General features: G+C 65.5%; 39 protein-coding genes. 21 read left to right on the top strand and 18 right to left on the bottom strand.

Annotation, left to right across the window (positions count from 1 at the left end; all coding sequences use genetic code 11):
• The first annotated feature begins 139 nt into the window (after window positions 1–139).
• The gene (locus VGM61_RS01580; protein ID WP_331520955.1) at window positions 140–1,048 is read left to right on the top strand and encodes an alpha/beta hydrolase; all 909 of its coding nucleotides are present in this window, start codon (window positions 140–142) and stop codon (window positions 1,046–1,048) included.
• Window positions 1,049–1,080: 32 nt separating this feature from the next.
• Here the strand turns inward: VGM61_RS01580 and VGM61_RS01575 are convergent, their stop codons facing one another.
• Entirely contained in the window at window positions 1,081–1,299 is a 219-nt protein-coding gene (locus tag VGM61_RS01575; RefSeq protein ID WP_250626580.1) for a twin transmembrane helix small protein, read from the bottom strand.
• A 62-nt stretch (window positions 1,300–1,361) separates the two neighbouring features.
• Here VGM61_RS01575 and VGM61_RS01570 point away from each other — a divergent pair, with 62 nt between their 5' ends.
• Genes VGM61_RS01570 through cyoE form a run of 4 tightly spaced genes read left to right on the top strand, consistent with a single transcriptional unit; the run spans window position 1,362 to window position 4,732 of the window.
• Window positions 1,362–2,093 carry an SURF1 family protein gene (locus VGM61_RS01570; RefSeq protein ID WP_331520953.1) on the top strand — a complete coding sequence of 244 codons (732 nt, stop codon included), beginning with the start codon at window positions 1,362–1,364 and terminating at the stop codon, window positions 2,091–2,093.
• Window positions 2,090–2,659 (top strand): hypothetical protein, encoded by a 570-nt coding sequence (locus tag VGM61_RS01565; RefSeq protein WP_331520952.1) that lies wholly within the window; start codon window positions 2,090–2,092, stop codon window positions 2,657–2,659. Before VGM61_RS01570 ends, VGM61_RS01565 begins: the two co-directional genes overlap by 4 nt.
• The gene (locus VGM61_RS01560) at window positions 2,659–3,807 is read left to right on the top strand and encodes a COX15/CtaA family protein (protein ID WP_331520951.1); all 1,149 of its coding nucleotides are present in this window, start codon (window positions 2,659–2,661) and stop codon (window positions 3,805–3,807) included. The genes VGM61_RS01565 and VGM61_RS01560 overlap by 1 nt, the downstream gene beginning before the upstream one ends.
• A gap of 1 nt (window position 3,808) precedes the next feature.
• On the top strand, window positions 3,809–4,732 hold the full coding sequence (cyoE, locus tag VGM61_RS01555; RefSeq protein ID WP_331520950.1) for a heme o synthase: 924 nt from the start codon (window positions 3,809–3,811) through the stop codon (window positions 4,730–4,732).
• Here cyoE and VGM61_RS01550 read toward each other — a convergent pair.
• Entirely contained in the window at window positions 4,729–5,565 is an 837-nt protein-coding gene (locus tag VGM61_RS01550; protein WP_331520949.1) for an alpha/beta hydrolase, read from the bottom strand. The two genes, cyoE and VGM61_RS01550, sit on opposite strands and share 4 nt — an antisense overlap.
• Complete coding sequence (gene hemH / locus VGM61_RS01545; RefSeq protein ID WP_331520948.1) at window positions 5,562–6,608, bottom strand: ferrochelatase; 1,047 nt, start codon at window positions 6,606–6,608, stop codon at window positions 5,562–5,564. Before hemH ends, VGM61_RS01550 begins: the two co-directional genes overlap by 4 nt.
• A 114-nt stretch (window positions 6,609–6,722) precedes the next feature.
• Here hemH and VGM61_RS01540 point away from each other — a divergent pair, with 114 nt between their 5' ends.
• From VGM61_RS01540 to tatC, 4 genes are all read left to right on the top strand, one after another.
• Window positions 6,723–7,409 carry a lipid-binding SYLF domain-containing protein gene (locus VGM61_RS01540; protein ID WP_331520947.1) on the top strand — a complete coding sequence of 229 codons (687 nt, stop codon included), beginning with the start codon at window positions 6,723–6,725 and terminating at the stop codon, window positions 7,407–7,409.
• 63 nt (window positions 7,410–7,472) lie between these two features.
• Window positions 7,473–7,730 (top strand): twin-arginine translocase TatA/TatE family subunit, encoded by a 258-nt coding sequence (tatA, locus tag VGM61_RS01535; RefSeq protein WP_331520946.1) that lies wholly within the window; start codon window positions 7,473–7,475, stop codon window positions 7,728–7,730.
• Window positions 7,731–7,745: 15 nt separating this feature from the next.
• The gene (gene tatB / locus VGM61_RS01530; RefSeq protein WP_331520945.1) at window positions 7,746–8,243 is read left to right on the top strand and encodes a Sec-independent protein translocase protein TatB; all 498 of its coding nucleotides are present in this window, start codon (window positions 7,746–7,748) and stop codon (window positions 8,241–8,243) included.
• Window positions 8,230–9,000 carry a twin-arginine translocase subunit TatC gene (gene tatC, locus VGM61_RS01525; RefSeq protein ID WP_331520944.1) on the top strand — a complete coding sequence of 257 codons (771 nt, stop codon included), beginning with the start codon at window positions 8,230–8,232 and terminating at the stop codon, window positions 8,998–9,000. Before tatB ends, tatC begins: the two co-directional genes overlap by 14 nt.
• Before the next feature lie 44 nt (window positions 9,001–9,044).
• Here the strand turns inward: tatC and VGM61_RS01520 are convergent, their stop codons facing one another.
• Entirely contained in the window at window positions 9,045–10,415 is a 1,371-nt protein-coding gene (locus VGM61_RS01520) for a S41 family peptidase (protein WP_331520943.1), read from the bottom strand.
• 54 nt (window positions 10,416–10,469) lie between these two features.
• Window positions 10,470–11,627: a murein hydrolase activator EnvC family protein gene (locus tag VGM61_RS01515; protein WP_331520942.1), complete on the bottom strand. Its 1,158-nt coding sequence runs from the start codon at window positions 11,625–11,627 to the stop codon at window positions 10,470–10,472.
• Window positions 11,628–11,892: 265 nt separating this feature from the next.
• On the opposite strand from VGM61_RS01515, the gene gltB reads away from it, so the two are divergent.
• From gltB to VGM61_RS01500, 3 genes are read left to right on the top strand one after another with little or no spacing between them, the layout of a single operon-like run.
• Window positions 11,893–16,344, top strand: a complete 4,452-nt coding sequence (gene gltB, locus VGM61_RS01510) for a glutamate synthase large subunit (RefSeq protein ID WP_331520941.1) — start codon at window positions 11,893–11,895, stop codon at window positions 16,342–16,344.
• The gene (locus tag VGM61_RS01505) at window positions 16,341–17,783 is read left to right on the top strand and encodes an FAD-dependent oxidoreductase (protein ID WP_331520940.1); all 1,443 of its coding nucleotides are present in this window, start codon (window positions 16,341–16,343) and stop codon (window positions 17,781–17,783) included. The genes gltB and VGM61_RS01505 overlap by 4 nt, the downstream gene beginning before the upstream one ends.
• A gap of 45 nt (window positions 17,784–17,828) precedes the next feature.
• Entirely contained in the window at window positions 17,829–18,596 is a 768-nt protein-coding gene (locus tag VGM61_RS01500; RefSeq protein ID WP_331520939.1) for an NRDE family protein, read from the top strand.
• On the opposite strand, the gene VGM61_RS01495 is transcribed toward VGM61_RS01500, so the two are convergent.
• Both VGM61_RS01495 and VGM61_RS01490 read right to left on the bottom strand, forming a co-directional pair.
• On the bottom strand, window positions 18,593–19,336 hold the full coding sequence (locus VGM61_RS01495; RefSeq protein WP_331520938.1) for a pteridine reductase: 744 nt from the start codon (window positions 19,334–19,336) through the stop codon (window positions 18,593–18,595). The two genes, VGM61_RS01500 and VGM61_RS01495, sit on opposite strands and share 4 nt — an antisense overlap.
• A gap of 32 nt (window positions 19,337–19,368) precedes the next feature.
• Window positions 19,369–20,172 (bottom strand): hypothetical protein, encoded by an 804-nt coding sequence (locus VGM61_RS01490; RefSeq protein WP_331520937.1) that lies wholly within the window; start codon window positions 20,170–20,172, stop codon window positions 19,369–19,371.
• Between the two features lie 215 nt (window positions 20,173–20,387).
• Here VGM61_RS01490 and VGM61_RS01485 point away from each other — a divergent pair, with 215 nt between their 5' ends.
• Genes VGM61_RS01485 through VGM61_RS01475 form a run of 3 tightly spaced genes read left to right on the top strand, consistent with a single transcriptional unit; the run spans window position 20,388 to window position 25,045 of the window.
• Window positions 20,388–22,544 (top strand): TonB-dependent receptor, encoded by a 2,157-nt coding sequence (locus VGM61_RS01485; RefSeq protein ID WP_331520936.1) that lies wholly within the window; start codon window positions 20,388–20,390, stop codon window positions 22,542–22,544.
• A 36-nt stretch (window positions 22,545–22,580) separates the two neighbouring features.
• Complete coding sequence (locus VGM61_RS01480) at window positions 22,581–23,768, top strand: class I SAM-dependent methyltransferase (RefSeq protein WP_331520935.1); 1,188 nt, start codon at window positions 22,581–22,583, stop codon at window positions 23,766–23,768.
• 5 nt (window positions 23,769–23,773) lie between these two features.
• A complete protein-coding gene (locus tag VGM61_RS01475) occupies window positions 23,774–25,045 on the top strand; it encodes an MFS transporter (RefSeq protein WP_331520956.1) in 1,272 nt (423 codons plus the stop codon).
• Window positions 25,046–25,367: 322 nt separating this feature from the next.
• On the opposite strand, the gene VGM61_RS01470 is transcribed toward VGM61_RS01475, so the two are convergent.
• The 4 genes from VGM61_RS01470 to VGM61_RS01455 are packed head-to-tail and all read right to left on the bottom strand — an operon-like array spanning window position 25,368 to window position 30,627.
• Window positions 25,368–26,594: a multifunctional CCA addition/repair protein gene (locus VGM61_RS01470; RefSeq protein WP_331520933.1), complete on the bottom strand. Its 1,227-nt coding sequence runs from the start codon at window positions 26,592–26,594 to the stop codon at window positions 25,368–25,370.
• Complete coding sequence (locus VGM61_RS01465; RefSeq protein ID WP_331520931.1) at window positions 26,594–27,529, bottom strand: complex I NDUFA9 subunit family protein; 936 nt, start codon at window positions 27,527–27,529, stop codon at window positions 26,594–26,596. The genes VGM61_RS01470 and VGM61_RS01465 overlap by 1 nt, the downstream gene beginning before the upstream one ends.
• A 9-nt stretch (window positions 27,530–27,538) precedes the next feature.
• Complete coding sequence (locus tag VGM61_RS01460; protein WP_331520930.1) at window positions 27,539–28,543, bottom strand: NAD(P)H-quinone oxidoreductase; 1,005 nt, start codon at window positions 28,541–28,543, stop codon at window positions 27,539–27,541.
• A gap of 11 nt (window positions 28,544–28,554) precedes the next feature.
• Window positions 28,555–30,627: a transglycosylase SLT domain-containing protein gene (locus VGM61_RS01455; RefSeq protein WP_331520929.1), complete on the bottom strand. Its 2,073-nt coding sequence runs from the start codon at window positions 30,625–30,627 to the stop codon at window positions 28,555–28,557.
• A 152-nt stretch (window positions 30,628–30,779) separates the two neighbouring features.
• Between VGM61_RS01455 and VGM61_RS01450 the strand changes: the two genes are divergently transcribed.
• Complete coding sequence (locus tag VGM61_RS01450; protein WP_331520928.1) at window positions 30,780–32,399, top strand: glycoside hydrolase family 17; 1,620 nt, start codon at window positions 30,780–30,782, stop codon at window positions 32,397–32,399.
• Here the strand turns inward: VGM61_RS01450 and VGM61_RS01445 are convergent.
• The 5 genes from VGM61_RS01445 to VGM61_RS01425 form a co-directional block, all read right to left on the bottom strand.
• Entirely contained in the window at window positions 32,286–32,705 is a 420-nt protein-coding gene (locus tag VGM61_RS01445; RefSeq protein WP_331520927.1) for a hypothetical protein, read from the bottom strand. The genes VGM61_RS01450 and VGM61_RS01445 overlap by 114 nt on opposite strands.
• Before the next feature lie 6 nt (window positions 32,706–32,711).
• Window positions 32,712–33,521, bottom strand: coding sequence for an endonuclease/exonuclease/phosphatase family protein (locus VGM61_RS01440; protein WP_331520926.1), 810 nt, complete (start codon window positions 33,519–33,521; stop codon window positions 32,712–32,714).
• Between the two features lie 86 nt (window positions 33,522–33,607).
• Window positions 33,608–34,246 (bottom strand): thiol:disulfide interchange protein DsbA/DsbL, encoded by a 639-nt coding sequence (locus VGM61_RS01435; RefSeq protein WP_331520925.1) that lies wholly within the window; start codon window positions 34,244–34,246, stop codon window positions 33,608–33,610.
• Window positions 34,247–34,278: 32 nt separating this feature from the next.
• Complete coding sequence (locus VGM61_RS01430) at window positions 34,279–35,166, bottom strand: thiol:disulfide interchange protein DsbA/DsbL (protein ID WP_331520924.1); 888 nt, start codon at window positions 35,164–35,166, stop codon at window positions 34,279–34,281.
• A gap of 39 nt (window positions 35,167–35,205) precedes the next feature.
• On the bottom strand, window positions 35,206–36,081 hold the full coding sequence (locus VGM61_RS01425) for a c-type cytochrome (RefSeq protein ID WP_331520923.1): 876 nt from the start codon (window positions 36,079–36,081) through the stop codon (window positions 35,206–35,208).
• A 144-nt stretch (window positions 36,082–36,225) separates the two neighbouring features.
• On the opposite strand from VGM61_RS01425, the gene yihA reads away from it, so the two are divergent.
• Window positions 36,226–36,870, top strand: coding sequence for a ribosome biogenesis GTP-binding protein YihA/YsxC (gene yihA, locus VGM61_RS01420; protein ID WP_331520922.1), 645 nt, complete (start codon window positions 36,226–36,228; stop codon window positions 36,868–36,870).
• Here the strand turns inward: yihA and VGM61_RS01415 are convergent.
• Window positions 36,867–37,358, bottom strand: coding sequence for a GAF domain-containing protein (locus tag VGM61_RS01415; protein ID WP_331520921.1), 492 nt, complete (start codon window positions 37,356–37,358; stop codon window positions 36,867–36,869). The two genes, yihA and VGM61_RS01415, sit on opposite strands and share 4 nt — an antisense overlap.
• A gap of 75 nt (window positions 37,359–37,433) precedes the next feature.
• On the opposite strand from VGM61_RS01415, the gene bioD reads away from it, so the two are divergent.
• The 4 genes from bioD (at window position 37,434) to VGM61_RS01395 (ending at window position 41,225) form a co-directional block, all read left to right on the top strand.
• The gene (gene bioD / locus VGM61_RS01410; protein ID WP_331520920.1) at window positions 37,434–38,126 is read left to right on the top strand and encodes a dethiobiotin synthase; all 693 of its coding nucleotides are present in this window, start codon (window positions 37,434–37,436) and stop codon (window positions 38,124–38,126) included.
• A complete protein-coding gene (locus VGM61_RS01405) occupies window positions 38,123–38,467 on the top strand; it encodes a hypothetical protein (protein ID WP_331520919.1) in 345 nt (114 codons plus the stop codon). The genes bioD and VGM61_RS01405 overlap by 4 nt, the downstream gene beginning before the upstream one ends.
• Window positions 38,468–38,551: 84 nt before the next feature.
• Window positions 38,552–40,738 carry a peptidyl-dipeptidase Dcp gene (gene dcp, locus VGM61_RS01400; protein WP_331520918.1) on the top strand — a complete coding sequence of 729 codons (2,187 nt, stop codon included), beginning with the start codon at window positions 38,552–38,554 and terminating at the stop codon, window positions 40,736–40,738.
• Between the two features lie 187 nt (window positions 40,739–40,925).
• A complete protein-coding gene (locus VGM61_RS01395) occupies window positions 40,926–41,225 on the top strand; it encodes a carboxymuconolactone decarboxylase family protein (protein WP_331520917.1) in 300 nt (99 codons plus the stop codon).
• Between the two features lie 54 nt (window positions 41,226–41,279).
• On the opposite strand, the gene VGM61_RS01390 is transcribed toward VGM61_RS01395, so the two are convergent.
• Window positions 41,280–42,014 (bottom strand): glutamate--cysteine ligase (locus VGM61_RS01390; protein WP_331520916.1); only part of this gene is annotated, 735 nt, incomplete at its 5' end.

The following is a 42,014-nucleotide window of genomic DNA, read 5'->3' as shown; positions in this document are numbered from 1 at the left end:
GGCGCCCGACGGCTCCCTCCGGCGAAGTCCCAGCCCGCTTGCCCCACAACCCACCTCCACGTCCGAGGGAAGGTGTGGGGTGTCGTTTTCAGAACGCTTCCGCAGGAGGGCAAAGCCCGACGAGGACTTAGTGACGAAAATGACACCCCACACCTTCCCCCTCCGCGCGTCGGCGTTTTTGCTTATGCTTCTGGCTGGCGATGCCATGGCCGGTCCGATGAAACTGGATGACTACATGGCCCTCGACGGGCCTGCGCCCACGGCGCACGTGGCTTATGGCCGGGCGCCGTCGCAGTATGCGGAGCTGTTTCTGCCGGCGGGGAAAGGGCCTTTCCCTGTGGTGGTGCTGGTGCATGGTGGCTGCTGGAATTCGAAGTTTGGTGGCATCGTGCAGATGCGGCATATGGCCGGTGAGCTGCAAAGGCGCGGTGTGGCTGTGTGGAATGTGGAATACCGGCGCCTGGACGAAGAAGGCGGGGGTTATCCGGGCACCTTCCGCGACATGAACGCGGCGATGAACGAGCTCAGGTCTGTCGCTGCCACGCGGGGGCTCGATCTTACGCGGCTGGTGGCGGTGGGCCATTCGGCCGGGGGGCAGCTGGTGCAGTGGCTGGCCGGTCGCGCGCGCATTCCGGCGCAGAGCCTGCTGCATGAAGCCCGGCCCGTGCCGGTGCGGCATGTGGTGAGCCTTGGGGGACTGGCCGACCTTCGCCACGAGCGCGCGTTGATCCGGGAAACCTGCGATACCAACGTGGACGACCTTACCGGGAAGCCGTCGACGGGCCGGGCAGACGTGTTCGGCGACACCAATGCTGCCGCGCTTACGCCCAACGGCAGCAGCACGGTGCTCATTACGGGTGAACTTGACGATATTTCCCCGCCTCGGGTGGCCCGGGACTATGCCCGTATGGCGCGAGGCAAGGGAGACGATGCGCAGGTTGTGATCGTGCCCGGTGCCTCGCATTACGACGAGGTGTCCACGACGTCGGCGGTGTGGCCTGAAGTATGGAAGGCCGTGGCTTCGGGGTTGGGCATCCACCCAAATTGACGCAGCCTGGGGGTGGCGCCCCGGTCAAGGGGTTAGAATTGCCCGACCCCGTGCGGGTGTAGCCAGCCCATGAAGATCCCCAGGGCGATCATGGCGATCAACAGCAGCGACAAGCCGATGCGGCGTGTCAGGGCCCAGACGGTGCGGCTGCCCTGGCCCTTGTCGGTCATCATGAAGTACAGGGCCTGGCCGAGATTGAACAACACCACCAGCAGCAATATCACCAGCGCGTATTTGTAGATGGTTTCCACGTGATCGGCCCGAACCCTTTCGACAACCGCAGTATACCCCCCACCATGCGGCGCTCCGCGTGATGGGGCTTCGTCGTCCGTCGTGGTTCGCGGTGCTGCTGACCGTTGCCGGAACCCTGCTTTTCATACGTTTGGGCGTGTGGCAGCTCGACCGTGCGGCGGAGAAGGACGAACTTCTGCGACGGTATGCCGCATCGGCGACGGCGCCGCAGGAAGACTTCTCAGGCGTCGCCATCGATCCGCCCGGCGACCGTTATCCGCGCGTGGCAGTCTCCGGGCAGTTCGTGCCGGGCCGGGAGTACTACCTCGACGACCAGACGCACGCGAGCCAGCAGGGTATTCATGTGTACGCGCCGTTCAAGGTGGATGGCAAGACTTACCTGTTGCTGGTGGACCTGGGTTTCCTGCCGCGCGAGGCGGGGCACATGCCGCAGGTGCCGCCGTTGCCGTCGGGCCGGCTGTCGCTGAAGGGGCTGTACGTGCCCACGCCGGGCATCGGCATGCGCATGGGCGGCAATGCATTGCCCACGCAGAATGCCTGGCCGAAGACGACGATCTACCTGGATACCACCGAGATCGGCATGGACCTGAAGCAGCGCATGTTTCCCCGCGTGTTGCTGCTCGATGCCGATCCGCACGCGGCCTACGTGCGCGACTGGACTCCCGGTTTCATGCCGCCCGCGCGCCACCGCGCCTATGCCTTCCAGTGGTTCACCTTCGCCTTGGCGGCGGTGGTCATTTTCATCATCCTGCACCGCAAGCCGCGGCGCGGGGCCAAAGGACGATCGGAATGAATCTTCCCGAGCAAGACAAACCACGCCCGACCGGCCGGGGCAAGCTGATCCTGGTGATGATGGTCTTCGCGGCCCCGTTCCTGGTGGCGGGCCTGCTTACCGTCAGCGGCTGGCAGCCGACGGCCAAGGGCAATGGCCTGCCGATCGAACCGCAGCGGAGTTTCTCCGACGTGCGCATTGACCTGGCCACGGGCGGCAGCTACGTCTGGCGCGATCCGTCCGAGCCAAGGCTCACCCTGATCGCACTGCCTGGTCCGGGCTGCGCCACACGTTGCGTGGATACGCTGCTGAAGATGCGCAATGCGCGCATCACGCTCAATCGCAATAGCCACCGCCTGCGCCTGCTTTACCTGGGCGAACCACCGACTGACAAAACGGCCGATGCCTTCATGGGCGACTACATCGTCGGCAGGGACGTGGACGGCAAGCTGGAGTCGTTCCGGCCGACGGAGCCTGATTCGGTGTCGGCTGTTTTCGTGGAGTCCAATACCACGGCGCTGGCCCAGTATCCTGCCGGCTTCGATCCGTCGGGCCTGCGGAAGGATTTGCAGAAGGTGATCAAGTAATGGTGTCGCGTCGCCTGCGCATCCTGCGCGCCATCACCGCGGTCGCGGCCATCTTCGCCTTCTGCGTGGTGATGTTCGGTGCCTTCGTGCGCCTGTCCAACGCGGGGTTGTCCTGTCCGGATTGGCCCACCTGCTATGGCGAGGTGACCTGGCCGGGTCATGCGCACGAGATCGCCCAGGCGAATGAGGCTTTCCCCGACCGCCCCTATGAAACCCACAAGGCGTGGCGCGAACAGGTGCACCGCTTCCTGGCGGGGTCGCTTGGGGTGATGGTGCTCATCATCGCGCTGATGTCGGCGTGGCGGCGCAGGTTCGCCATCGCTGCCTTGCTGGCATCAGCCGTGTTCGCGGCGGTGGGCGTGGGCATGTACATGCAGGGTGAGCACGTGGTGTCGTCGATACTGTCGGCGCTCGCCATCGCCTTGCCCTTGCTGGTGGCCTGGCGACTGGATCGTCCCGGCGCCTGGCGGGTGGGCGTGCTGGTGCTTGGCGTGATCATCTTCCAGGCCATGCTGGGCATGTGGACGGTCACGCTGTTGCTCAAGCCCGTCGTGGTCATGGGACACCTCCTGGGCGGCATCGCCACCTTCGGCTTGCTGGCCTACGCGGCGCTGCGTTTTTGCGGTGTCGGCTCCGACAACGACCGTTACGCGGCACTTCGCAGGCTGGTCGTGCTGGGCATGGTGTTGCTGGTGTGCCAGATCGCCCTGGGCGGGTGGACCAGCTCGAACTACGCGGCGCTGGCCTGTGGAACCGACTTCCCGACCTGCCTGGGCCAGTGGTGGCCGGCGACCGATTTCCACGAAGGTTTCGTGCTGTGGCGTGGCGTCGGCGTGAACTACGAAGGCGGCGTGCTGGACATGGCCGCACGCAGCGCGATCCAGATCGCGCACCGCATTGGCGCGCTGGTGGTGTTCTGTTATCTCAGCTGGCTGTCGTTCAAGCTGGCACGCGCCGGATTGCGCGGCGCGGGTATCGCCGTGGGCGTCGTGCTGCTGGTGCAGGTGGCACTGGGCATCGGCAATGTGCACCTGGGACTGCCGCTTCCGGTTGCAACCGCGCACAATGGCGTGGCGGCGTTGCTGCTATTCACCCTGCTGGTGTCGCTTGCGCGCGCGCAGCGGCGATCGATCGAACCGGGAACCTGACGTGGCCAAGTCGACCTTCGGCGAATACCTCGAACTCACCAAGCCGCGCGTCGTGGCCTTGCTGGTGTTCTGCGCCGTCATTGGCATGTTCCTGGTGCCGGGCATTGCACCGGGCTTTCCCATGGGCCTGCCGCCCTGGCGCGCGCTGGTGTTCGGCACCCTGGGCATCTGGCTGGCCTCGGCCTCGGCGGCGGCCTTCAACCACCTGATCGACCAGCGCATCGACAAGGTGATGGCGCGCACCGCGCACCGGCCGCTGGCCACGGGGCATCTTTCCCCGCGCCAGGTGTTTATCTTCGCGCTGGGGCTGGGCGTGTTGTCGATGCTGGTGCTGGTGTTGCTGGTGAATACGCTCACCGCGGTGCTCACCTTCGGCGGCCTGATCGGCTATGCCGTGGTCTACACCGCCTACCTGAAGCGCGCCACGCCGCAGAACATCGTGATCGGCGGGTTGGCCGGTGCGATTCCGCCGGTACTGGGCTGGACATCGGTCACCGGTGCGCTGCATCCGTTCGCGCTGCAGCTGTGCCTGATCATCTTCGTGTGGACGCCGCCGCACTTCTGGGCTCTGGCGATCTTCCGCCGCGAGGATTATTCCCGGGCCCAGGTGCCGATGCTGCCGGTGACGCACGGAGTGGTGTACACGCGCTGGCACGTGCTGTTCTACACCATCTTGTTGTTCCTGGTGACGATGCTGCCGTTCCTGATGCACTACAGCGGCCTGTTGTACCTTGGCGGCGCGGTCGTGCTGGGGGCGGGGTTCCTGTATTACGCCGTGCGCCTGCTGAACCCACCGGATGAATTGTTCTCGATGAAGGTGTTCAACTATTCCATCGTCTACCTGATGGCGTTGTTCGCGTTCCTGCTGGTGGATCACTACCTCGTGGCGCCGCGGACGGTGATGGAGATCACGGTCGGGGGCTAGACAGTCCCAAGCAGGAAACCGGCAACTTCGCGCGGCTTTTCAAGATGCATGTGATGCCCGCCGGACATCCGTTGCACCGTGATGTCCGCGACGCAGTCGATGCGGGCCTGGATGGTTTCCGTTTCCATGTAGGGCATGGCGGGGTCGGCCAGCAGCAGGCGGGTGCTGGCCTCGATACCAAGCAACAGCGACATCACCTGGGTTTCGGCCAGCCGGATCGGCGTGGATGATGCCAGGCGCGGATCGCTGCGCCAGCGATAGCCGCCGGCAACTTTGGCCAGGCTCCGGGTGACCATGCCCCGCACGAGCTCTGCCGGCATGTTGCTCACGGCCATCCGCGCGGCGATGGCGGCATCCATGTCGGGGAAGACGCGCAGGGCGCGTGGGCGTTCCTGTAGCGCGGCCAGACCCTCGCGGAAACGCTCGAGGGTGCGCGAGCCATCGTCGGCCATGGCGCCGAGCCCTTCCACCAGCAACAGTTCCCGTATGCGCGTGGGCACCGCGGCGGCGGCGAGGCTGGCAATGCCTGCGCCCAGCGAGTGGCCAAGCAGGCTGAAGCGATCCAGGCCCAGCGCATCGGCCGCGGCGATCGCGGCGCGCACATAATCCACATAGTGATAGGGCAGCCCCGGCGGCAAGTGGGCCGAGGCGCCATGACCAGGCAGGTCCAGCGCGATCACCCGGTAGTGCTTCGACAGGAACGGCGCGATCGGTTCGAAGCTGGCGCTGTTGTCGAGCCATCCATGCAGGGCCAGCAGGGGCGGGAGGTTTTCATCACCCCAGGCTTGTGCGGCCAGCTGCAATCCGGGGATATCGATGGTCAGTTCGGTCACGTGGCGGCCTCCGGCCAGCCTTGCAGGTGCTGCAATGCCAGGTCGGCAAGCATCGTGGCATGCGTGTCGCTATCGTTGAGGCAAGGGATATAGCTGAGCGTGCCGCCGCCGGCCCCGCGGAAGAACTCCGCGTTCTGCATGGCGATTTCCTCCAGTGTTTCCAGGCAATCCACGGCAAAGCCGGGGCTGATCACATCCACACGCTTGAGGCCCTGGCGGCCGAGTTCGCGAACGGTTTCGTCGGTGTAAGGATGCAGCCAGCGTTCCCGGCCCACGCGCGACTGGAAGCTGGTGATGACCTCGTTGCCGGCCAGGCCCAGTGCCTGGCGCAGGAGCCGCGCCGTGGCCATGCACTGCTCGTAATACGGATCGCCCGCATCGACGTAGCGCTGGGGGATGCCATGGAAACTCAGCAGCAGCCTTTCGCCGCGGCCGTGCTGGTTCCAATGGGCGCGCACGCGGTCTGCCAGTGCTGCGATATAAGCGGGACGGTCGTGGTAATCGTTGACCGTGCGCAGTTCCGGTGGCCAGCGCAGGCGTTTGATGCTGTCGGCGACGGCATCGAGCACGGACCCGGTGGACGTGGCCGAGTACTGTGGGTACAGCGGCAGCACCAGCAGCCGGCGCACGCCCTCGCGCTGCATGCGCACGATGGTCTGGAAAACCTCCGGCGTGCCGTAGCGCATGGCCAGTTCCACGCGAATGGGGCCGGGCCGGAGCGCGGCCAGCTTGTCTGCCAGGCGCGCGGCGAGGGCTTCGCTGAGCACGCGCAGGGGCGAGCCCTGGTCCGTCCAGATGCGGCTGTAGGCGTGCGCTGAGCGCCTGGGTCGGATACGCAGGATCACCCCATGCAGGATGGCCAGCCAAAGCAGCCGCGGATACTCGATCACCCGCGGATCGCCGAGGAACTGCGCGAGGTAGGGACGCACCGCCGCGGGCGTGGGCGCGGCAGGTGTACCAAGATTAACCAACAGCACGCCGATCGCCGGCGCGGTGGCGTGGGAATCGCCGGCAAGGCCGGTATAGTTACTGCTGCCTGGCATGAGGCTGGGGCCTGATTGGGACAGTGCAGTCTGCCATAGCGATCCCGTGCAGGCCGTGCAGCCCGATGCCGCACCCGCCTCACGCCGCCCTGCACAGGAAGGAGTTCCATCCCCATGGTCAAGCCGTTCGCCCGTTTCCTTATCGTCCTGGCCCTCGTCGCGGGCCCCTTCGCCGCCGTACATGCCGAGGACCCGCCCGATGTCCGTGCACGCAATGCCGTACGCGTGCTGAAGGAAATCATGGAGGCGCCGGACAAGGGCATTCCCACCGACCTGCTGCGTGATGCCCACGCGATTGCCGTCATTCCCGACATGGTCAAGGCGGGCCTGGTATTCGGCGGCCGCCGCGGCGAGGGCCTGATCTCGGTCAAGGGCGCGGACGGCACCTGGTCGAACCCCAGCTTCGTTACCCTTACCGGCGGTAGCATCGGCTTCCAGGCGGGCATTTCCTCCACCGACGTGATCCTGGTCTTCCGTACCCAGCGTGGTGTTGATTCCATCGTCAACGGCAAATTTACCCTGGGCGCCGATGCCTCGGCGGCGGCCGGACCGGTCGGCCGCACGGCCACCGCGGCCACCGACAGTCAGATGAAGGCCGAGATCTATTCATACTCACGGTCGCGCGGCCTGTTCGCCGGCGTGGCCCTGGATGGCTCGGCGCTGCGTATCGATTACGATGCAAATACAGCCATTTACGGTAGCGGCGTGACGCCACGTAGGATTTTCGAAGGCGGCGTTAAGGATGTGCCTACACCGATAGTCGATTTTCGCGACCGGCTGGAAGAGTACACTCAGCGCTAGTCGTCTTACTTTCGTGCGTCGCCCGCGCAGCGTCGCGGGCACGCCGTCAACGAGGTTCGTCCCATGAGCACCATCCATATCGTCCTGCTGGTCGTCGTCGTCGTGCTGATCTTCGGCACCAAGAAGCTGCGCAATATCGGCTCCGACCTCGGCGGCGCCGTCCGTGACTTCAAAAAGGGCCTGGACGGTGATGAAGAAGCCAAGCGCCAGGCTGCCGAGCAGCTGCGTGCCGATCCGCCGGCCGAGCACGTGCCGCCGTCAGTGGACGCCGCCAAGGCTGCCGCCGATGCGGCGCGCGCCGAGCGCGATCGTTCGAACTAGCCTCGTCAACGCGTCATGATCGAGATCAGCTTCGGCAAGCTGCTCCTGCTGGCCATCATCGCGTTGATCGTGCTTGGCCCGGAAAAGCTTCCCCATGCTGCCCGTACCGCGGGCGCCTTGCTGCGCCGTGTTCGTACCGGCTGGGACAGCGTGCGCGCGGAAGTGGAGCGTGAGATCCAGGCAGAGGAAATCAAACGTAACCTGCGCGAGGCCGCCGAGCGCGCCCGCCAGCCGCACGACGACCTTCGCAGCACCGTCAACGAGGTCAACCAGCAGGTACGCGGTACCTTTACCGAGGCCAACGAGCAGGTGCGCAGTACCTTTACCGAGGCTGGCGATGTGATGCGTGGCAAGCCGCTCGGCAGTAGCAGAAGGGAAGAGTCGGCCCTGGATACAGCGCAGCCCTCACCGCCTGCGGAGTCCGCGGAGCTACCGCATGCCAGCGGGCAGGAAGCAACCATGGGCACACAGGAAGCAGCCAAGGAAACGGAAGGCCCCGATGTCAGCAAGTGAACCCGGGCCGTCGGCAGACGACCCCACCGAGGAAGGCCTTTTTTCCCATCTGGTTGAACTGCGCGCCCGCCTGCTGCGGGCCGTCGTCACCCTGTTCCTGGTGTTGATGGCGCTGATCCCGATCGCCAACCGCCTGTATACGGAACTTGCCGCTCCCCTGGTGGCACGCCTGCCTGCCGGCGCGCACCTGATCGCTACGGAAGTGGCCAGTTCATTCTTCACGCCGCTGAAGCTGGCGTTGTGGGCCGCGCTTTTCATCTCGATGCCGATGATCCTGTACCAGCTGTGGGCGTTTGTAAGCCCCGGCCTGTACCGGCACGAGAAACGCCTGGCCCGGCCATTGCTGGTGGCGGCGTTGTTCCTGTTCTACGCCGGTTGCGCGTTCGCCTATTTCATCGTGCTGCCGGCGGCGTTCAAGTTCCTCACCGCCGTCACCCCCGATGGCGTGGAGATGATGACGGACATCACGCATTACCTCGACTTCGTCATGTTGATGTTCCTGGCCTTCGGCTTGTGCTTCGAAGTGCCGGTGGCGGTGGTGATCCTGGCCGCGGTGGGCGTGGTCGATGCCGAGAAGCTCAGCCGTTTCCGCAGTTATGCCGTCGTCGGCGCGTTTGCGATTGCAGCGTTCATCACGCCGCCGGATCTCTTGTCGATGGTGATGCTGGCCGTGCCCATGTGCCTGTTGTACGAAGTGGGCCTGCTGGCGGTGCGCTTCCTGCTGAAGCCACCGACCGACCTGCAGAAAACCGAATAGGCGGCTTCCGGTCAGGCGACCGGCGCCGCCATGCGTGACGCGCCTTAGTGCGAACGCCCGAGGGAAAGCCCGCGCACCACGTTCAGTGCCTGCGACAGGGCGAAGTCGGCGATGGCAAGCTTGCCATCGTCTTCATCGGAGGCAGCCTTGGCAGCCACGGTTTCATTGGCCAGGTGGTTGGGCAGGTCCGCTTCCGAGCCGATCAGCTGCGGCGGTGATTCGCTCTTGTTGACGGCGAGGTCGGCCAGGGTGATGTCCGGATTGATGCCTTCGGCCTGGATCGAGGTGCCGTTGGGCGTGTAGTAGCGGGCCGTGGTGATCTTCACCGCGTGCTCGTCGTCGAGCGGCAGCACCGTCTGCACCACGCCCTTGCCAAAGGTACGCCGGCCCATGATCAGTGCTCGATGGTGGTCTTTCAGGGCGCCGGAGACGATCTCCGCCGCCGAGGCCGTGCCGTTATCCACCAGCACCACCATCGGCGCGCCGTTCAGCAGGTCGCCCGGGTGGGCATCGAAATGCAGGTTCGCGTCGGGTACGCGGCCGCGGGTGGTGACGATCACGCCTGAATCCAGGAAGGCATCGCTCACGCCCACGGCCGAGGTAAGCAGGCCGCCCGGGTTGGAGCGCAGGTCCAGCACCGCACCCTTCTGCGGGCCGTTTTTCTTGATCAGATCGCCGAGCTTCTTTTCCACATCGGTCGCGGTGTCTTCCTGGAACTGCGAGACGCGGATGTAGGCATAGCCCGGAGCCAGTTCGCGCACCTTGACGCTGGTGACGGCGATGCGTTCGCGCACCAGCGGCATGTCGATGGGCTTGTCGGATTTCTCATGAAGGATGGTAAGGACGATCTTGCTGCCAGGCGGACCACGAAGCTTCTTGTAGGCTTCATCGATGTTCTGCGGATCCACCGGGACGCCATCGACCTTGACGATCAGGTCGCCCGGCTTGATGCCGGCGCGCGAGGCGGGTGTGTCGTCGATCGGCGCCACGATGCGCAGCTCGCCGTCGCCCTGCAGTACCTCGATCCCCAGGCCGCTGTACTGGCCGGTGGTGTCCTCGGAGAGTTCGTCCAGGCCATCCTTGTCCAGGTATTCGGCGTGCGGATCAAGGCCGGTGACCATGCCGCCGATGGCGGCCTTCATGATGGTCTTGTCGTCCACCTTCTCGACATAAGCCTGCTTGACGATCTGGTAGACACGGGTGAAGTTGCGGATGTCTTCCAGCGAGACTTCGCCCGAGGTGGAAGCCGATGCCGGTCCGTCCTTCATCGACGGCGGGGGAAGCACGCTGGCGCCCGCCGCCGGGGCATCGGGTTGGGGCACCTGGGCCAGTACCGGGACGGCGGTGAGCAACAGCGGAAGCGCGGCCAGGCGCAGGAACTTGCGAGCAGACTGGCCGGGCGGGGAAAGACGCATGCGGATCTCCAGGTTCAAGGTTCCGATGGTAATCGGGACGGTGTGCTTGGCGCGTTACCTGCGCTTGGACAACCAGCTGGCCGGGTCGACCGGCTTGCCGCGCTGGCGCAGTTCGAAATAGACGCCACCGTCGCTCAACGAAGGCGAGGCCGCCGTGCCCACCGGCTGGCCGGCCTCCACGGTATCGCCCACGCCATGCAGCAGGGTTTCGTTATTGCCATAGAGGGACATCCAGCCATCGCCATGGTTCAGGATCACCAGCATGCCGTAGCCGCGAAGGAAGCTGGCGTACACCACCCGGCCGCGCGCCACGGCGTGCACCGGGCTGCCCTGGACGGCGGCAATGGATACCCCCGGGCCGTGCGCGTGCACCGCTCCGGTGGCGGGCCACGGCAGGTCGCCGCGGATGTTCGCCGATGGCTTGCCAGGTTCCGCCGTGGGCGCCGAGACCACCGGGGCTTCCTCGATCACCTTCTGCAGGCGGTCGACCAGCGAGTTCATTGATTGCTCGTCCTGCTTCAGCGCGGCAATCTTCTTGCCCTGGTCGGTGAGGCGGGCGTTGGCCTCGGCCACCAGCTTCTGCTGGTCGGCACGCTGTTTCTCCAGCGACGTGGCCTTGGCCTCGCGTTCGGCGCGCTGGGTTTTGAGCGCTTCCTGTTCGCTGGCGATGGCCGATTCGATGTCCTGCAGGTGGGCGAGGTCGGCCAGCAAGGCCTTGATCCGTACCAGGCGGTCCTGCTGGAAATACTTCGAATAGGCCAGGGCGCGGGCGATGCGGTCCACTTCCTGGTCGCCCATCAAGGTCTGCAGGTCCGAGCCGTGGCCGAGCGTGTAGGCGGCGCGCAGGAGGTCATCGAGCGCGGCACGCTGGCGGTCGAGGGTTTTCTTCATCGTTGCGCGCTGCTCGCCCAGCTGGGCGAGGTCGTGTTCTTTCTCGGCCAGGGCCGCATCGGCTTCGCGAACGGCTTTCGCTGCGGCAGCCACGGCTTCGGCCTGCCGTGCGAGAGCGGCGTTGGCGCTGTCGCGCTGGTTGGCGGTTTCCCGCTGGTCGCGGGTCACCGCGTCGATGCGCGAGCGTACGTCATCGAGTTTCTTCTGGGCCTCCGCCTGCTCGGCCTTGCTGCCCACCTGGCGCTGCGCCGCGACGAGCGGTGGAGTGGCCAGGACGAGGCCGAGGGCCAGCCAGAGGGCGCCACATGTGGGCTTGCGCATGCTTGCGACGGGTCCTTCGAACGGGTCTCGCCATAGCATGACACGGCACCGGGGTCGCGCCACAGCGGGTATTGGCGCCGGGCATTACCGCTGATTTAACACAGCTTCCGCGTTTGGACGTCCAAACCTTTTGACGCAGCGCGTCAAATGTGCCTAAAGTGGGCACGTATGCCCGATCGTGCGTTCGCGCGGAAGCCCCACCCCGCGCGCGCCTAAGTGTCCCCGACGGGTTCTTCCCAGCCAACCCGCGCCTGGAGGCGGCCTGATGGTGAAGCAAGGCAAGCCGACGCTTTACGACGCGGCATTCGAACACGACAGCTGCGGTTTCGGGCTGGTGGCGCGTATCGGCGGCAAGGCGTCGGCCGCGCTCGTGGATACCGCGTTCTGCGCACTGGCGAAGCTTTCCCACCGCGGCGGCGTGAATGCCGATGGTGTCAGCGGCGATGGCTGCGGGGTGCTGGTACATGGCGCCGCGCCGTGGCTGCGCGCGCTGGCAGCCGAATCGGGCATCGAGGTGGGCGAGCGTTTCGCCGCGGGCCTGGTATTCGACAATCGCGATGGCGACGCCTCAGCGGTTGCCGTGCTTGAAGCAAAACTGGCCGAAGCCGGCCTCGCCGTGGCCGGCTGGCGCGACGTGCCGGTGAACGCCGACGCCTGCGGCCCGCTGGCCGCTGCCGAGATGCCGCGCGTGCGCCAGGTATTCGTCAATGCCGGCCATGGCTTCGATGACGCCACCTTTGAACGCGCGCTGTTCCGCGCGCGTCGCCTGGCGGAAGTGGACCTCGCCGACAACGAAACCTTCTACGTGGTGTCGCTGTCGGTGCACGTGGTGGGTTACAAGGCCATGGCCGCGCCCGGCCGCCTGCGTGATGTCTATGCAGACCTTCGCCATCCGGCGTTGAGCGCCGATGCCGTGGTCTTCCACCAGCGTTTCTCCACCAACACCTCGCCACAGTGGCGACTGGCGCAGCCGTTCCGCTTCCTGGCGCACAACGGCGAGATCAACACCATCCGCGCCAATCGCCGCTGGATGCTGGCGCGATCCTCCGTGCTTCGTTCGCCGCTGGTGGACCTGGAAGGCATCGGTCCGCTTGTGCGCCAGAAAGGCTCGGATTCGGAAAGCCTGGACAACGCCCTGGAAGTGCTGCTGGCCGGCGGCATGGATCTGCTCAACGCCATGAAGGTACTTGTGCCGCCGGCTTATGCCGCGCGCGAGAACCTCGACGAAGACCTCGCCGCCTTCTACGAGTACTACGCACTGCATTCGGAGCCGTGGGATGGCCCCGCGGGCCTGGTGATCTGCGACGGCCAGTACGCCGCCTGCACGCTCGACCGCAACGGCCTGCGCCCGGCGCGCTGGGCGTTGTCGGACGACAACACGCTGATCGTGGCGTCAGAGGCCGGGCTGTGGGATGTGCCTTCATCGCGCGTGATAGCCAAGGGCCGCCTGGCGCCCGGCGAGATGATCGCGGTGGACTTCACCAACAAACGCCTGCTGCACGATGCCGATATCGACGACATCAACCGCGCGCGCGCGCCGTTCCGTCAATGGTTGCGCGATGGCGTGGTGTATCTTGAATCCGACCTGATCGATCCGAACCTGGCCGCCGAGCCGCTGCCGGCGGATGAACTCAAGCGCTACCAGAAGCTCTACGGCCTCACCCGCGAAGAAACCGAGTCGGTGCTGAAAGTCCTGGCCGAAACCGAGGCCGAGGCCACCGGCTCCATGGGCGACGACACCCCGATGGCGGCGATGTCCTCCCACGTGCGTCCCTTGTTCGACCGCTTTCGCCAGGCCTTCGCCCAGGTCACCAATCCGCCGATCGACCCCTTGCGCGAGCGGCTGGTGATGTCGCTGGTAACCCAGATCGGCCAGGAGCGGAACATCTTCGAGCTCGGTCCCGAGAACGCCAGCCAGGTGATGCTCAATTCCCCGATCCTTTCCCAGCGCAAGCTGCGGCAGATCCTGGCGATGGAGGAATATGCCGACACCCCGCGCTTCGACCTGATGTACGGCGTGGGCCAGACACTGGAAGAAGCGCTGCGCAAACTATGCGATGAGGTCGAGGCCGCGGTGCGCGGTGGGGTGCAGGTCGTGTTCCTGTCCGACCGTTACCCGCGCCGGGACCTGACCCCCATCCATTCGCTGCTGGCCACCGGGGCGGTGCATGCGCGCCTGGTGGATACAGGCTTGCGCTGCCAGTGCAACATCATGGTAGAGACAGCCACGCCGCGCGATCCGCACCAGTTCGCCTGCCTTATCGGTTTCGGCGCCACGGCGATCTATCCATGGCTGGCCTACCAGAGCCTGTTCGACCTGGGCCGCAGCGGCCACATCCGCAAGAACGACGGCGCACCGCGCGAGATCGGCCGCGACTACCGCCGTGGCGTGCGCAAGGGCCTGTTGAAGATCCTCTCGAAGATGGGCATTTCCACCATCGCAGGCTATCGCGGCGCGCAACTCTTCGAGATCGTCGGCCTGGCTCCCGACGTGGTGGAGCTATGTTTCCCGGGCACGCCTTCGCGTGTGGGTGGCGCCACTTTCGCCGACCTCGACCTTGAGCAGCGCACCCTTGCCGGCGAAGCCTGGAACGACATGGCGGGCCTTCGCCCGGGTGGCCTGTACAAGTACATCCACGGCGGCGAATACCACATGTACAACCCCGATGTGATCGCCAGCCTGCAGGTGGCGGTCCGCACGGGCCTGATGAGCGACTACCGCCGCTATGCGCAGTTCGTCGACGGCCGTCCGCCGTCCGCATTGCGCGACCTCCTGCACCCGGTGGCAGGCACGCCCGTGCCGCTGGATGAAGTGGAACCGGTAGAAGCGATCCTCAAGCGCTTCGATTCGGCCGGCATGTCGCTGGGTGCATTGTCGCCCGAGGCACACGAGGCACTGGCCATTGCCATGAACCGCCTGGGTGCGCGCAGCAACTCCGGCGAGGGCGGTGAAGACCCGGTCCGATACGGCACCGAGAAAGCATCGAAGATCAAGCAGGTGGCGTCGGGCCGTTTCGGCGTGACGCCGGCGTACCTGGTGAACGCCGAGGTGCTGCAGATCAAGATCGCCCAGGGCGCCAAACCCGGCGAGGGCGGCCAGTTGCCCGGCCACAAGGTGGACAAGACCATCGCCAGGTTGCGCTATGCCAAACCCGGCATCGGCCTGATCTCCCCGCCGCCGCACCACGACATCTATTCCATCGAGGATCTCGCCCAGCTGATCCACGACCTCAAGGAGGTCAACCCGCAGGCCCTGGTGTCGGTGAAACTGGTGTCACACGCCGGTGTTGGCACCGTCGCCGCGGGTGTGGTGAAGGCCGGTGCGGACCTGATCACCGTGTCCGGGCACGATGGCGGCACCGGCGCCAGTCCGCTTACGTCAATCAAATACGCCGGTACGCCGTGGGAACTGGGCCTGGCCGAGACGCAGCAGACATTGCGATTGAACGACCTGCGAGACCGTGTGCGCCTGCAGACGGACGGTGGCCTGAAGACCGGCCTGGACGTGATCAAGGCGGCCATGCTCGGCGCGGAAAGTTTCGGCTTCGGCACCGGCCCGATGGTGGCGCTGGGTTGCAAGTACCTGCGCATCTGCCATCTGAACAACTGCGCCACGGGCGTGGCGACGCAACACCCCGTGCTGCGTGCCGCCCATTTCACCGGCTTGCCCGAGATGGTGATGAACTATTTCCGCTTCGTGGCCGAGGATGTGCGCCTGCACATGGCGGCGCTGGGCGTGCGCTCGATGGCCGAGCTGATCGGCCGCAGCGAGAAGCTCGAGCAACTCAAGGGCACCACCACCGGCCACGGACAACTGGATCTTTCCCGCCTGCTGGGCACCGACGGCCTTGCCAACCACGAGGCCACGCAGTGCGTGATGCCGCGGAACCCCATGCGCGACCCAGCGGCGCTGGCCACACGCATCAGCGCCGACACACGCGAAGCGGTGGCGCATGGCACCGGCGGCACGTTCGACTACGACATCGCCAATACCGATCGGGCCATCGGCGCCCGGCTGTCCGGTGACGTTGCCCGGCGCTGGGGTGATGCTGGCATGGCCGCCCATCCGCTGGTGCTGCGCCTGCGCGGCGCGGCAGGCCAGAGCCTGGGCGCCTGGAATGCCGGTGGCGTGCACATCGAACTGGACGGCGAAGCCAACGACGGCGTGGGCAAGGGCATGGCCGGCGGCCGCCTGGTGATCCGCCCGCCGGCGGATTCGCCCTTCGCCAGCCAGGACGCCGCCATCATCGGCAATACCTGCCTGTACGGCGCCACCGGTGGCGAGCTTTTCGCCGCCGGCCGTGCCGGCGAGCGCTTCGCCGTGCGCAACTCCGGTGCACTGACCGTGGTGGAAGGTGCAGGCGACCATTGCTGCGAATACATGACCGGCGGCGTGGTCGCCGTGCTCGGCTCCACGGGCCTGAACTTCGGCGCCGGCATGACCGGCGGGTTCGCCTATGTGCTCGACCTCGAGCGAGACTTCGTCGATTGCTATAACCACGAGCTGGTCGACATCGTACGCATCTCGCCGGAAGGCATGGAGCACTACATGCAGCACCTGCGCAACCTCATTGCCCGCCACGCCGACACCACGCACAGCGCGTGGGGGCGCAAGGTACATGCGGATTTCCGTGGCCTCCTGCAACGCTTCTGGCTGGTCAAACCGAAAGCTGCAAGCCTGGATGCCCTGGCCGAAGAACTGCGGAGCGCCGCATGAGCGCGAAGGATTTCCGCTTCCTCGAGGTATCGCGGCAAACGCCGCGCACGGTGCCAGTGCCGGTGCGTGTGCTGGGGTACTCGGAAATCAGCGGCGACTTCGCCGCGTCCGAGGCCGCCACGCAATCGGAGCGCTGCATCGATTGCGGCAACCCGTATTGCGAGCACGCCTGCCCGGTGCACAACTACATTCCCAACTGGTTGAAGCTGGTGCAGGACGGCCGCCTGTTCGAAGCGGCCACGTTGATGCACGAGACCAACCCATTGCCGGAAGTCTGCGGCCGGGTGTGCCCGCAGGACCGCCTGTGCGAAGGTGCCTGCACGCTGGAGCAAACTGCCTTCGGTGCCGTCACCATCGGCAGCGTCGAGAAATGGGTGACCGATGAAGCCATCCGCCAGGGCTGGCGCCCGGATCTTTCCAGCGTGCGCGAGAGCGGCCGCCGCGTCGCCATCGTTGGTGCGGGCCCGGCGGGGCTTGCCTGCGCCGACCGCCTGCGTCGCGCCGGCATCGCCGCCGACGTCTACGACCGCTACCACGAGATCGGCGGACTGCTGACCTTCGGCATCCCACCGTTCAAGCTGGACAAGGCCGTGATGCGTACGCGTCGCGAGATACTCGAAGGCATGGGCGTGCGTTTCAGGCTGGGCATCGAGATCGGCCGCGACCTCGACTTCGCCGAACTCGTCGATGGCTACGATGCGGTGTTCGTCGGCACGGGCGCTTACACTTATGTCGACGGCCGCCTGGATGGCCGCGATCTCAAGGGCGTGCACGACGCACTGCCCTTCCTGATCGCCAACGTCCACCGGCTGCTGCGCGATGAAGTGCCCTCGGCCACTTACGACCTGCGCGGCAAGCACGTGGTGGTGTTGGGCGGTGGCGACACCGGCATGGACTGCAACCGCACGGCGATCCGCCTGGGTGCGGCATCGGTCACCTGCGTGTATCGCCGGGACGAGGCCAACATGCCCGGTTCGCGCCGGGAAGTGGGCTACAGCCGCGAGGAAGGTGTCCAGTTCCTATTCCATAAACAGCCGGTGGCCCTGCTGGGGGAAGACGGCCGGCTGAACGCGGTGCGCGTGGTGGATACGGAGCTGGTGGCTGCGGCCGATGGGCGCTTGCGGCCGCAGAACATCCCCGGCAGCGAGAGCGACCTGCCGGCGGACGTGGTGATCCAGGCTTTCGGCTTCCAGCCGAGCCCGCCCGACTGGTGCCAGGTGCACGGCGTGGCGCTGGATCCCTCGGGCAAGATCCTGGTGGGTACAGGAGGGCAATGGCCCTTCCAGACCAGCCACCCGCGCATCTTCGCCGGCGGCGACAACGTCCGCGGGGCGGACCTGGTGGTCCGTGCCGTACATGATGGCCGGGAAGCTGCCGGATCCATCGCCCGCATGCTCGCCGGTGCCCCGGCCGCCCGGCCGGTGGCCGCGGTGGCCTGATAACCGGCACAATGGGGAAATGGATCGTCCGGGGGTCATACCTGCATGTGCCTGATCGCGTTCGCCTGGAACGTGCACCCACGCTGGCGCCTGCTGCTGGTGGGCAATCGCGATGAGTTCCATGAACGCCCCTCCGCTGCCCTGGCACGCTGGGAAGACCACCCCGGCATCGTTGCCGGGCGTGACCTTCAGGCCGGTGGTACCTGGCTTGGGGTCGCCGACGGCGGAAGGGTATGCACCGTCACCAACGTACGCGACCCACGCGACCAGCATGAGGGCCTTTCACGCGGCCTGTTGCCGGTGGAATACCTGATCGACGGAAGTGCGTCGGGGCATGCCGAAGCACTGCGCCAGCGCGCCGCGGACTATCGCCCGTTCAACCTGCTCACCTTCGATGGTCAATCGGCTTATTACGTGGGCAACCGCCCCAGGGCCCGCGTGGAAGCGATCATTCCTGGCGTGCATGGCCTGTCCAACGCCGACTTCAACGCGCCGTGGCCGAAAACCCAGGCCGCCTGCGACAAGCTTTCGCGCTGGATCGACGGCGCCGACGATGGCGATTTCGAATCGCTGTTCGAGATCCTCGCTCATGAGGGCACCTGGCCCGACGAGGTGCTTCCCGATACCGGGGTAGGCATCGACCTGGAGCGCCAGCTCTCGGCCACCTTCATCCGTGGCGAGCGCTACGGCACACGTGCCAGCACCATCGTTGCGGTGGACCACGATGGCGCCACCATCGTGGTGGAACGGCGCTTCGGCCCCAACGGCGAGAAGGCCGGTGAAACCGCCGTTGCGATCGAAGCGTCGATCTAGAGCACCAGCGAGCGCCCACCGTCGACACGGATCACCTGGCCGGTGACGAACGTCGCATCGCGGAGCAGCCACAGCACGGTGCTTGCGATGTCTTCCGGGTCGCCACAGCGCTTGAGCGGCGTTGCCGCGATCACCGCGTCCCGTTCAGTGTCGGCCTTGCCGTGCTCTGGCCAGAGGATCGCACCGGGGGCAATGGCATTGACCCGCACGTGCGGCGCGAGCTCGATCGCCAGCGATTGCGTCAGCGCCACCAGTGCGGCTTTGGCCATGCCATACACGGTGTGGTCGCGAAGCGGACGTTCTGCATAGATATCGACCATGTTGACGATGGCGCCCTGGTGTTCGGCCAGATGCGGCGCTGCTGCCTGCGAAAGAAACAAAGGCGCACGTGCGTTACTGGCGAAGAGATTGTCCCAGGCGGCCCTGTCGATGCTGCCAACCGGCGTGGCGTGGAAGGTGGACGCGTTGTTCACCAGCGCGTCCAGGCGGCCGTGCCAGTGCGCCGCTTCCCCCACCATGGTGGTGAGCCCGGCATCGTCGGCGAGGTCGGCGCACAGGGTACGTACGCTGTCGGCGCGGATGGCATTGAGCTCCGCGGCCACCGCCTCGGCCTCGGCCTTCGACCGGTGGTAGTGCAGCGCGATGTCGAAGCCTTCCGCGTGCAACCGGCGCACCACGACGGCGCCAATGCGGCGGGCGGCACCGGTGACCAGGACGACGGGGTGGGCAAGCTTCGGCATGCACGAAGGATGCCGCAAATTCACCTTGAGCGTCAGGCGGGGGGTTTCTTCCGCGTGGCTTTGCGGGCCACAGCCGTGCTTTTGCGCACGGTTTTCTTCACAGCCTTCTTCACCGCTTTCTTGACGGCTTTCTTGGTGGCAGCGGCCTTTTTCGCCACCCTGGTGGCGCTTGCACGTACCGTGGCAACCGTTGCGTCCGCCGGGGTGACATCCACCGTTTCCACGTCGATGCCGCCACTGAAAAGCTCAATCGCCGTCTTGGCTACCTGGGCGGTGTCGTAATAGGCATACGCACCTACGCCCAGCGCGCCCACCACGGGCAGCCACCGGCTGAGGCCCTTGCTCACCGCGCGACGGGATACGTTGACGCCGATGTTCTTGGCCACGCGCTCCAGTGCCGCCATGCCGGCGCGGCGGAACACCAGGCGGTCACCCATGCGCACCACCACGTCGCGGAAGGCCTGGGCAGCGGTATGACGGAACAGGCAATAGAGCATCTGCTCGCGGCCAAGCGTGGCTTCCTTGCCGAAGGTGGAGGCAATGTCACTCACCATCTGGGCCTGGATCTTCCAGATCATCACCAGTTCCGGCAGCACCGTGAGCCAGCCCAGTGGACCCGGGGGCAGGGCCAGGGAGCCGGCGGTGAGGCCGGCCTTGCTGGCGGCGGCGTTGGCGATACGTTTGGCTTCGTCCCCGGGGCGCTTTGAGGTGGGCTCCTTGCTGCCAGGGATTTTCGACACGAAGTCCAGGATGGCCTGCGCGGCGCCGCCGATGTCGCGGGTGGAGGCGACGGCGACGATTTCCTTTGAGGTGGACGATGCACTCTTGCGCGCCATGGGGGCTCCAGCTTCGGTTTGACGTGAATAACTACCGAACCCGCCGTGACCTGTCGATGAAGCGGAAAGCCGCTGGAAAGTGCCTGTCCACATAGTGGCCATTCCCCGATCCGCATGGCCGGCATGGACCGACCCTGCCATCAGTCATGTGGATGCATCGCAGCATTGATATGTTATAACATTATCAAGCTCAGACTGATGGACCCCGCCGCCCCATGAATTTCTCCCGCCTTGCCCTCTGCGTTGCCGCAGCCCTTTGCGCCGCACCCGTATTCGCCGGCGATGCGCCGCTGCCAGTTCCGCCGCCCGCAGCGCTGCCCGATGCAAGCCCGACCGATCCGCAGCATGCCGTGAATCTCGGTGGCGTCGATGTGGACGCCAAGCTCGATGCCGCGCGCAACAGCCTGTCGCCGGACACCGGAAGCAGCCAGTACGTGCTCGATAGCAAGGCCATTGCGGCGTTGCCCCTTGGGCAGAGCACGCCGCTGAACCAGGTCGTGCTGCAGGCCCCTGGCGTGGTGCAGGATTCCTTCGGCCAGCTGCACGTGCGCGGCGACCACGCGAACCTGCAATACCGCATCGACGGCGTGGTGATTCCCGAAAGCATCGGCGGCTTCGGCCAGGCGCTGGATGCGCGCATGATCGACAACTTGAAGCTCCTGGACGGCGCGCTGCCGGCCCAATACGGCCTGCGCACCGCCGCAGTGGTGGATATCACCACCAAGAAACTCAAGAACGACGGCAACGAAGGCGTGGTGGGTATCACCGGTGGCAGTAACGGCACGATCAATCCGTATGCTTCGCTCTTCGGTAAATCCGGTGAATGGAGCTACTACCTCACTGCCAATTACCTGGAAAGCGACATCGGCATCGAGAACCCGACGTCCAGCAAGAAGCCGGTGCACGACCATACCAACCAGGTAAAGGCCTTCGGCGATATCTCCTACCGCATCAACGACGATGCTCGTTTGAGCTTCATGTTCGGCGTGGCCAACAACCGCTTCCAGATTCCCAACAACCCCGGACAGACACCCACCTTCGGCTACCTGGACGTCACCGACTTCGATTCGTCGAAGCTCAACGAGCAGCAGCAGGAGCGTACCCGCTTCGGCGTACTCTCGCTTCAGGGAAAAATGGGCGAAACCGCTTACCAGGTATCCCTGGGCCAGCGTTACAGCGGCCTGGACTTCACCCCTGATGCGATCGGCGACCTGATGTTCGACGGCGTGGCTTCGGACGTCCGCCGCAGCAACCGCGCCAGCACCGTGCAGGCGGATTTCTCCACTCCCGTCGGCGACAGCAACACCGTGCGTTACGGTGTTTATTCCTCATTCGAGAAAGCCGGAAGCACGAACAACGCGATGGTGTTCCCGGCCGATGCCGACGGAAACCAGACCAGCACCACACCGATCAACATCGTCGATGAAAGCCGCCTGATCGCCCGCACGTATTCGGCCTATCTGCAGGACGAATGGAGCATCGGCAGCGCCTGGACAGTGAACTACGGTGTGCGCTACGACAAGTTCAATGCCTTCAAGGCGGAAAGCCAGCTCTCTCCGCGCGTGGGCGCCGTGTGGCAGGCCACCGACAGCACCACCATCCATGCCGGTTACTCGCGCTACTTCACGCCGCCGGCCACCGAGGCCATCACCACCACGTCGATCGAGAAATTCGCCGGCACCACCAATGCGCTGCCCAGTGACGGCAACAACACGCCCAAGAGCGAACGTTCCAGCTACTACGACCTTGGCATCTCGCAGCAGGTAGGCAGCGACCTGACCTTAGGGCTGGACCTCTACGACCGCCGCGTGAGCCGCCTGCAGGATGAAGGGCAGTTCGGTGCCGCCGTGGTGTATTCCACCTTCAACTACCAGTTCGGCCGCATCCGCGGCGCCGAATTCAGTGCCAACTGGAACCATGGGCCGGTCACGGCTTACTTCAACCTGGCCTACAGCCGCGCGATGGGCAAGCGCATCGTCACCGGACAGTACAACTTCGACCCGGATGAGCTGGCCTACATCTACGATAACTACATCCACCTGGACCACGACCAGAAGCTCACCTCTTCCGGCGGCATCAGCTGGGCGATCACCGGCGACACCCAGGTGGGCGCGAATTACCTGTTCGGCTCGGGCCTGCGCAAGGATGGCGACGTGCCCAATGGGTTGTCCGTGCCGTACTACTTCCAGCTGAACCTGAACGTGTCGCACGACTTCAACTTCGAAAGCACCGGCAAGCTGCATACCCAACTGGCGCTGATCAACGCCCTGGACCGCACCTACGAGCTTCGCGACGGCAGCGGCGTGGGCGTGGGTGCACCCCAGTTTGGCCCCCGCCGTGGGCTGTTCCTGTCGGTCGAGAAGAACTTCTAGCGGCGGTACGCGGGAGCGGCTGCTATCCTTCGACGGATGAAACTGCCGCTCCCTGAAGCCGCCGAACGCGACCTTTCCGACCGTCTGCTCGCCCATATCCGTGGGGAAATAGCCTCCGGTGGGCCCATGCCGTTCTCCCGCTATATGGAGCGCTGCCTGTACGCGCCGGGGCTGGGCTACTACAGCGCTGGCAAGACGAAATTCGGCGAGGCGGGGGATTTCATCACGGCGCCGGAACTGGGTGATCTCTTTGCCCGTTGCGTGGTGCGCACGGTGCAGCCGGTGCTTGAGGCACTGGGTCCCGAGGCCGCCTTCCTGGAACTGGGCGGCGGTAGCGGAAGCTTTGCCGAAGCCACGCTGCTGGCTCTCTCAGCGGTCGGTTCGCTGCCCGCACGGTACTTGATCCTGGAGCCCAGCGCGGACCTGCGTGAACGCCAGCGCGACCGGCTGTCAATGGCGTTGCCCGCCGATATCTTCGATCGCGTTGCATGGCTTGACCGGCCACCCGAGGAAGACTGGCGCGGCGTGCTGTTCGCCAACGAGGTGATCGACGCGCTGCCCACCACGCGTTTCACCCTGCGCGATGGCGAAGTGTACGAAGAACACGTGGTGCTCGATGGCGAAGGCAGCCTTAAGCGCAGCGACCGCCCGGCCGATGCGCTGGTATCCGCCGCCGTGCGCCATGTCGAACGGGACATCGGCCGTGAATTCCCCGATGGCTACCGCTCCGAAGTGTTGCCGCAGCTTCCCTTCTGGATGCAGGCGGTGGCGGGTTCCCTCGTTGCCGGCGTCATGCTGTTCATCGACTATGGTTACGTGCGCCAGGAGTTCTACCTGCCCGAACGCACCGACGGCACCCTGATGGCGCACTACCGCCATCGCGCGCACGGCGATGCGTACATCTTGCCGGGCTTGCAGGACCTCACCGCTTCGGTGGATTTCACGGCACTGGCTGAAGCCGGGAACAGCGCCGGTTTCAACGTGGCGGCCTACGTGCCGCAGGCACAGTTCCTGATCGCTTCGGGCTTGCAGGAGTTGTTCGAAGACGACTTCGGCAATGCCCCTGACGAAGCCACGCGCATGGCGCTGGCGCGGCAGGTGAAGCGGCTGACCCTGCCGGATGAAATGGGTGAGCGATTCCAGGCGATGCTGTTTGCCAGGGGGCTTGATGTGCTGCCGCTGCCAGCGGATGTATTGCTGGCTGACCAGGGTGGCCGCCTGTGACTGGCGTGGTCGACGCCGCTCCCCTGAACAGCAAGTCCCGCGTACTCTTTGCCAGCCTGATCGGCACCACCGTCGAATTCTTCGATTTCTATATCTACGCCACGGCCGCGGTGCTGGTCTTCCCCAAGCTGTTCTTTCCTGGTTCGGATGCTGCTTCGGCCACGCTGCAATCGCTGGCGACTTTCGCCGTGGCTTTCTTCGCACGGCCGGTGGGTTCGGCGGTGTTCGGGCATTTCGGTGATCGCGTGGGTCGCAAGGCGACGCTGGTGGCGGCACTGCTGACCATGGGTTTGTCGACCGTGGCCATCGGCCTGTTGCCGACCTACGCCAACATCGGTGTATGGGCGCCGGCGCTGCTGGCCCTGTGCCGCTTCGGCCAGGGGCTGGGCCTGGGTGGCGAATGGGGTGGTGCGGTGCTGCTGGCCACCGAGAACGCACCGCCGGGCAAGCGTGCCTGGTATGGCATGTTCCCGCAGCTGGGTGCACCGATCGGCTTCCTGTGTTCGAGCGGTGTGTTCCTTCTGCTGACTGAGACCATTTCAGACGAAGACTTCTTCCACTGGGGCTGGCGGATCCCGTTCATCGCCAGCGCGGTGCTGGTGATGGTGGGCCTTTGGGTACGTCTGTCGATCGCCGAGACACCTGCCTTCCAGCGCGCCCTCGAGCGCGAAGAGCGCGTTCGCGTGCCGATCTGGACGGTGCTCACCCGCCATCCGCGCGCGCTTATCGCCGGCACCTTCGCCGCCATGGCCACCTTCGTGCTGTTCTACCTGATGACGGTGTTCGCGCTGAGCTGGGGCACGGCCCACCTGGGCTTCGGCCGGCAGCAGTTCCTGTTGCTGCAGATGGTCGCGGTGCTGTTCTTTGCCGCCACCATCCCGTTCTCGGCATGGTTCGCCGACCGCTTTGGCCGCCGGTTCGCCATGCTGGCGGCGAGCGTCGCGGTACTGTTGTTCGGCGTGTTCTTCGGCCCATTGTTTGAGCTGGGCAGCGCGTGGGGCGTGCTGTTGTTCCTGGTGCTGGGCCTTGGCGTGATGGGTCTGACCTATGGCCCCTGCGGCACCATCCTGGCCGAGATGTTTCCCACGCCCGTGCGTTATACCGGCGCTTCACTCGCCTTCAACCTGGCCGGCATCATCGGCGCCTCGCCAGCGCCGTACATCGCCACGAAGCTGGCGCAAGGTTACGGTTTGCAGGCCGTGGGCTGGTATCTGGCGGGGGCGGCACTACTGACCCTGCTGGCGTTGGTGCTGGTGCCGCAGGCACGCGAAGATTGATTTGCGCGCCCGTATAGCGATACGAGGAAGGTGGCGGGCGAGCCAGGGTGAGACCCGCAGTTCCACGGACGGACTTTCGTCCACCTGGTCGCCCGCCAAATAACGACGGACCCCGAGTGCCGCAGGGATCGCCTGCGGCACTCGATCAGGAACAACGGGGTCTCACTCCCGGTTGCCGATGTACTGACAACGCGACTATGTTCCTCGAAGCTATCAGGCAGTTCCATCGTAACGGTCGCAAAGTTGCGAAGAAATTTCGATGGAAGCAAGCTCAAGTTTCGATCGAGGGATGTGCCTGACGAAACGACGCCCGCTTACCGAATCAGTCGCTCGCCCTGGCTTGTTTGATAGCCGCGATCCGCGCCTTCTTCAACATCTCGCCCACCTCAAGCCCCGTCTTTCCTTCAAGGTCGAGGCCTTTCGTACTAACCGTCCGCGCCGCCTCGAAGACTTTCCGCAATGCCCCGGCCTGTGGATAGGCGTTCTCTTCCATCCCCAAGCGCCCGCGCGCATCGCACTCACATGCCGTCGCCACCATGCCGATGCGCTCGGGCCGGCGGAAGCCATCGCAGCGCTGGATCACCTCGTACACGGTTGAGTCCTTCAACTCGTCGATCCGGTGGACGTTCAGGTGTTCACGGCATACAGCCACCGCCAGTTCGCGATACTCCACGGGCACTTTCAGCCGCTCGCATAGCGCCAGCAGCGGCGCCTTGCCGCGCTGTTCGTGCATCACATGGCGCGGCAGTTCTTCCGCGGGTGTCAGGGCCTTGCCTAAATCGTGCGTCAACGCGGCAAAGCCGATCAGGCTGTCGCCGAGTGCCAGTCGAGCCGCCATGGCCAGCACCATCTCGGTGTGGATGCCGCTATCCACTTCAGGGTGGTATTCGGCACGCTGCGGCACACCATACAACGCATCCACTTCGGGCAGGATGCGCGCCAGCGCGCCGGCCTCGCGCAGCACCTGCACGAAAGCCTGCGACGCCGGCTCGCCCAGGGCACGCTTCATTTCCTGCCACACTCGCTCCGGAACCAGATGATCCACTTCGCCATTGGTCACCATTTCGCGCATCAGCGACATGGTCTCCGGCGCCACGGTAAAGCCCATCGGTGCAAAACGCGCAGCGAAGCGCGCAACGCGCAGCAGGCGCACAGGGTCTTCGACAAAGGCTTCGCTTACATGGCGCAGCACGCGCTGTTCGATGTCACGCACGCCACCATACGGATCCACCAACTGACCGTGATCATCTTCGGCGATGGCATTGATGGTGAGGTCACGCCGGCGAAGGTCTTCTTCGAGCGTTACCGATGGGTCCGCGTGCATCGTGAAGCCCTGGTAGCCGCGGCCGGTCTTTCGCTCGGTGCGGGCCAGGGCATATTCCTCGTGGCTTTCCCCATGCAGGAATACCGGGAAATCCTTGCCGACGGGGCGGTACCCCTTGGCCACCATCTCTTCGGGTGTGGCGCCCACCACGACGTAGTCGCGGTCGGCCTTGTCCCGCCCCAGCAGGCGATCACGGACAGCACCGCCGACAAGATAGATGCGCATCAGCGGCGCATGCCCCGCGCGTTGTCCAGCCGGCGCTGGCGCACGTTCTTTTCCAGAAGGATCGGCAGGAACGGGGTGAACGCGGCGGAGTTGATGCCCAGCGCGGCCAGGCCGTCGACCTTGCCGACCGAGTCTGTTTTCAGCGAAAGGAAATTATCGACGGTGAAGGGCTTTCCCGGCACCAGCTGCGCTACCTGCGCCTGCAGTCGCCCCAGAGAATCGGGCAAGCCCAGCACGGCGCGCTTGTAGCCGGCGACATCGCGGATCTTCTTCACGATCTGCTGCAGCTCCAGCACTTCCGGTCCGTACAACTCGAACACACGCGCTGTGGATATGTCCCGGTTGTCCATGCACCGCGTGATCGCCTCGGCCACGTCGCCGACAAACACCGGCGCCATCTTCGCGTGAGGGCGTGCCAGCGGAAGCACGGGCGCAAGCCGAAGCAGTTTGGCGAAACGCGTTACCAATCCATCTCCCCGGCCGAAGATTACCGAAGGCTCGTAGATGGTCCAATCCAGCCCCGAAGCCTTCACCAGCGCCTCCGCGGCACCACGGCTTTTCAGGTACTGCGATTCACCCTGGCCGGCCTTGAGCGAACTCATCTGGTGCAAATGGCGCACACCGGCATGGCGGCAGGCATCGATCACCGAAGCTGTCAGATCCACATGCACGCGCTGGAAGGTGTCGCGCCCGCGCGGTGTAAGGATGCCGACCAGGTTGATCACCGTGTCGGCGCTGGCGAAGTGCTGCTCCAGTGCGCGGCGGTCGTAAACATCGGTCGTACGTACGTGCACATCCGGGATCACGCCACTGTCGCGACGCATTTCCCGGTTACGGGAAAGCAGGGTTACCTGATGGCCGGAACGTACCAGGCGGGGTACGAGGTGGCTGCCGACGAAACCGGTACCGCCCAGGATCACGATCGATTGGCTCATGGCGTGGCCTTAGGTTGTGTGCAACGGCTGCGAAATATCCACTTCAAGCATGATCTTGCCGATATGCGAGCCTTCTTCCATCGTCCGGTGTGCATCGGCGGCGCGCTCGAGCGGGAAGGTGGCATGTATCGTCGGCCGGAATTGACCGGACGCGATCAACGGCCAGACTTTATCGCGCAAGGCCCTCGCGATGTGCGCCTTGGCTTCGGCGGACAAGGCACGCAGGCCAGAACCGGTGATGGTGAGTCGGCGCATTATCACCTTGCCCATCTCCAGGGTGCCCTCACGACCACCGGGTGCGGCGATCATCACCAGCCGGCCGTCCAGGGCGAGGGCATCGATATTGCGCGGCAGGTACGAGCCACCGACCATGTCCAGGATCACGTCGACGCCGCGGCCATCGGTCAAGCGCTTCACTACGTCGACGAAATCTTCCTCGCGGTACTGGATGCCGCGCGCCGCGCCCAGTCGCTCGCAGGCCTCGACCTTGGCGGCGCTTCCAGCGGTGGCAAACACCTTGGAGCCCAGGGCCCGGGCCAGCGGAATCGCCGTGGTGCCGATGCCGCTGCTGCCGCCGTGCACCAGCAGGGTTTCCCCACTGGCCAGGCGCGCTCGATCGAACACATTGGTCCATACCGTGAAGCAGGCCTCGGGCAGCGCCGCGGCTTCAATCCAGTCCAGGCCCTTCGGAACCGGCAGGCATTGGGCTGCAGGCACGGCCACGTAGTGGGCATAGCCGCCGCCGTTCACCAGCGCGCAAACGGCATCGCCTTCGCGCAGCCGGGTGACGCCCGCGCCCAACGCCACCACCACGCCTGAAACTTCCAGCCCGGGCAAGGGCGAGGCGCCGGGCGGCGGCGGATAGGTGCCCGCACGCTGCCCGGTGTCGGCGCGGTTCACACCAGCCGCGGCTACACGGACCAGCACCTCTCCCTCGCCGGGCGACGGCATGGGCTGTGGCCCGGCCACCAATACCTCCGGCCCACCCGGACGCGTGATGGCAACGGCGGTCATCTCGGTAGCTATCATGTGCCGCGGTCTTTGACCGAGGCCGGAACGTCCGACGTGGACGTGCTGGACGCGGGCGCCGTCGACGCTGCGGGCGCGGGCATGGCGGAGGCCGTACGCGCGGGCACTGCCACCACCGGGCATGCCACTTCCTTGTGCGCACTGCCGTCGGTGGGCAATGCGTAGGTGCTGCCGATCGGCGTGATGCGTGTTTGCATCGATACCACGCGGCTGCCGTTGAGGCGCCAGTCGTAGATCACCGAAAACGCCATCACGCGGGCGACGTATTCGCGGGTTTCCTTGTACGGGATGCTGGCGATGAAGAGATCCGGCGGCAGCGAGCCGCGCTGGCCCAGCCATTGGTCTACCTTGTTCGGCCCCGCGTTGTAGGCGGCGCTGGCCAGCCACGGCGCACCGTTGTAGCGCGCAGCCATCTGCGCGAGATACCGCGTGCCCAGCTGGATGTTGGTCGGGCCGTCATACAGGCTTTCACCACCGGCCCAGGGCAGGCCGTTCTTGCTGGCCACGATGGACGCCGTGCCTGGCAACAGCTGCATCAGGCCGCGTGCATCGGCGCCTGAACGGGCATCGGACATCCATGCGCTCTCGGCGCGGATGATGCCGTAGGCCCATGCAGGCTCGACGCCGGCCTGCTGGGATTGGGACACCACGCCATCCTGGCTGGCCAGCGGGAAACGCTGTTCGTATAAGCGCAACGCGTCGCCGGAACTCAAGCCGAACACTGCGCGGTCGTACCAGCCATTTCGGTAGGCAAGGTCCGCTGCCAGTCGCAGGGTTTGCACATCATTGCCTGCCAGTGCCTTCGTCCATTCGCGCCGGCCTTCCCTCTGCATGCCCACGGCATACAGTTCAAACGCGCGACGCAGGCCCGGCTGGGCCATCAACGCGTCTTCGCGAGCAGTGTCGGTGGCAAGCTGCAACGGACAGATGGCATACGATGCGCCGACGCGATCGGCGGAAAGAAAACCGAAGAACGTCGGTTCCTGCGCCAGCTTGCGCCAGATCGATTGAGCTTCGTCATGGCGATTGAGCGCTTCAAGCACGCGTGCGCGGTAATACCGCCATTCGCCATCCTCTTTCTGCGTGGTGCTCAGCGCGTCCAGCGCCGCCAGTGCCGCGGACCAGTCCTGACGAGACAGCGCTACTCGCACGCGCCACTCGCGGGTGCTGTCGCTCTGTGCGCCGGGGGGGAGGGCGGCGAGGCGTTCGAGAGCCTGTTCGTCGAAATCGGTGGCGTGGTACAGCGCCAGCGCATTGAGCACGGCGCCGCGCTGCTGTTCGCTGAATGCAAAGCGTGGCTGCAGGGTTTGCCAGGCCGCATCGGCCTGCCCCGATTGCCGGCGCGCCAGGCGTTGTACAGCGGTGGCGGCGGCTTGCTGGTAGCGAGGCGTCACCGGCCAGCCCGAGGCGGCGGACGCGGCGCTGCCCGGGTCGCGCAGCGCCAGTGCCATCGCATTCGCCTCGGCCGTGTCTGCCGGGGTCAGCCAACCTGCCATCAGACCGATGCTGTTCGGTTGCCCGGCATCGGCCGCGGCCTGGATCCGTGCCCACAGGCGTTCGCTGGTCAAGAGGCCCTGATCGTGCGCGGCGATAAGCACGCCGTTGCATGCCGACGGCAATGAGGGCTTGTTCCACAGGCTGGCAAGGTCTTTCTGGAAGTCGAGTTTTTCGCCACGGGAGAGGCGCCCGAGCAGGGCGTCGCAGGTGAGCGCGTCACCCAGCCCGGGCCGGTACATCGCGGCGAAGGTGTTCCAGTCTTGCCGGCGTGCCAGTTCCAGCAGGAAATCCCGGCGAAGATCCGCAGCGGGGATGAAATCCGGATAGCGATCCAGGTAGGACTGCACGCGCCCGGCATCGAGCTGGTGCATGTCGTGGGTGAGGGCGGCGGCCTCCAGGTAGGGGTAGATCGGGTAACTCTCCAGCCCCGTGGCCTGCGCGCGCCAGGCGTCGCCGCCCTGGCGGGCCGTGAGATAGGCCTGCCGGAATTGCTGGCGCTGTCCGTCGATAGTGTCGGCATGCACCGCCAGCGGCAGCAGCAGGGCCACCACGAACGCGGCGCGATGCGCCATACGGGCAAACACCGGGGGACGTGGAACCGACGTGGCCGGGTGCATCCGCTCTCCTCGCACTTTTTAATTTCTCCAGTGTCCCGCAATTGTAGTGCATCGCGCCCGGACGCCCGGGCCGCTACCATTCTGGTTTTACCGGCCCTGGCATACGCATGACGGATCCGCAGTTTCCCCCACGCGCCGTGCGCGCCATCACCTGGGCCGTGCTGCTGCTGTGTGCCTGCGGCATCGTGGCGTTCTGGTGGGCCAAGGGCCGTCCGGTGGATCTTCCCGATGCCGTGAGCTCACGCATCTCCTGCGTGTCCTATGCACCTTTCCGGCTCCCGGGAGAATCTCCGACCAATCCTGGCGCGATGGTCACCCCTGAGCGTATCGATGCCGACCTGAAGGCCTTGTCCACGCGGTTCGACTGCGTGCGCACCTATGCCATGGCCCAGGGGCTGGCCGCGGTGCCGGAAATCGCCGCCCGCCACGGCATGAAAGTGATCATGGGCGTGTGGATCGGCCGCGACCTGATCTCCAACGAAAGCGAGATCAAGCTCGCCATCGAGACGGCGAAGAAATACCAGGACACGCTTCGCGGCATCGTGGTGGGCAACGAAGTACTGCTGCGCGGCGAGCAGAGCGAAAAAGCCCTTGCCGCTTATATCGATCGCGTGCGCAGCGCCACGCCGGTGCCGGTGACCTATGCGGACGTCTGGGAGTTCTGGCTGGCGCATCCGGCCCTGGCGTCGCACGTGTCGTACATCACCGTGCACATCCTTCCCTACTGGGAGGACGATCCGGTGCCACCGGAAGAGGCCATCGAACACGTGGGACAGGTGTATCAGCGGGTGAAGAACACCTTCCCCGGCAAACAGGTGATGATCGGGGAGACCGGTTGGCCCAGCGCCGGATTCCCGCGCCGCAAGGCGTCGGCATCGCTGGTGAACGAAGCGCGCTACATCCGCGAGTTCCTCAATTATGCCGCCACCGTCAATATGCCCTACAACCTGATCGAGACCTTCGACCAGCCGTGGAAGCGTAAACAGGAAGGCACGCCGGGCGGCTACTGGGGCATTTTTACCGTCGACGACAAACCGAAGTTCCCCATGCAGGGACCGGTGGTGGAAGTTGAACACTGGTGGGGCGGATGGTTGTCGGCCGGGGCAGGCGCATTGCTGATGCTGGCCACTGGCGGCTGGTGGCGTGTGCGTCGCCGCGCGGCGGCCTTCGGTATCTCGGCGCTGGCGGGTATCGCCACCGGCGGTGCGCTGGCAGCCCATGGACGCTTGTTGTGGGTGGCTTGCCAGAATGAACTGGAATGGACGGCCGGCGTTTTGTTCGCCGCCTTCGGCCTGTTTACCGCCGTGTGCATCACGCGGGCCATTGCCCGGTGCATCGGTGAAAGCCGCGACCCCGTGCCCTCATTCAAGTACCAGCGCTTCGCGTGGCTGTTCATGCTGTCGCTGTACGGTTTGCTGCTGGTCTTCGATGGGCGCTATCGCGATTTCCCGGTGGCGCTGTTCATCCTGCCGGCGGTGGGCTTTGCCTTGCTGGCACTCCTTCGCACTTCCGCCACCGTGCCGATGCTCGAGGAACGCCTGATGGCCGCCTTGTTGCCGGTGCTGGGCCTGGTAGTGGTATTCCAGCAGGGCGGGGTGAACGCTACCGCGTGGCTATGGGGTGGCGTGAACGTGCTGCTGGCCGTGGCCGTTTTTGTCGAATGGCGAACCGCCCGCGCGAAGGCGCACCTCGCGCAGGATGCCCACCAGCAGGGCGAACGCGCCTAGCTCCACGCAATACAGCACCATCGCGTATATACCGAGCGCCGCGGCGAGCACGGCCAGCCATGGGCGTCGCATCGTCATGGAGGCGATCGCTACGGCAAAGGCCACCCATCCATAGAGCTGATGGAAGATGAAGCCTTTCACCAGAAGCAACCGTAGCGAACACCACCACAGCGCGGCCTGGGCTTCGCAGGTCTCGCCGATGGCCGCAGGTTCGATGAAAAGGAACCGCACCACCGCGGCCAGGCCACCGGCGGCAAGGATCAGCAGCCACGGCGTAAGCGTGCGCAGTATCCGGCGAATAGGCATGGGGCTTTAAATCCTGATGGCGGTGGCGGCAAGTTCGGCCGGCACGATAATTTCGGCGGCAAGCGGCAGGTGGTCGGAGAAGGCCTGCGGCAGCGTCCAGCTTCGCTCCAGCGTGATGTCCGATGAAGTAAGGATATGGTCCAGTGCCCGCCGCGGCTTCCAGCTGGGGAAGGTGGGCATCACGCTGCCCGGCGGCTGCAGGGCAGTGCGCGCAAAAAGCCGGCGCATCTCGGTGCTGTCGGACGGGGTGTTGAGATCACCCATCAGCACGGCGTGTGGCGAATCGGATAACAGCTCGCCGATGAACGACAACTGGGCATCGCGCGCCCGCGGGCTCAAGGACAGATGCGCCACCACCACCACCAGGGCCTCGCGCCCGGCGCCGAAACGCGCCAGCAGCGCACCGCGCCCGGGGATGCGGCTTGGCAGCGGGTGGTCGATCACTTCGGTGGGTTCGAGCCGGCTGATAAGGCCATTGGCCGAATGCGCCAGGCGCGCCATGGCGCGGTTGGGCTGGTGCGACCAGAACGGCATGCCGGAGGTTTCGGCCAGGTACCGCGTCTGGTTGAGGAATCCTGAGCGAAGCGAGCCTGCATCGGCCTCCTGCAGGCCGATCACATCGAAACCGGAAAGGAGTTCGGCCAGCGCATCGAGGTTGGCCATCTTGCTTCGGCCGGGCAGCACGGCATTGACACTGCGCGTGACGTAGTCGGTGTACCGCTGCACGCTCGCCCCGGCCAGGATATTGCAGCTGAGCAGCCGCAGGCGGCGGCCTGGGGCTTGCTGTTCGGTGGGGACAGGTGCGGGGGATGTCATCGCGACGGACGGTTACCGGCCTAGGGCCGCGTGAGGATGGCGCCGCGCATGTGAACGCAAGGGCATGCGCGGGCCATCCTTCGGCTTCAGTGCCCTGCGCCGGCCAGTTCCCGCTTGGCCAGCCACAAGGTCATGGCGTTGAGCTCGTTGTAATCCTTGACCTTATCCGAGCGGTACTTGCCGTTGACCACAAGCGTCGGCGTGGCATCGACGCCCCAGCCCTGGATCAGTTTCATGTCGGCCTGCATCTGGCGGGTAGTCTCGGCGGAGTTCGCCGCGGCAAGGAACTTCGCCTTGTCCACGCCATTGCGGGCGTAGAAATCGGCGATCTCGTCGATGGAGTTGATCGGGTAGTTGTCGACGTACTTCGCCTTGAACAGGGCGGCATGGGTCTGCTTGAGCACGCCCAGTTCGCGCGCGGCGTAGAAGGCGCGGGCGTAAGGTTCCCACGCGGTATTGAAGGCGGCGGGCACCAGGCGGAACACCACACCAGGCGGCAGCTGCTTTTGCAGATCCTCCGCGGCGGCTTCGTAGTGGCCGCAGTGCGGACAACCGTAAGAGAACACTTCCACCACCTCCACCTTGCCATCTTTGCCGGCGCGTTGCGGGGTGTCGACCTTCTGGTAGTTGGTGCCTTCCTGCCACTGGCCGTCGGCCGTCTGGGCCGCGCATGCGGTGGTCAGCACCAGGCCGGCCACGAGGAATGCAAGATGCCTGAACTTCATGAAGCGATTCTCCGTCGGGCCGGCAGGTGGGTTTACTTGCCGGCGGCTTCCTTGCCCACCAGGAACTGGGTGAGCTTGATGGTTTGTTCGTAGCTGCCGGCATCCTTCGGCGAGAAGCGGTACTTGCCATTGACGACGATGGTCGGCGTGCTTTCGACCCCGTATGCCTTGATCAGTTCATCGGCGCGCTTCATCTTGGTATTGATCGAGAACGAATTGGCCGTGGCGACGAACTCGTCCGGCTTGGCACCATATTGCGCATAGAACTTGGCAAAATCGTTAATCGTGGGCCATGCGGCCTGCGGCTTGGGGCGCTCGGAGCGAAGGTCCATCATGCCCAGTTCGCCCGACTTCCACACCGCGTCGTACATGGCGTCGTGGCCTTTGGCATCCACGCCCAGCGCCTGCGCGGTGTAGTACACGCGCTGCAGCGCCGGCCAGTTCTCCTGCGGCACGAACGATGCCGGCAGGTACACCACGGTGGCGGCCTTGGGCATGGCGGCGGCCAGCTTGTCCATCCAGTCGTGGAAGGCATTGCAGGCAGGGCAGCCGTAGGAGAACACCTCCACCACTTCGATCTTGCCGGTGTTGGTGACGGTGGGCTGCGCCGGCTCGATGCGCTGGTACTGCTTACCCTCGACGAAGCTGCCGTCGTCGACGAACTTGGCGGCGGCTTCGGCGCGGTCCGCCGCGATGGACGGATCGACGGCAGCAGGTGTGCTTGCGGTAGTGCCAGCGGCGGCGGGTGCTGCCGCAGTGCCAGCCTGGGCCAGTGTGGGAGCGGTGGCCGCGGGTGCGGCCGTGGCGGTCGACGCTGCCGTCGGCGCCGGCGTGGCCGGCGCGGCGCTGTCGCCGTTATTCGAACTGCAGGCCGAGAGCATCAGCAGGGCAGCGCACGCGAGCGACAGGCGCTTGGGCATGGTCATTTCCTTCCTTGTTATTCGGGGGTTCTACTGGGCTTAGTTCGCCACGGGTGCGGCGGACGTCGGCTCGTTGGTGTGCAGGCCTTCGATGAAGCTGGCGAGCGCGGCGATGTCCTTTTCGTCGAGCTTCTGCGCGATCGACGGCATGATCTTGGCGTGTGCGTCGGTACCCCAGGTGGTGCCGTCGTGCCAGGACTTCAGCGTGGCCTGCACGTAGTTGGCGTGCTGGCCGGCAAGTTGCGGGTAGATCGCGCCCGGATTGCCATGGCCGTCGGGGCCGTGGCAGGCCATGCAGGCCGGCACGCCCTTGGTGGTATCGCCCTCGTGGTACAGCTGCGCGCCGCGCTCGACCAGGGCCTGGTCGGCAACGCCCGGGAGGGAATGCTTGGTGGCGAAATAGGCACCAATGTCGTGCATGTCCTGCGGGGAGAGCGCGGAGGCAAAGCCCAGCATGATCGGGTTCTGACGGGCGCCGCCCTTGAAGTTGGTGAGCTGGCGGGCGGTGTAGGACTCTACCTGGCCGGCCAGGCGCGGGTACTGGGCGTCGGTCGAATTGCCGTCCATGCCGTGGCAGGCGCCGCACACGGCGGCCTTGGCCTGGCCCGCGGTGGCGTCGCCGGGCTTGATGGCGGCCTGCGAAGCGTCGGTGGGCGCGGCCGGCGCCTGGGCGGCGACGGGGCCGCCGGCCTGCGCACCGGGTTCGGCTGCCGTGGTGCCGCCGGGCTGGTCACCGCCCGGGGTGGTCGGGCGCTGCGAAGCGCTGGCGGCCGAGGCGGGAGCGGCTTGCTGGGCCCCCACCGGTGCCTTGGCGGCACTGGCGGCCGGGGCGGCCTTCGGCGCGGCGGCCTGCTGGGCGGCTGCCGAGCTCATGACGAGCACGGTGGCGAAGGCAACGGCGTGCCGAAAACTCATACTCTCTCTCCAAGGGGAAGCTTGAACACGCCGCGCGCACCGCGCGTCGAAACCCGAGGATTATCCCCGTGCGGCGGAAGTTGAGTCAAACCACATTAAACTGACCGTCTGCCCAGCCGCGGCATCCCCCTCGAAGGCCTGTCCATGCCCCCGATACCCAACCCCCTGCAGGGCGCTGAATTCGTGCTCGCCGCCCACCGTATCGGCCAGATGCCGGCCGATCACGGCGCGGAGGTGGCCTTTGCCGGCCGTTCCAACGCCGGCAAGTCCAGCGCCCTGAATGCGCTAACCGCCCACAAGGGCCTGGCCCGCACATCAAAGACGCCAGGACGCACCCAGCAACTGGTGGTTTTCAGCCTGCCGCCCAAAGTGGATACGGCCGGCAAACCGCTCGATGCCCGGCTGATCGATCTTCCCGGCTACGGCTACGCCAAGGTGCCCGAAGACCTTCGCGAACACTGGAAGGCCGAGATCGACCTCTACCTGCATCAGCGGGAGAGCCTGCGCGGCCTGGTGTTGATCGTCGACATCCGACACCCCCTGAAGGACTTCGACCGCATGATGCTGGGCTTCTGCGCCGGCACACGGCTGCCCTGCCATGTGCTGCTGACCAAGGCGGACAAGATCTCCCGTGGACAGGCGGGCTCGGCCCTTCAGGCCTTGCGCAACGAGTACAACCGCGAGGGCTGGCACAACGCCACCGCGCAGATTTTCTCGTCATCTGAAAAAACCGGCGTCGACGAAGCCCGCGCACGTGTCCAGCAATTGCTGGTGTCCCCGCGCGACTAACCGCCGTTGGCGCGCATGAAAGCCTCACAGGCCAGTTCCATGCCTGCGCGGTCGGCTTCGTCGAAGCGCGCTACCGTCGGGCTGTCCACATCCCACACGCCCAGCAGGCTGCCGTCAGCGCGTAGCAGCGGCACCACGATCTCCGACGCCGATGCCGCGTCGCAGGCAATGTGGCCGTCGAAGGCATTGACGTCTTTCACCAATTGGGTTTCGCGCGTTTGCGCCGCCGCGCCGCATACACCGCGGCCCAGCGCGATGCGGATGCAGGCCGGCTTGCCCTGGAAGGGCCCGACGACCAGTTCCTTACCGTCGTAAAGGTAGAATCCGGCCCAATTCACGTCCGGCAGGGCGTTGAACATCAGCGCGGCGAAGTTGGCCGCGTTGGCGATGAGGTTGGTCTCGCCGGTCATCAGTCCGCCGGCCTGTTGGGCAAGTTCCGCATAAAAGGCGGCCTTGTCGGCGGTGTCGATGGGCTTGTGTTCGAACATGGCGGGACCGCCTTTCCTCAAGTACCTGTCGCGTCGTTATGGCGGCAGCGGCACGGGCATGCAAGGGCGGGAAGAATGAAAGGCGCGGTTTTCATCGCCGGTACCGATACCGGCATCGGCAAGACCTGGGTGGCAGCGGGCCTGGTGGCCGCGCTGGCGGACCTTGGCACGAGCGTGGCCGGGATGAAGCCCGTGGCCAGCGGTTGCGCGGCAACGCCTGAGGGCCTGCGCAACGATGATGCGCTGGCCCTGCAGGCAGCCAGCCGCCCTCGGCCAACCTACGGTGATGTAAACCCGGTCGCCCTGGCCGATGCCGTGGCCCCACACGTGGCCGCGAGCCGTGCCGGGGTGGACATCGACATGTCCACGCTTCGCGCCGCTTTTGATCGGCTGGGAACCCGCCACGACCTTATCGTGGTGGAAGGCGTGGGCGGCTGGCTGGTGCCGCTGGGCCCCGGCCTGCAGGCGTCTGACATCCCGCGCCAGTGGAAGCTGCCGGTGATCCTGGTAGTAGGCCTGCGCCTGGGGTGCATCAGCCACGCCCAGCTTTCGGTGCGGGCCATCGTGGCCGACGGCTGCGAGTTGATGGGCTGGATCGGCAACCGGGTGGATCCGGACATGGAGGCCGTGGATGACAACATCGCCACCCTTGACCGCCTGCTCACCGTGCCGTGCCTGGGCATTCTCGGCCACGATCAACCCGCGGCGCCGGCGCTGGGCGTGGCAGCACGACAAATTCACGAACGCTGGCTTATCAACACCCCATGAGCAGACAACGCTATTACCTCTCGGTGGACAACCTTGCCGCGGCCAAGGGCCGTGAACCCTCGCTCGCCTTCGAAGGCATCGGACCGGCAGCCCTGGCCGCGGCGCTCACCGAGGCCATGCGCAGCGACACCCTGTTCGAGCGCTGGAAAGCGCTGCAGGCGGAGCCTGATGATGTCGATCCCTCGCTGGGCGTCACCGACCCCTCGGCGCAGGCCACGGGCAAGGAAACCGGCCGCTCGGAGATCGAACTGGTCACCACCTTGCCGATGAGCATCGTCAGGCAGCGACTGACCTGGTTGATCGGCTCGTCGTGGCAGATGCGCGACATAAAGGCGGCCTGACCGAAGGCCTGCCGCGCCTTCGTGCCATGGCGCGGGCCCTTGCCGCCCGCTACGATCCGGGGCTTGCCTGAAAGGAACCCCACCATGCTCCGGATCCGCCATCTCGTGATCGCCACCTCGCTTGCCCTGGGCGCCTGCTCGTCACACACCGACCAGGCCCCGGTCCCGGCATCGCCCGGTACGGCAGACAGCGCTCCCGCGTCCGCCGTGACCACGGCTTCGGCCGCTTCGCAGGCGAACCCGTTCTATACGGAAAGCACCCTGCCATTCCACGCGCCGGACTTCTCGAAGATCAAGGATTCGGACTTCCAGCCGGCGATGGAGGAAGGCATGCGCCAGAAGCTGTCGGAAGTGGAGCAGATCGCCAACCAGCCGGCGGAGCCCACTTTCGACAACACCTTCGTGGCACTGGAGCGCTCAGGCGCGTTGCTGACGCGGGTGAACCACGTGTTCGATGCGCTGACCGGCGCCAACACCAACGACACATTGCAGAAGATCCAGGAAGACGAAGCGCCGAAGCTTGCCGCGAACCAGGATGCGATCTACCTCAATCCCAAGCTCTTCGCCCGCATCAAGAAGGTCTACGACGATCGCGAGAAGCTGAACCTGCAGCCGGAAGACAAGCGCCTGGTGGAGTGGTACCACGATGACTTCGTGCACAACGGCGCGAACCTCAACGACGACCAGAAAGACCAGCTGAAGAAGTACAACGGCGAACTGTCCACGTTGTCCACGCAGTTCACCAACAAGCTGCTCGCGGCCACCAAAGACGGCGCCCTGGTGGTGGACGACCGGAAACAGCTGGCCGGCCTTTCCGATGCCGACATCGCCGCTGCGGCCCAGGCGGCGAAGGATCGCAAGCTCGACGGCAAATGGGTGCTCACCCTGCAGAACACCACGCAGCAACCACTGCTGCAGTCGCTCACCGACCGCGGCACGCGCGAGAAGCTGTTCAAGGCCTCGTGGAACCGCGCTGAGAAGGGCGACGCCAACGACACGCGCGAGATGATCGTGCGCATCGCCCAGCTGCGCGCCCAGCGCGCCAAGCTCCTGGGTTTCCCCAATTATGCCGCCTGGGAATTGACCGACCAGATGGCCAAGACCCCGGAAGCCGCCGAGGGTTTCATGGAGAAGCTTGCCCCCGCGGCGGTCGCCCGCGCCCATGCCGAGGGCAAGGACATCCAGGCGGTGATCGACAAGCAGCACGGTGGTTTCAAGCTGCAGCCGTGGGACTGGAACCTCTACGCCGAACAGGTGCGCAAGGCCAAATACGATCTGGACGAATCGCAGATCAAGCCGTACTTCGAACTGGACAACGTGCTGCAGAACGGCGTGTTCTACGCCGCCAACCAGCTGTACGGCCTCACCTTCAAGGAACGCAAGGACCTCCCGGTGTACCAGCCGGACGTGCGCGTCTTCGAGGTATTCGACAAGGACGGCACGTCGCTTGCGCTGTTCTACGCCGACTACTACAAGCGCGATAACAAGAACGGCGGCGCCTGGATGAGCAACTTCGTCGACCAGTCGAAGCTGCTGGGCGACAAGCCGGTGATCTACAACGTGTGCAACTTCACCAAGCCGGCCGATGGCCAGCCTGCGCTGATCAGCTTCGACGATGTGGTCACCATGTTCCATGAGTTCGGGCACGGCCTGCACGGGATCTTCGCCAACACCCAGTACCCGAGCCTGTCCGGCGCCAACACGCCGCGCGATTTCGTCGAATTCCCCTCGCAGTTCAATGAGCATTGGGCAACCGATCCGAAGATCTTCGCCCATTACGCCAGGCACTACCAGACGCATGCGCCGATGCCGGCGGAACTGGTGCAGAAGATCAAGAACGCGCGTGACTTCAACCAGGGCTACGCGATGAGCGAACTCATCGGTGCGGCGCTGCTGGACATGCAGTGGCATTCGATCTCCCCGGACGCACCGAAGCAGGACGCTGATGCCTTCGAAATGGCGGCGTTGAAAAAAACCGGGATGGATAACCCGCAGGTGCCGCCGCGTTACCGTTCCAGCTATTTCCAGCACATCTGGGGCAGCGAGTACGCTGCCGGCTACTACGCGTACCTCTGGACCCAGATGCTTGCCGACGACGCCTTCCAGGGTTTCGTCGACAAGGGTGGCCTGACCCTCGAGAACGGCCAGCGCTTCCGCGACATGGTGCTCTCGCGTGGCAATACCGTGGAGCTGGGCAAGCTTTACCGCGACTGGCGTGGCGCTGATCCGACGATCGGGCCGATGCTGAAGAACCGCGGTTTGCAGAAGTAAGCGCGCCGGTGATATCGCTTGCCATGGCGCCCCGGGTTCCGGTGCGTCATGGCGGGTGGTGCATCACCCGGCGAAATGGTCTAGTTCGAAATGCCCTAGTTTCGCCGCGCGGACGAGCGCCTATCATCGTTCGTTGCCGGCCGTGCAGGGGCCGCCGGTCCTTTCATCCATACAGGACTTGCGCACCATGCACGACATGAAGAAGCTGGACAATTTGAAGCACCTGGACAAGGGTGCCCCCGAAGCGATGAAGGCCTTCTGGGCGTTCGACAAGGCCGCTTTTGCCGAAGGCGCGCTGTCAGGACAGGTCAAGCAGCTGATCGCGATCGGCGTGGCGCTCACCACGCAGTGCCCCTACTGCATCGAGCTCCACACCAAGGCCGCGCGTGATGCTGGCGCTACCGATGCGATGCTGGCGGAAGCCACGCTGGTAGCCGCGGCGATCCGCGCCGGTGGTGCGGTGACTCACGGCGCGCATTGCTTCTAGAGAGATTGAGCAGCGGCCGGATCGCAGGATCGGGCCGCCGCACCGGCAAGCGGACTAGTACGCAAACTCGCCGAAGACAGGATCCACCGAGCCACCCCAGGCACCGTGGAACAGCTCGAGCTTCTGCTCGGCGGGCGTCTGGTTGGACAACGCCACTTCATTGAGCGGTGCAAGGAACATGCTTTCATCCGCGCCCCGGCCATTCACCCGGGCGCGGCGCTGCAATCCGTGTTCGGCGATCTTCAGTGCTTCCAGGGCAAGGGCACGCACGGTGCGGCCCCGGAAAGGCAGCTTCAGTGCCTGCTTCGGCACGCCGTCGCGCAGGGCGTGGCGTTCTTCGCGGGAGAAATCCTTGACCAGGTCCCACGCGGCGTCCAGTGCGGTGTCGTCGTACAGCAGACCCACCCAGAATGCCGGTAACGCACACAAGCGACCCCACGGGCCGCCGTCCGCGCCGCGCATTTCAAGATACTGCTTCAGGCGCACTTCCGGGAAAGCGGTGGTGAGGTGGTCGGCCCAGTCTTTCATGGTCGGACGCACACCCGGCAATGCATCGAGCTTGCCGTCCATGAAATGCCGGAAATTCTTGCCGGAGAGATCCAGGTATTTGCCGTCGCGGTAACTGAAGTACATCGGCACGTCGAGAATGTAGTCGACATAGCGCTCGTAACTGAAGCCATCTTCGAAGACGAAATCGAGCATGCCGGTGCGGTCGGCGTCGGTGTCGGTCCACACATGCGAGCGATACGACAGGAAACCGTTTGGCTTGCCTTCGGTGAAGGGTGAATC

It is taken from the genome of Pinirhizobacter sp., from assembly GCF_036499745.1.
Lineage (GTDB): Bacteria > Pseudomonadota > Gammaproteobacteria > Xanthomonadales > Rhodanobacteraceae > Pinirhizobacter.
Note: the sequence above shows the minus strand (reverse complement) of the source record. Positions and strands in the feature narration are given on the sequence as shown.

Coding starts and splice junctions, on each gene's coding strand:
- VGM61_RS01580 (WP_331520955.1), top strand. CDS start 140: ATGACACCCCACACCTTCCCCCTCCGCGCGTCGGCGTTTTTGCTTATG.
- VGM61_RS01570 (WP_331520953.1), top strand. CDS start 1,362: ATGGGGCTTCGTCGTCCGTCGTGGTTCGCGGTGCTGCTGACCGTTGCC.
- VGM61_RS01565 (WP_331520952.1), top strand. CDS start 2,090: ATGAATCTTCCCGAGCAAGACAAACCACGCCCGACCGGCCGGGGCAAG.
- VGM61_RS01560 (WP_331520951.1), top strand. CDS start 2,659: ATGGTGTCGCGTCGCCTGCGCATCCTGCGCGCCATCACCGCGGTCGCG.
- hemH (WP_331520948.1), bottom strand. CDS start 6,608: ATGCCAGGCAGCAGTAACTATACCGGCCTTGCCGGCGATTCCCACGCC.
- VGM61_RS01540 (WP_331520947.1), top strand. CDS start 6,723: ATGGTCAAGCCGTTCGCCCGTTTCCTTATCGTCCTGGCCCTCGTCGCG.
- tatA (WP_331520946.1), top strand. CDS start 7,473: ATGAGCACCATCCATATCGTCCTGCTGGTCGTCGTCGTCGTGCTGATC.
- tatB (WP_331520945.1), top strand. CDS start 7,746: ATGATCGAGATCAGCTTCGGCAAGCTGCTCCTGCTGGCCATCATCGCG.
- tatC (WP_331520944.1), top strand. CDS start 8,230: ATGTCAGCAAGTGAACCCGGGCCGTCGGCAGACGACCCCACCGAGGAA.
- VGM61_RS01520 (WP_331520943.1), bottom strand. CDS start 10,415: ATGCGTCTTTCCCCGCCCGGCCAGTCTGCTCGCAAGTTCCTGCGCCTG.
- VGM61_RS01515 (WP_331520942.1), bottom strand. CDS start 11,627: ATGCGCAAGCCCACATGTGGCGCCCTCTGGCTGGCCCTCGGCCTCGTC.
- gltB (WP_331520941.1), top strand. CDS start 11,893: ATGGTGAAGCAAGGCAAGCCGACGCTTTACGACGCGGCATTCGAACAC.
- VGM61_RS01505 (WP_331520940.1), top strand. CDS start 16,341: ATGAGCGCGAAGGATTTCCGCTTCCTCGAGGTATCGCGGCAAACGCCG.
- VGM61_RS01500 (WP_331520939.1), top strand. CDS start 17,829: ATGTGCCTGATCGCGTTCGCCTGGAACGTGCACCCACGCTGGCGCCTG.
- VGM61_RS01495 (WP_331520938.1), bottom strand. CDS start 19,336: ATGCCGAAGCTTGCCCACCCCGTCGTCCTGGTCACCGGTGCCGCCCGC.
- VGM61_RS01490 (WP_331520937.1), bottom strand. CDS start 20,172: ATGGCGCGCAAGAGTGCATCGTCCACCTCAAAGGAAATCGTCGCCGTC.
- VGM61_RS01485 (WP_331520936.1), top strand. CDS start 20,388: ATGAATTTCTCCCGCCTTGCCCTCTGCGTTGCCGCAGCCCTTTGCGCC.
- VGM61_RS01480 (WP_331520935.1), top strand. CDS start 22,581: ATGAAACTGCCGCTCCCTGAAGCCGCCGAACGCGACCTTTCCGACCGT.
- VGM61_RS01470 (WP_331520933.1), bottom strand. CDS start 26,594: ATGCGCATCTATCTTGTCGGCGGTGCTGTCCGTGATCGCCTGCTGGGG.
- VGM61_RS01465 (WP_331520931.1), bottom strand. CDS start 27,529: ATGAGCCAATCGATCGTGATCCTGGGCGGTACCGGTTTCGTCGGCAGC.
- VGM61_RS01460 (WP_331520930.1), bottom strand. CDS start 28,543: ATGACCGCCGTTGCCATCACGCGTCCGGGTGGGCCGGAGGTATTGGTG.
- VGM61_RS01455 (WP_331520929.1), bottom strand. CDS start 30,627: ATGGCGCATCGCGCCGCGTTCGTGGTGGCCCTGCTGCTGCCGCTGGCG.
- VGM61_RS01450 (WP_331520928.1), top strand. CDS start 30,780: ATGACGGATCCGCAGTTTCCCCCACGCGCCGTGCGCGCCATCACCTGG.
- VGM61_RS01445 (WP_331520927.1), bottom strand. CDS start 32,705: ATGCCTATTCGCCGGATACTGCGCACGCTTACGCCGTGGCTGCTGATC.
- VGM61_RS01440 (WP_331520926.1), bottom strand. CDS start 33,521: ATGACATCCCCCGCACCTGTCCCCACCGAACAGCAAGCCCCAGGCCGC.
- VGM61_RS01435 (WP_331520925.1), bottom strand. CDS start 34,246: ATGAAGTTCAGGCATCTTGCATTCCTCGTGGCCGGCCTGGTGCTGACC.
- VGM61_RS01430 (WP_331520924.1), bottom strand. CDS start 35,166: ATGCCCAAGCGCCTGTCGCTCGCGTGCGCTGCCCTGCTGATGCTCTCG.
- VGM61_RS01425 (WP_331520923.1), bottom strand. CDS start 36,081: ATGAGTTTTCGGCACGCCGTTGCCTTCGCCACCGTGCTCGTCATGAGC.
- yihA (WP_331520922.1), top strand. CDS start 36,226: ATGCCCCCGATACCCAACCCCCTGCAGGGCGCTGAATTCGTGCTCGCC.
- VGM61_RS01415 (WP_331520921.1), bottom strand. CDS start 37,358: ATGTTCGAACACAAGCCCATCGACACCGCCGACAAGGCCGCCTTTTAT.
- bioD (WP_331520920.1), top strand. CDS start 37,434: ATGAAAGGCGCGGTTTTCATCGCCGGTACCGATACCGGCATCGGCAAG.
- VGM61_RS01405 (WP_331520919.1), top strand. CDS start 38,123: ATGAGCAGACAACGCTATTACCTCTCGGTGGACAACCTTGCCGCGGCC.
- dcp (WP_331520918.1), top strand. CDS start 38,552: ATGCTCCGGATCCGCCATCTCGTGATCGCCACCTCGCTTGCCCTGGGC.
- VGM61_RS01395 (WP_331520917.1), top strand. CDS start 40,926: ATGCACGACATGAAGAAGCTGGACAATTTGAAGCACCTGGACAAGGGT.